39 protein-coding genes and 1 tRNA gene (2 of these 40 only partly in view) are annotated in these 57,671 nt (G+C 35.6%); 22 read left to right on the top strand and 18 right to left on the bottom strand.

What is annotated here, in order from left to right:
* The 3 genes in view from QOX35_RS11885 to metN are tightly spaced (at most 51 nt apart) and all read right to left on the bottom strand, a layout consistent with a single transcriptional unit that may run on beyond the window.
* Positions 1 to 350 carry the 5' portion of a rhodanese-like domain-containing protein gene (locus QOX35_RS11885; protein WP_283687085.1) on the bottom strand. Its footprint begins 19 nt before the window's first position, so the window shows 350 of its 369 coding nt (coding positions 1-350); the start codon lies at positions 348 to 350; its stop codon lies off the left edge, out of view.
* A gap of 51 nt (positions 351 to 401) precedes the next feature.
* Entirely contained in the window at positions 402 to 1,055 is a 654-nt protein-coding gene (locus tag QOX35_RS11880; RefSeq protein WP_283687084.1) for a methionine ABC transporter permease, read from the bottom strand.
* Positions 1,048 to 2,079 (bottom strand): methionine ABC transporter ATP-binding protein MetN, encoded by a 1,032-nt coding sequence (gene metN / locus QOX35_RS11875; RefSeq protein ID WP_283687083.1) that lies wholly within the window; start codon positions 2,077 to 2,079, stop codon positions 1,048 to 1,050. The genes QOX35_RS11880 and metN overlap by 8 nt, the downstream gene beginning before the upstream one ends.
* 451 nt (positions 2,080 to 2,530) lie before the next feature.
* On the opposite strand from metN, the gene metQ reads away from it, so the two are divergent.
* The gene (metQ, locus tag QOX35_RS11870) at positions 2,531 to 3,334 is read left to right on the top strand and encodes a methionine ABC transporter substrate-binding lipoprotein MetQ (RefSeq protein ID WP_283687082.1); all 804 of its coding nucleotides are present in this window, start codon (positions 2,531 to 2,533) and stop codon (positions 3,332 to 3,334) included.
* Between the two features lie 139 nt (positions 3,335 to 3,473).
* Here the strand turns inward: metQ and QOX35_RS11865 are convergent.
* Positions 3,474 to 3,547 (bottom strand) — tRNA-Thr (locus QOX35_RS11865).
* Positions 3,548 to 3,821: 274 nt separating this feature from the next.
* Here QOX35_RS11865 and pepT point away from each other — a divergent pair.
* From pepT to QOX35_RS11840, 5 genes are all read left to right on the top strand, one after another.
* Entirely contained in the window at positions 3,822 to 5,042 is a 1,221-nt protein-coding gene (gene pepT / locus QOX35_RS11860; protein ID WP_283687081.1) for a peptidase T, read from the top strand.
* 174 nt (positions 5,043 to 5,216) lie between these two features.
* Positions 5,217 to 6,314 carry a glycine cleavage system aminomethyltransferase GcvT gene (gcvT, locus tag QOX35_RS11855; protein WP_283687080.1) on the top strand — a complete coding sequence of 366 codons (1,098 nt, stop codon included), beginning with the start codon at positions 5,217 to 5,219 and terminating at the stop codon, positions 6,312 to 6,314.
* 135 nt (positions 6,315 to 6,449) lie between these two features.
* Complete coding sequence (locus QOX35_RS11850) at positions 6,450 to 7,115, top strand: neutral zinc metallopeptidase (protein WP_283687079.1); 666 nt, start codon at positions 6,450 to 6,452, stop codon at positions 7,113 to 7,115.
* Positions 7,116 to 7,469: 354 nt separating this feature from the next.
* Complete coding sequence (locus QOX35_RS11845) at positions 7,470 to 10,220, top strand: PAS domain-containing hybrid sensor histidine kinase/response regulator (protein WP_283687078.1); 2,751 nt, start codon at positions 7,470 to 7,472, stop codon at positions 10,218 to 10,220.
* Positions 10,221 to 10,233: 13 nt separating this feature from the next.
* Positions 10,234 to 11,289, top strand: a complete 1,056-nt coding sequence (locus QOX35_RS11840) for an endonuclease/exonuclease/phosphatase family protein (RefSeq protein ID WP_135104329.1) — start codon at positions 10,234 to 10,236, stop codon at positions 11,287 to 11,289.
* Here the strand turns inward: QOX35_RS11840 and QOX35_RS11835 are convergent.
* A complete protein-coding gene (locus QOX35_RS11835) occupies positions 11,286 to 12,416 on the bottom strand; it encodes a hybrid sensor histidine kinase/response regulator (protein ID WP_283687077.1) in 1,131 nt (376 codons plus the stop codon). The two genes, QOX35_RS11840 and QOX35_RS11835, sit on opposite strands and share 4 nt — an antisense overlap.
* Before the next feature lie 373 nt (positions 12,417 to 12,789).
* Between QOX35_RS11835 and QOX35_RS11830 the strand changes: the two genes are divergently transcribed.
* The 14 genes from QOX35_RS11830 (at position 12,790) to QOX35_RS11765 (ending at position 29,698) form a co-directional block, all read left to right on the top strand.
* The gene (locus tag QOX35_RS11830) at positions 12,790 to 15,129 is read left to right on the top strand and encodes an LruC domain-containing protein (RefSeq protein WP_283687076.1); all 2,340 of its coding nucleotides are present in this window, start codon (positions 12,790 to 12,792) and stop codon (positions 15,127 to 15,129) included.
* Between the two features lie 120 nt (positions 15,130 to 15,249).
* On the top strand, positions 15,250 to 15,615 hold the full coding sequence (locus tag QOX35_RS11825) for a response regulator (protein WP_185146729.1): 366 nt from the start codon (positions 15,250 to 15,252) through the stop codon (positions 15,613 to 15,615).
* On the top strand, positions 15,612 to 16,763 hold the full coding sequence (locus QOX35_RS11820; protein WP_283687075.1) for a sugar transferase: 1,152 nt from the start codon (positions 15,612 to 15,614) through the stop codon (positions 16,761 to 16,763). Before QOX35_RS11825 ends, QOX35_RS11820 begins: the two co-directional genes overlap by 4 nt.
* A 32-nt stretch (positions 16,764 to 16,795) precedes the next feature.
* Positions 16,796 to 17,527, top strand: a complete 732-nt coding sequence (locus QOX35_RS11815; protein ID WP_283687074.1) for a TolC family protein — start codon at positions 16,796 to 16,798, stop codon at positions 17,525 to 17,527.
* A gap of 6 nt (positions 17,528 to 17,533) precedes the next feature.
* Entirely contained in the window at positions 17,534 to 19,657 is a 2,124-nt protein-coding gene (locus QOX35_RS11810) for a GumC family protein (protein WP_283687073.1), read from the top strand.
* Between the two features lie 206 nt (positions 19,658 to 19,863).
* The gene (locus QOX35_RS11805; RefSeq protein WP_283687072.1) at positions 19,864 to 21,156 is read left to right on the top strand and encodes an O-antigen ligase family protein; all 1,293 of its coding nucleotides are present in this window, start codon (positions 19,864 to 19,866) and stop codon (positions 21,154 to 21,156) included.
* A gap of 20 nt (positions 21,157 to 21,176) precedes the next feature.
* On the top strand, positions 21,177 to 22,067 hold the full coding sequence (locus QOX35_RS11800) for a glycosyltransferase family 2 protein (RefSeq protein ID WP_283687071.1): 891 nt from the start codon (positions 21,177 to 21,179) through the stop codon (positions 22,065 to 22,067).
* A complete protein-coding gene (locus QOX35_RS11795) occupies positions 22,064 to 23,215 on the top strand; it encodes a glycosyltransferase family 2 protein (RefSeq protein ID WP_283687070.1) in 1,152 nt (383 codons plus the stop codon). The genes QOX35_RS11800 and QOX35_RS11795 overlap by 4 nt, the downstream gene beginning before the upstream one ends.
* A 15-nt stretch (positions 23,216 to 23,230) precedes the next feature.
* The gene (locus QOX35_RS11790) at positions 23,231 to 24,340 is read left to right on the top strand and encodes a glycosyltransferase family 4 protein (protein ID WP_283687069.1); all 1,110 of its coding nucleotides are present in this window, start codon (positions 23,231 to 23,233) and stop codon (positions 24,338 to 24,340) included.
* Between the two features lie 2 nt (positions 24,341 to 24,342).
* The gene (locus QOX35_RS11785; protein ID WP_283687068.1) at positions 24,343 to 24,969 is read left to right on the top strand and encodes an acyltransferase; all 627 of its coding nucleotides are present in this window, start codon (positions 24,343 to 24,345) and stop codon (positions 24,967 to 24,969) included.
* A complete protein-coding gene (locus QOX35_RS11780; protein WP_283687067.1) occupies positions 24,954 to 25,910 on the top strand; it encodes a glycosyltransferase family 2 protein in 957 nt (318 codons plus the stop codon). Before QOX35_RS11785 ends, QOX35_RS11780 begins: the two co-directional genes overlap by 16 nt.
* A gap of 6 nt (positions 25,911 to 25,916) precedes the next feature.
* Positions 25,917 to 27,362, top strand: a complete 1,446-nt coding sequence (locus QOX35_RS11775) for a lipopolysaccharide biosynthesis protein (RefSeq protein ID WP_283687098.1) — start codon at positions 25,917 to 25,919, stop codon at positions 27,360 to 27,362.
* The gene (locus tag QOX35_RS11770; RefSeq protein WP_283687066.1) at positions 27,359 to 28,480 is read left to right on the top strand and encodes a glycosyltransferase; all 1,122 of its coding nucleotides are present in this window, start codon (positions 27,359 to 27,361) and stop codon (positions 28,478 to 28,480) included. The genes QOX35_RS11775 and QOX35_RS11770 overlap by 4 nt, the downstream gene beginning before the upstream one ends.
* Positions 28,481 to 28,501: 21 nt before the next feature.
* Complete coding sequence (locus tag QOX35_RS11765) at positions 28,502 to 29,698, top strand: glycosyltransferase family 2 protein (RefSeq protein WP_283687065.1); 1,197 nt, start codon at positions 28,502 to 28,504, stop codon at positions 29,696 to 29,698.
* A gap of 34 nt (positions 29,699 to 29,732) precedes the next feature.
* On the opposite strand, the gene QOX35_RS11760 is transcribed toward QOX35_RS11765, so the two are convergent.
* The gene (locus QOX35_RS11760) at positions 29,733 to 30,143 is read right to left on the bottom strand and encodes a Fur family transcriptional regulator (RefSeq protein WP_283687064.1); all 411 of its coding nucleotides are present in this window, start codon (positions 30,141 to 30,143) and stop codon (positions 29,733 to 29,735) included.
* 552 nt (positions 30,144 to 30,695) lie between these two features.
* Here QOX35_RS11760 and QOX35_RS11755 point away from each other — a divergent pair.
* Positions 30,696 to 32,855 carry a TonB-dependent receptor gene (locus QOX35_RS11755; RefSeq protein ID WP_283687063.1) on the top strand — a complete coding sequence of 720 codons (2,160 nt, stop codon included), beginning with the start codon at positions 30,696 to 30,698 and terminating at the stop codon, positions 32,853 to 32,855.
* The gene (locus tag QOX35_RS11750) at positions 32,852 to 33,340 is read left to right on the top strand and encodes a DUF4625 domain-containing protein (protein ID WP_283687062.1); all 489 of its coding nucleotides are present in this window, start codon (positions 32,852 to 32,854) and stop codon (positions 33,338 to 33,340) included. The genes QOX35_RS11755 and QOX35_RS11750 overlap by 4 nt, the downstream gene beginning before the upstream one ends.
* A gap of 141 nt (positions 33,341 to 33,481) precedes the next feature.
* On the opposite strand, the gene QOX35_RS11745 is transcribed toward QOX35_RS11750, so the two are convergent.
* From QOX35_RS11745 to QOX35_RS11690, 12 genes are all read right to left on the bottom strand, one after another.
* Entirely contained in the window at positions 33,482 to 36,145 is a 2,664-nt protein-coding gene (locus QOX35_RS11745; protein WP_502846767.1) for an alpha-L-rhamnosidase, read from the bottom strand.
* An 11-nt stretch (positions 36,146 to 36,156) separates the two neighbouring features.
* Positions 36,157 to 37,302: a beta-1,2-mannosidase gene (locus QOX35_RS11740; protein ID WP_283687061.1), complete on the bottom strand. Its 1,146-nt coding sequence runs from the start codon at positions 37,300 to 37,302 to the stop codon at positions 36,157 to 36,159.
* Positions 37,303 to 37,597: 295 nt separating this feature from the next.
* Positions 37,598 to 39,751, bottom strand: coding sequence for a GH92 family glycosyl hydrolase (locus QOX35_RS11735; RefSeq protein WP_283687060.1), 2,154 nt, complete (start codon positions 39,749 to 39,751; stop codon positions 37,598 to 37,600).
* Between the two features lie 5 nt (positions 39,752 to 39,756).
* A complete protein-coding gene (locus QOX35_RS11730; RefSeq protein ID WP_283687059.1) occupies positions 39,757 to 42,696 on the bottom strand; it encodes a discoidin domain-containing protein in 2,940 nt (979 codons plus the stop codon).
* A gap of 19 nt (positions 42,697 to 42,715) precedes the next feature.
* Entirely contained in the window at positions 42,716 to 44,995 is a 2,280-nt protein-coding gene (locus QOX35_RS11725) for a GH92 family glycosyl hydrolase (RefSeq protein WP_283687058.1), read from the bottom strand.
* Between the two features lie 186 nt (positions 44,996 to 45,181).
* Positions 45,182 to 48,283 (bottom strand): SusC/RagA family TonB-linked outer membrane protein, encoded by a 3,102-nt coding sequence (locus tag QOX35_RS11720; protein ID WP_283687057.1) that lies wholly within the window; start codon positions 48,281 to 48,283, stop codon positions 45,182 to 45,184.
* 38 nt (positions 48,284 to 48,321) lie between these two features.
* On the bottom strand, positions 48,322 to 50,109 hold the full coding sequence (locus QOX35_RS11715; protein ID WP_502846766.1) for a RagB/SusD family nutrient uptake outer membrane protein: 1,788 nt from the start codon (positions 50,107 to 50,109) through the stop codon (positions 48,322 to 48,324).
* A gap of 12 nt (positions 50,110 to 50,121) precedes the next feature.
* Positions 50,122 to 53,301: a SusC/RagA family TonB-linked outer membrane protein gene (locus QOX35_RS11710; protein ID WP_283687055.1), complete on the bottom strand. Its 3,180-nt coding sequence runs from the start codon at positions 53,299 to 53,301 to the stop codon at positions 50,122 to 50,124.
* Positions 53,302 to 53,332: 31 nt separating this feature from the next.
* The gene (locus QOX35_RS11705) at positions 53,333 to 54,454 is read right to left on the bottom strand and encodes a DUF4961 domain-containing protein (protein WP_283687054.1); all 1,122 of its coding nucleotides are present in this window, start codon (positions 54,452 to 54,454) and stop codon (positions 53,333 to 53,335) included.
* Positions 54,455 to 54,465: 11 nt separating this feature from the next.
* A complete protein-coding gene (locus QOX35_RS11700) occupies positions 54,466 to 54,921 on the bottom strand; it encodes a DUF5004 domain-containing protein (RefSeq protein WP_283687053.1) in 456 nt (151 codons plus the stop codon).
* Positions 54,922 to 54,964: 43 nt separating this feature from the next.
* A complete protein-coding gene (locus QOX35_RS11695) occupies positions 54,965 to 56,785 on the bottom strand; it encodes a RagB/SusD family nutrient uptake outer membrane protein (RefSeq protein ID WP_283687052.1) in 1,821 nt (606 codons plus the stop codon).
* A gap of 38 nt (positions 56,786 to 56,823) precedes the next feature.
* Positions 56,824 to 57,671, bottom strand: the end of a protein-coding gene (locus QOX35_RS11690; RefSeq protein WP_502846768.1) for a GH92 family glycosyl hydrolase. Its footprint extends 1,459 nt past the window's final position; 848 of the gene's 2,307 nt are visible here — the last part of the coding sequence; its start codon lies off the right edge, out of view — the gene reads right to left on this strand; the stop codon is at positions 56,824 to 56,826.

The raw sequence follows: 57,671 nt of genomic DNA, 5'->3' as shown, positions 1-57,671 counted from the left end.
TCTAAAATAGACTTTAGATGTTCCCATCCACCACCATTATATACATTCGTAAATCCAGCCTCTTCCAACTCAGCTTTGGCTTTAGCACTTCGTCTGCCACTTCGGCAGATCACAATTACTTTCTCATAATGTTTTAAACTCTCGATAGAATCACCGAGTATCTGTAAGGGAATATTTATAGACGATTCGATATGCCCTTCATCGTACTCTTCTACCGTACGCACATCAACAATCACAGTACCTTTACGTGCAGCCAATGATCTTAATGTATCTGTATCGGCTATCTGCGCATCAATAGAAAGAGATACCAGACTAAGAGTAATTGTAAATAAAAAATAAGATAGTTTCATTTTCCAATTGAAATTGTGAATATTATTTAGATTCCAAAAAAAGCAAAGTGATTATCTATGGTCAAACTTCTTAGAAATATAATTACCTGTATATTGGATTATAAACACTAATATTACGAGCAACGCTAAAACTATATTCATTATTTCCAGATTATAGCCAACATAGCCATATTGGTAACCAATTTGTCCCAAGCCTCGGGCTCCCACAGCACCACCCATAGCAGAATAACCGACAAGCATTATTAACGTTATAGATACACAATTAACAATTGACGGTAATGCTTCTGGTAATAAAACCTTTTTCACAATCTGAAGTGGAGTTGCACCCATCGATCGGGAAGCCTCTATCAAACCACTCGGCACATCGATAAGGCTATTTTCTATCATTCGGGCAACAAAAGGAGCAGCACCAATACTCAATGGAACAAGTGCGGCTAAAACCCCTATTGATGTACCTACCAATGCACGAGTGAAAGGAATCATCCATACAATAAGAATAATAAAAGGAATGGCTCTAAAAATATTTATGAATGTTGATAGGATATTATGCAATATCATATTTTCTTTTATCTGCCCTTTACGTGTTATATACAGCCAAACCCCAAGCGGTAACCCCAGCAAAAAACTAAAAAAGCCTGACACAAGGGTCATGACGATTGTTTCACCTGTACCTTTTAACAATAAATCGATCATCTCACTAGACATATCCTAAAGTACTTACATTTATATTCTTACTCTTTAAATACCCAACAGCTAATATTTCATTTTCGGGCAAGCCGTGTAATTCTATCAACATAACCCCAAACTTAACACCTTTTATATGATCTATTTGAGCACATACAATATTACTATTGACCTCATACAACTTCGCAATATCCGATAGCACTGCATTTGCTTCAGACTGTCCCGATATCTCCAATCGAATGAGCATATGTTTATTATCCATGAATTGCTCTGTCAGCCGATCTGAATAATTAGAAGGAATATGCAGTCTTATAGAAGAATCTATAAAGTATTTGGTCAATTCATTTTTAGGATGTGAAAAGATCTCAGTGATCAGCCCTTGCTCTATCAACTCTCCGTTGTTGAGGACAGCGACTTCATCACAAATCGTTTTTACAACTTCCATTTCATGTGTGATCAACAATATTGTAATATTCATCTTCTTATTAATATCTTTCAACAACGAAAGAATAGAATAAGTAGTTGCCGGATCTAATGCACTGGTTGCTTCGTCACACAAAAGTATTTGAGGATTATTAGCCAAAGCGCGCGCAATAGCAACACGCTGTTTCTGTCCACCCGAAAGTTTTGCAGGATAATCATTAGCTTTGTTTTCTAGGCCCACAAGAGCCAACAACTCCAAAACCCGTTGTCTAATTAATTCCTTAGGTGTTTTATTCAGCTTTAGGGGAAATGCTATATTTTCAAATACTGTGGCGGAGGATAGCAAATTGAAGTGTTGAAATATCATACCGATCTTCCTTCGGGTAGCAATAAGCTCTGAAGGTGACAAAGTCAGCATATCCTGTCCATCAATATATATTTCACCTGAAGTGGGACGTTCTAATAAGTTTACACAGCGGATCAACGTACTTTTGCCTGCACCCGACTCTCCTATTATACCAAATATCTTACCTTTAGGGACAGTAAGGGATATATTCGACAGAGCAGTAGAAGACGCATTTTTTCCCTGAAAAACCTTTGTTACATTCTTTATGTCAATCATCTAAATATATAGATTGTTTCTTTTAATTATTTTGCCAAAAGTACACAATCCAGGCTATTTTATAAAATTATATTTTCAATATTCTCCTTTGTTCTTTACAAAACACAAAATTAACGATATCGCTTATACAGTAAATACCTCATTTATGGTATTTATGATTAAATGGAAGCCTTATAGTTTTGCAGAGGCTATACAGGTCATAAGTTTTTTATTATAATTAGATTCTTTACTTTTGTACTAAGCAATTGGTAAAAACAATGCCGTATTTGTTGTATTGCAAGAAACTCTGTGTTACTCTTTTTACTCTGTGTTAAAAGAAATGGATAAGAGTAAATGCGACAATAATTCCTTTTTATAACTTAGATAAAATTTGCAGGTTATTATTTTATCATTAAAGACAAATAATACGAACTTGCTCATTATTTAATAATTTAGAAAATATAATATCAGTATGAAGAAAATAAATGGATTGATTACTATATGTGCATCCCTTATACTACTCACATCTTGCGGAAACAAAAAAAATAACGACCCAAATCATATTAAGATAGGGGTATCTTCAGGCCCTGAATACGCAATAGCCGAAACGGCTAAAAAAGTAGCGAAAGAAAAATACGGACTAGAAGTAGAATTAGTACAATTCAGTGATTATGTAATGCCGAACACAGCATTAGATCAAGGAGATATAGAAGCCAATGTATTCCAAACAAAGCCTTTTTTAGAAGAACAAACTACGAACCGTGGATATAAATTTGTCATCGTAGGTAATACGTTTGTATATCCAATGGCAGCATATTCAAAAAAAATAAAAAGTTTGGAAGAGTTGAAAGATGGAAGTGTAGTAGTGATCCCGAATGATGCATCAAACAATAGCAGAGCATTGCTATTATTACAAAAGGCGGGATTGATAAAACTGAAAGATGGAGCAACCTCTCCACGACTAGTTGATATAATAGAAAACCCTAAAAATCTGGAGATATTAGAACTAGAAGCGCCACAACTACCTAGAGTCTTAGATGACGCAAAAGTGTCTTTATCTATCATCAACAATAATTTTGCAGGACAAGTAGGGCTTTTACTTAAAGACGCTGTTTTTGCAGAAGATAAGGAGTCTCCTTATGTCAATCTGATTGTGACCCGAGAAGAAAATAAAGATAGTGACAAAATCAAAAAGTTTGTAGAATCGTATCAATCAGAAGAGGTGGAAAAAGTTGCGGCTGATGTGTTTAAAGGCGGAGCCGTAAAAGGTTGGTAATTCAGTATATCAAAAAGCAGAATTTACGTACTTTCAATAATAATAAAACAGGGTTAGAATTTCTAACCCTGTTTTATTATATTGAAGATAAAAAATAGCTATAAACAAAAAAAACTATCCAAATTGGATAGTCTTTTTGAGCCTCTTGTCGGATTCGAACCAACGACCCCGAGATTACAAATCACGTGCTCTGGCCAACTGAGCTAAAGAGGCAGATGGGTAAGCTTACTATATCGCGTCGCTACAACCGACGGCCCTTGCTGCGATCAAACCCTGGGGGATTAATCGGGAGCTGACCGTATAGGACTTACCCGCGACAAAAGTAGATAAATTTTTCATATTCACAAAATATGATTTCAATTTTTTCCTTTGATTTCCTTTTACTACATTTGTATGAAACTCTTTTGTAGAAAGAAAATACTAGATATCAAAGCGTTAACAAATTTGATTTTTCGATAAAAATATTATAAAAAAATAAATAGAGAATATGACAGTAGTAGATCGTTTCTTGAAGTATGTGAAATTTGACACAGAATCAAGCACTGAAACAGGTACAACACCAAGTACTCCCGGACAAATGGTTCTAGCCCGTGAACTCGAAAAAGAGTTGCATGAAATGGGTTTAGAAGATATATCTTTGGATGAGAAAGGCTATATTATGGCAACTCTTCCTGCTAATACAGATAAAGAAGTGCCAACCATAGGGTTCGTTGCGCACATGGATACCAGCCCCGATTTAACGGGTAAAGATGTAAATCCACAGATTGTAAAAAATTATGACGGAAAAGATATTATATTAAATAAAGAGCTTAATATAGTTTTATCTCCTAACGATTTTCCTGAGATGCAAGACTATGTAGGTCAGGATTTGATAGTAACTGATGGTAAAACACTATTAGGTGCGGATGACAAAGCAGGCATAGCAGAAATATTGACTGCAATCAAATACTTGAAAGATCATCCGGAAATCAAGCATGGAAAAATCCGAATAGGATTTACTCCTGATGAAGAAATTGGTGCAGGAGCTGACTATTTTGATGTTGAAAAATTTGGCTGCGAATGGGCTTATACGATGGATGGTGGACCTATTGGCGAACTAGAATACGAAAATTTTAATGCTGCCGGCGTAAAAATTAATATACAGGGACGAAGCGTACATCCCGGATATGCGAAAGACAAGATGGTTAATGCATTGGTAGTAGCCAACAAACTAGTCTCTCTCCTACCCTCAAATGAACGCCCCGAGCATACTACCGGATATGAAGGTTTCTTTCATTTGACTAATATATCGGGAACAGTAGATGCTGCAACCGTAGGTTATATAATACGTGACCACGATCGTGAAATATTCGAGAAGCGTAAACAAATAATGTTAGACACTATCGTTTTCATCAATAAACTATACCCCGATAGTACTACTGTAGAAATAAAAGACCAATATTATAATATGCGCGAGAAGGTTGAACCGGTAAAGCATGTGGTTGATTTGGCTTTTGAAGCAATGACTGCTGTAGGCGTTACCCCTATTGTAAAACCTATCCGGGGAGGAACAGACGGTGCACGTCTATCATTTATGGGGTTGCCTTGTCCGAATATCTTTGCAGGTGGGCATAACTTCCACGGACGTTACGAATTTGTACCTATCCAATCGATGGAAAAAGCTGTACAGGTGATCGTTAAAATTGCAGCATTGGTAACGAGTAAATAAATCGCTGTTTATATAGATAAGTGTATTCATTTTTTAATGTGAATAAAATTATCTATATTATATGGAAATACACTATAAATAATAAAAAGTAACAAGTAAAACCTATATTATTATGTGTTACTTTTGTTACTTTTTAGTAATATTGAACACTAATAACGAAATATATAATAAGTAATGAAAAAAACTCCATTTACAGACATCCACATTGCTCTTGGCGCTAAGATGCATGAATTTGCGGGCTATAACATGCCGATCGAATATTCAGGTATTATAGATGAACATATGACCGTCTGCAAAGGCGTGGGAGTATTTGATGTATCTCATATGGGCGAGATATGGGTAAAAGGATCAAGAGCTCTTCCTTTTTTACAGAGAATGTTAAGCAATGACGTTGCCACTCTTGAAATAGGTAAAGCCCAGTATACTGCCATCATTAACGATCAGGGTGGAATAGTAGATGATATAATCATATATCATTACGAACCCGAGAAATACATGTTAGTAGTAAATGCATCGAACATAGAGAAAGACTGGAAATGGTTGACAGATCATAATGAAGAATTGGCTGATCTTGAAAACTCATCAGATACGATAGCCCAATTAGCCATACAGGGACCTAAAGCTTTGGCGACACTTCAAAAGCTAACCAAGATAGATCTAACAATGATTCCTTATTATTCTTTTGTTATTGGTAGTCTTAAGGGATCGGGGCTGGAGAGCGTAATTATATCCAATACAGGATATACCGGAGCAGGAGGTTTTGAGTTATACTTTTACCCTGAATACGGAGAAGATATATGGAATGCTATTTTTGAGGCAGGAGAAGAGTTTGGCATTAAACCGATAGGACTGGGTGCTCGCGATACACTTCGCCTCGAGATGGGATTTTGCCTCTATGGAAACGATCTGGATGATACAACTACTCCTATCGAAGCCGGATTAGGTTGGATTACCAAATTTACAGAAGGAAAGAATTTCACTGCTCGCGAAATACTTGAAAAACAAAAGCAGGAAGGCGTAAATCGTAAACTATGTGGATTCAAGATGCTTGAAAAAGGGATTCCACGTCACGGCTACGATATCGTAAACGAAAATAATGAAAAAATAGGAACAGTCACTTCGGGTACAATGTCGCCAACTTCAAAAATAGGAGTAGGATTAGGTTATGTAAAACCGGAATATGCTAAGCTGGGAGCTCCTATTTTTATTAAAGTACGAGAAAAGAATTTGAAAGCAGAAGTAGTAAAACCGCCATTCAGGAAATTGGACTAATCCAATAACACTTTTTCTTCGCATGATGCAGCAGCAAGAGATAAAGACAGAGGCAAAGGAAGATTTAAACAATCTCTTTGTTTTATACGTTTGTATTTATAATGTATACTCGAGCAACATCTAAGAATACAAAATATGAGATTGGATGGCAGAAGGACTAGTGACAACGTAGATGACCGTCGAGGAAAAAGGGCTTCGGGTAAAATTTCTTTAGGCATTGGCGGAACAATCATAATTGCTTTCATTATTGGGCTTGCTGGCGGTAACCCTATGGAATTTATGACTCAGCAAGCAACCGATATAATATCGCCGGAGAAAATCTATGTGTCATCTGCCCAAGAGGAATCCGCTGCTACTTTTGCAAAAACAATATTGGCCGGTACAGAAGATGTATGGGCTGACATATTTGATCAGAATGGACTAAAATATATAGTTCCCGAAGTAGGTTATCACGTACAATACTTGATCGGTACGTTGCAAAAAGGACAACAGTTTACCGAAAAAGAAAGTAACGAGCTTAATGTTAGGCTTGAACTACAAGCCGAATTTTATGCCGGAGTATGGGCCTGTCACGATAATGAAAACTTCAATTCGCTTGAAGACGGTGATATAGAAGAAGGACTGAATGCAGCCTCGCAGATTGGATACCATGACTTGCAAATGCAATCGCAAGGATACACGGTTCCCGACACCTCCAATCACGGAACATCTGCTCAACGTATACGTTGGTTGAAGAAAGAACTCCAAACAGGGAATATACAAGAAGGAAACACCTTTAATATCCCCTATAAACAGTTATAACAGAGAAACGAGGATTAAGCGTAGTAATTAGTTTCTTTTTTATAATTATAAACATGAAGTAAGCCTAAAATTTGCCCTAAATAGACAGAAAGTCTTATACTTCATTGTTATACTTTTACAAAAAACAAATATAAATCAGTAACATATGAGAAAAGCTAAATAAAGTTTTGATCATACTATATTCCACGTTATTTGATTGATATTTTAAATTTACAAAACCAGTTTTGGATAAAATATATAGTGGCAAAACAGTTGAGACCACTAAACCATTATACCCTTATTGGTGTTGTTATAAGCATCTTTTTTTGATAGTATTTATAAATATAGTTTCCTCTTTTTAATACACTATATACAATGGATATAAAGTATAGACAATATTCCAAAGATGAATTGATACAGCGCATAAAAGATCTGGAATATGACAATTTTGCATTACAGAAAGAATTAATAAACAAATATGTAGGGAATGTATCCTATAGTAATACGGAAGAGACCAATGTTAATCTGTTGCATGATAGAGAAAGAGCCTTTGAAATATTACTAAAAACCTGTGATTCGCTTTTTTTATTCCGCTACGACGGAACCTGTGTAGATTGCATTATAAAATCAAATCACTGGTTTCTAAAATCGGAACAAATTGTAGGGCAAAATATTTTTGATATACTCCCCGAAGAAACGGCATTAAATTTTAAAGCCCATTTTGATGATGTTGTAACAAATGGAGGAACTTCAAGCCTTAACTATGATCTTCCTTTAAAAAGAAACACCATATATTTCAAATGTATCATACAACTTTATGAAAAGGAGTTTGTACTTTGTCAATATCGTGATATAACTCAGCGTAGCCAGATGAAAAAGAGGTTGGATAACGCCAACCGAAAGCTAAAAGAAACGCAAAAAATAGCAAAAATAGGACATTGGAAATATAACCCTCAAGTAGGAATGTTGTATTATTCCGGATTTGGAAATATATTCTCTATAGTTGAAGAGGAAGCGATTATATCTATTGATGAATATTCTTCTAAAATACATCCGGCCGACAAAGAAGCATTTATAGATTATCTGAACGGCAGGATTTACAACGGTAAATACCTGGACTATAGACGAGTTTATACGAAAGACAATTACTCGATTGTATCTTATATAAGAACACAAATAACCAGTGTATACGAATATAAAGGCGAAACAATCATAGAAAGGTACGTACAGAATATAGACGATGTTATAAAAAATCGTTGGGAATATGAAACAGTAAACTTCATGAATAATGTGACAAGCGATCATGTTTTTGGAGTCTTTATGGAAGATGGCCAACTAATATTTGCCAATCAACAATTTTTACTTCACAATAATATATCAAAAGATAGAGATATTTCCGATTATAAAATATCAGATCTCAAACAGCTCAGCACAGAGCAATGGGAGCTTATTCTAAAAAATCTGGAATCGAATGAAAGCTATAAGTATAACATAATTTACACAGATAGTGAGACTGAAAAGACTTCTTACTTTGACTGTATCTCGTATTTGGCGAGAGATACTTTCGGCACAAAATTTATATGGAGTTACTGGTCAAATACCACAAAACAGAAATACGCTGAGATTGAAAGTAAAAACACACGTAATCTCATGAATATGGTTTTAGATAATATGCCTATTTCTGTATTCATTAAAAACCCTTTGAACGACTATAGATATATATATTGGAATAAGATATCAACACAATTTTACCTCGTTCAAAATGATGATTTTTCCGATAAAACGGACTTTGATATTTTCCCCAAAGAATTAGCGGAGAGATATCGAGCTGAAGATATAGCAGCATTTGAAACCGGAGTTCCTCAAAGAGTATTTCAAGAATTTGTAGATAATGATGGAAATATCCGATATGTTGATATACTCAAAATACGATTAAACAGCGAAACGGATAATTCTTCTTTGGTAATAGGTTTAGGTTGGGATATTACAGAACTCAAAAAAATAGAAAAAGAGCTTACAACAGCAAAGTTGAAGGCAGAGCAGTTAGACAAACTCAAATCTGCATTTCTATCTAATATGAGTCATGAAATACGCACACCTTTGAATGCAATATTAGGATTCTCTCGCATTATAGCAGAAACTGATGATCAGGAAAAACGAAACTATTATTTTAATTTCGTTGAGTCCAATAGTGGTCGGTTATTAGCCTTAGTGAATGAAATTTTAGACTTTTCGAAAATAGAATCTGGCATTGTAGAATTTGAACCCGAAGACTTTGATTTTGGCATGTTATGTCTGGAGATATATGAAACATACGCATCTCAATGCCATCCCGAAACAGAACTGATCTATAATAATATAGGAACAGAGTTATGGATACGATCCGATAGAAACAGAATACACCAAGTTCTATCAAACCTTATTATTAATGCTCAAAAATTCACGAAGAAAGGATATATAAAGTATGGATTTGAGGTAATAGACAATAAGATCAAAGTTTATGTAAATGATACCGGAATCGGAATAATAGAGGATCAATTAGATAAAATATTCGAACGATTTATGCAAGTTGACAGCAATGCTATTGGAACCGGATTGGGCTTAGCTATTTGTCGTTCTATAGTAGAGCGTCTTGGTGGAGAGATATCGGTTAAATCAGAATTAGAAAAAGGATCTTGCTTCACTTTTACATTGCCATATGAACCTACAAAAAACGGGGAAGCAGAAAAAAATAATACCGATAATTCGGTCAAGAACTATTCTTTCGATCAGAATTGCACGATCTTAGTTGCCGACGATGATGATAATAGTTATCAACTGATAGATGCAATGATAGGAGAAGAGTATGCTTTGCTACAAGGGCTAGATGGAGTGGAGGCTGTGAGAATGTTTGAAGAATATAATCCTGATATGATCCTGATGGACTTGAATATGCCAACGCTTAATGGATTTGAAGCAACAAAAATTATCCGTCAAGTTTCTCCTGACATTATCATTATTGCAATTAGTGCTAAAGCTTATGAAAAAGACATAAAAAAAGCAATTGATTCAGGTTGTAATGAGTTCTTAGCAAAGCCAATCTGCAAAGATAAATTAATAGAAACTATTCATAAATATATTATTTAAAAATCTGAATTTAATGGGAAAAGTTGCTGCAATAAAATTAGTAAACTTTTATATTGTTATTTTTAGTCTACTCATTGCAGGCACTACAATTGTAGGTGTCCTCTCCCCATTCTTTGACCCTAGAGATTATAGTATTATTCCTTTTATAGGACTAATATTACCTGTAATTTTAATCCTCAATGTACTAAACTGCTTATACTTACTCATTACTAAAAGATTTATCATCGCATCTATTATTGCTATCACCTTCTGTATAGGTTTTCTAGGTGCCGGCTACAAACTTCCTAACTCTTCCCCAAAAGTAGATCTAGAAGGAAAGAATATACGGGTAATGACATTTAATATAAGTGAAAATAAGGCTAAGAATGATAGTTATGGCAATCTACATCAAATAGTAGAGTTTGTAAAAACAGAAAATGTAGACATTTTTTGTATCCAAGAATATCCTAATAATAAGGAAATAGGAGACTCTCTGAGAAAATGTCTTAGCTTTTTACCTTATTATACCTTCTCCGAAAATGGAAGTGATTATTTAAAAGTAGCAATTTTTTCACGCTATCCAATACAAAACATAAAGCCTATATTATTCAACAATAGCAATAACAGCGCCATTGCAACAGACTTGCTGGTTGAAGACAAAACGATACGATTAATCAGTGCCCATCTACAGACGACAAACTTCAATCAGAAAAGAATAGGTTCGATATGGAACACTCCAAACTCATTGCATAAGACGATAAGTAAAATGAATGTAAACCAAAGAATACGGGCATCTCAGGCTAATCTTATCAGAGAAGAAATTTGCTCGAGTACAATGCCTATTATATTTTGTGGAGATATGAATGATACCCCAACCTCATATGCATACAAGACCATCAAAAAAGATCTACAAGATGGATTTAAAGAATGTGGAAACGGCATTGGGCATACTTATAAAGGTTTATTAAATATGCTACGGATTGATTATATCTTATATTCAAAAGAAATTACAGGAATAAAATATGATTCACCGAAAAAAGCTTATAGCGATCATAATCCCGTTATCATGGATTTAGTATTAAACTATTAATTGTTTATTTCTTTGGGAAGAGAAAAGAAAAATGTAGACCCCACTCCTTCTTTCGATTCAAACCATAGTCTGCCATTATTCTTCTGAACAAATTCCAATGTCAACAGCAGTCCCAAACCGGAACCTTCTTCCTGAGCTGTTCCATAACTTGTATAATGAGTGCCGACATTAAGTAGTTTTTGCTGATTTGCCTCACTTATACCACATCCGTTATCAGATACAGATACAATATACTCATCATCAGTTTCTTTTATTTCTACTTTAATTATTCCTCCTTCATAACTAAACTTAATGGCATTGCTGATTAAGTTCCGCGTACAACTTTTCAACATATCTATATCTGAAAAAATATTCGCAGATTTAACCTCTGTATTAAATTCTATTTTGATATTCTTAATACTGGCAACATTCATAAAAACATCCGTAGTACCTTTCACAATAGGAACAAGGTCTACACTTTGAGGAATAGCCAATTGCTTACCGATCTGCAATTTAGTCCATTTCAACAAATTATCTAGAAGGGAAAATATATCTTCGGTTGTTTTATTTGCAAGCTTCAAAAGCTCATATATTGCCGGATCGACTTTATCTTTATCAACATCATGCATTATTGAATTCATTATCATCATCATCGATGCCATTGGCGAACGTAGGTCATGTGCTATTACCGAATACATCTTGTCCCTATCCAGAATCGTCTTCTTTAGCACATGGGTTCGTTTTACAATTATACGTTTAGCGGCAAGTAATGAGAGTTGATGAATTATACGGGCCATTAATTCTTCCTTATTAAAAGGCTTTGTTATATAATCACTCCCACCTAATCTAAATCCCTTGACAATACTGTCAACATCATTCATCGCAGTTAAAAATATGACAGGAATCTCTCTATATAATGAGTATTTTTTCACCTCTCTTATCACTTCAAAACCATCCATATTAGGCATATTGATATCCAAAAGGATAAGATCAGGCGCGTCATTCCGAATTATTTCAATGGCTGCTTGTCCCTCATTTGCTGTAACAACGTTGAATCCCTCCTTATCCAATAACACTTGAAGGAGTAATACATTCGTCATCACATCATCTACCACTAATATTGTATAATCGGAATGATTTATTTTCATTTTAAATAATTAGGTGTTAGTTTTAATAAAAATTTTTTATTGGATATTAGATACAACAAACAAGTGCCTATGAAGTTCACGAAACGGGACATTTTTAAAAGAAAAAGGCATGTTCACATAAGATAGACATTGAAGACATTACAAACTGAATTATTCAAGAAAATCATAATGTGTTAATTTTTTCTATTAATGAACTTGAGCGTATTTATTTTTGTTATAGCTATGACCTTAAGATATTTCAATAATATTTTTTGGAAATAAATGACTAATAATAAAGAAAATATATATACTTTTACTCAGTTTTTTATAAAACCATTTATACTATATATAGTTTATATTGAGGACAATCAGAAAACCCCATTTTTATTTAATTATGAAAATCAAATTTGCGTATACAGCATTGCTGTTCATAGCTTTACTAACTAGTTGCAGTGAACAAGATTATTATGACCCTAATTCTCAGGTAATACCTGATGAATTATCAGACTTAACCGTTCCTTCCGGTTTTGACTGGACTACAAGTTCCAATATTAGTCTCAATTTGGATGTGGATGACCAATTCAATGGTTCATATTATTACAAATTACAAGTTTTTAATCAGAACCCTATCATTTCACCAAATGCATCACTATTGGCAGAAGGCCTAGCTAAGAAAAATGAACCATTTAAAGCTAAGGTTACATATGCTAAGTCTGATAGTATCTTGTATGTCCAAGAAACTGACCCAACAGGAAAAAGATCAGTAAGAGCGATCTATACCTCTAACGCATTAAAGTCAGCAAGCGTAGCAACACTGAAATCAGGATCAACTAAAAGTTTAGACATAAATTATACTGCGCCAACAAGAACATATACAACACCATCTAATGCAACCGTTATATCCGGATCATCATATAGCATCAGCTACTCAAGCAATCAATATGTGATACCGGCAGGGCAAACATTTGAAGGGCAAATAAACAATAGCTCCTGGTACGATGCATACGTATATGTGGAAGGAACATGGAAAAACACTTCAACTAATACAGAATTGAATAATTTAAAAATAATTATTCAAGATGGAGGAAAATATATTCCAACACAAACTTCTTCAAACATAAAAGCAAATGGTTCGGCTAAAATTGTTGTAGCTACAACAGGGCAATTCAATCCTGATAAGAAAGAAGTTAATGTGGATATGAATAATGAAAATGGACAAATAGTAAACAACAGTACTGTATTCAACATCAATAACATTTCGAATATAAGAAGTTTGTTTAATTATGGTACAATGTCTGCATCAGGTACATTATCTGCAAATACGAGTAACGTACAGGTTATAAATGAAAGCTCCTTGACTGCTCAGAACTTGTCTATTAACAACAATGCGAATTTTATCAATAAAGGTCAATTTACTGTTAATGGCAATACATTCTTACAAAACTCTATTATCAATAACAATGCTGCATTTACAACTCAAAATATAACTGTTAATGATGCTACAATTGAAAATGGATGTAAATTTATCATTAATGATAAAGGAACTTTCCAGGGCACAACATTAAATACAGCTGCTGAAACATTGTTAAAATGTAACATTTTAGACCTTCAGGGTAATAATAAAATAAATCTTGGATCTTATGCTATAATGAACGTTACCAATGAACTTAAATTCAGTAACTCAGGAACTAGTATCAATGGTCCTACTTCTGGCAATAAAGCCTTAGTAAAATTAGAGAAATTTTCAATCACAGAATGGAGACACCCGGCATTTACCGGTTATTTAGAGATAGAGTCATCAAACTATCCTGCAAACTCAGGATCAACAGGGTATGACGTTCCTTCAGACACTAAATATGTTAACTTTGTAAGAAAAGGAGAGTCTACTGTTAACATTGAAGCAACAAGCTGCAACGAGGGTGGAAATCTGATTCAAAGAGGAGGTCCCGTTATTATAACATATCCACTAAGCACTACATTAGGAACAACTTATACTTATGCTTTTGAAGATAATTACCCAAGTATTGGTGATTATGACATGAATGACTTTGTTCTGGATATAAATTTAGGATATACATTATCGGCCGCTAATAAAGTTTCAAAAATAGACATTCAAAGTAAAGTAAGAGCTGTTGGTGCTACAAAAAGACTTGCTGCAGCTATTCAGCTAGACGGCGTATTGAAAGGTAATATTAAAAGTATAACAAATTCAAATACAAGCTTCAGTGGTGACGTTTTCTCTATGAGTAATGGTTTGGAAAACGATCAGGATTATGCAGTTATTCCGCTTACAGATAATGCTCATGCATTGTTTGGAGCTAATACTTCTCAGATAATAAATACTAAAGCAGGGGAAACTCATTTTCCGGCTAAAGCTATCACAATCAGTATATCATTCAACGAGCCTATAGATATTTCTAATGTTTCTTTGATCGATATACTAAACGTATTCATTGTCAACGGTGGCTACAATACATCTAATAGGAAGGAAATTCACTTAAGGAATTTTGCAGCAACAAAAAAATCGACAGATGTATCTTCTGGAAGAAACTATAGTACATCTGACTTAGTATATGGCATAAGAGTTCCACTATCTTTGAAATATCCATTAGAGTGGGTTCGAATTATCGATGCATATCCTCAATTTAAATCATGGGTATCTTCAAATGGGCAAAATTATCCTAATTGGTATGAAACTTACGAAACAAATAAAGTATATTTATTAGAACAATAGAAAATAATACGAATATCTCAAATTATTTTATTAAATTGAGATATTCGTGAATTTTGGAACAAACTATTTCTATTTTCATATTTATTTGTTTATCCGAAGAATCCCTGATAAAAAAAGGAAATAATGCAAAGAATATTAATTATTGATGATAAAGAAGCTATAGCTAAAGTTATAGCTAACTATTTTAGAGAGGACTATGAATGTATTTATTTTGAGAATCCATTAAAAGCAATTCAATGGTTAGAGCAAAATTCGATACCGGATTTGATTATCCTGGATTTGAGAATGCCTTTCATGACCGGTGAAGAGTTTTTGGCATATATCAAAAAAAATGAGCTCTTTAAATCTATCCCCGTGGTTATCCTTTCTAGTGAAGATAACAGTATCAATCGAATTCGATTATTAGAAAATGGAGCGGAAGATTTTATATTGAAACCCTTTAACCCGATGGAGTTAAAAGTTAGACTAAAAAAAATCCTTAAATGACTTTTATTATATATATAGGTAGTAATAAAGAATATATCAATCATTTTCAAGAGTTATTACAAGAAAATATAGTTATAGTCAAAAATAAAGAAGAGGCTGGTATTATATTGAAAGAATTACCCTCAAATAAAATCCAGCCTCTTTTATATGAAAAAATTAATCCTGATGTAGATAAGGTTAATATTGCATACCTGAAAAAGAAATTCAAAAATCTATATATAATTCTCGTTACAAAAAAAATAGGAAAAGAAGAAACTAGTATATATATAGAGGCAGGAGCAAATAATACTATTTCTCCGTATGCTGATTCAGATGTATTTAAAGCAATCACTAATTTTATATCTAAAAATGAAATTCTAAATAAAAAAGAAAGAAAAGAAAAGAATAAGGTTGATGAAGTATTTACAATACCTAAAGGTAAACGTATATTTGATATAATTATTTCACTATCAGCTCTTATCGTTCTATCTCCATTCTTGATTTTAATAATGGTCTTAATCAAGCTTGAAAGTAGAGGACCTATTTTATATAAGTCTAAAAGAGTTGGGAGCAACTTCTACATTTTCAATTTCTTGAAATTCCGATCTATGTATATAGATGCAGAGGAGCGCCTCTCTAGTTATCTATCAATGAATCAGTACACCAAAGAATCGAAAGAAAAAACATTGGAAGTAAGCACAACAAACTCTGATATTATCAATGATGATACGGTACTAGTTTCAGACGATTACGAAATATCAGAACATGAATATCTAAATAAGAAAAAAGAGAAAAAAGATACAACCTTTTTTAAAATAGCACACGACCCCAGAGTCACAAAAATGGGTAGATTTATGAGAAAATATAGTATCGATGAAATCCCCCAATTGATAAATATATTAAAAGGAGATATGTCAATAGTAGGTAATAGACCTTTACCTCTTTATGAAGCAGAACTATTGACCGGAGATGAATATATTGAACGCTTTATAGCTCCGGCAGGATTAACCGGGCTATGGCAAGTAGAAAGGCGCGGAGGAGAGGGCAAGATGTCAGCAGAAGAAAGAAAACAGCTGGATATATATTATGCTCACAATTACTCCATATGGCTTGATTGCAAAATTATTTTTAAAACATTTTTCTCATTTATACAAAAAGAAGATGCTTAACATCTATTAAGTATTTGCAAGTTTTTACATTTATGAAACTAAAACTAGTCATCATTACATTTTTCCTATTCTCTTGTAGTATCTCTCTGCTAGCTCAAGATATAACAGAGTTAAAACCTAAAGATTATCTAGACTTTCAGTTACCTCCGATATCTGTTCTATACGAAAACGCTAAAGCTAGCCCTATTCTCAGCTATTATGAGAAAAAAAAGCAGGGATATAAAAGTTTGATAGATTCCGAGAAAAAAAGATGGTTGAGTTTCATCAAATTAGTTACCAACTATCAATATGGGGTAGTAGGTAACAATACAACTTTTTCAGATACAAACACCCCAATATTTTATCAATATTCAGGAAATAAACAGAGTTGGTACAACTTTGGAGCTTCAGTATCTATACCATTAGATGACATTTTTGATAGAAAGAATAGGGTAAAAAAACAAAGGTTGGATATGGAAGCGACTGAGTTTGAACAAGAGAAATGGTATGATGAACAAAAAATCCGTATAGCAGCAATGTATAGTCTCGCAATGAAAGACTTAGCATTAATAAAAATTAAATCAGAAGCCTTACTCTTTGCAGAGGCTCAGTTAAATCTAAGCGAAACAGACTTTATTAATGGTAATATCACTATCCAAGAACTGGGGAAACAAAAATCTGTGTATACAACAGCTGTATCCGACTATGAAGAGACTAAAGCAAGTTTAAACTCCTCTCTACTTCAGCTTGAGATATTGGCAAAAACTCAAATTATATCTAAATAAAATAATATGCAACAAATAAGGTGTATATATACGTTTATCAATAAAATAAAATGGTGGTTATTGATTGTACCGTTGCTAATATCAGGTTTAGTTATCTTATCTACAAGACATCTTAACCTCGAATATACTGTAGAAACTACAGTTTTCACTGGTGTTGTCTCCAGCTATGGATTAGATCCCGAACAGCCGACGTCCCAAAACTGGAATATATTAAATAACACTTTGGAAAATATTATAAATATTGTAACCTCTAAAGAGACATTGAAAGATGTTGCACTCCGGCTATATGTGCAAGATATGATATATGGTGATTCGGAAAAAGATAATATTTACATCAAAGCATCCAATTACAGGAAACTCTTAAATATAACACCGAAAGAAGTTCAGGCTCTTATAGATAAGAAATCAGAGGAGAAAACACTCGAGAATATTCTGGCTTATGAAAAGTCCGATCCTAAGAATTTTATATATGGATTATTAAATTGGCATCATCCACACTATAGCTATGAGGCCTTAAGCAAAATCTCTGTAAAGAAACTAGGCAATAGTGATATGCTAGAAATAACATATACAGCTAATGATCCGGGCATAGCATACAATACTTTGGTAATACTCAATCAATCATATGAAAAAAAGTATCAAGATATCCAGTTCGGAACAACCAATAATGTCATTCATCACCTTGAGAAAGAGCTAGCTCAAGTGAGTTCAGAGCTTAGAAATGGAGAAGATTCTTTAACAAACTATAATATTGAAAATCGCGTTATCAACTACGACGAACAAACAAAACAGGTAGCAGCATACGATAAGGATGTCCAATTGATATATCAGGATGCATTGCTTAGATATAGTAGTTCTAAGGCATTAATTACTCATCTAGAAAGTAAGATATCGGAAAACTTAGCATCAATAAAAAACAACTCTGAGTTTATTTCCAAACTCAATACTATATCTCAATTACGCAGTAAAATTGCCGAGATAGAACCATTCTACAAAGACTCTCTAGTTAGTCCCGCAAATCAAAGACAAATTAATAGGTACAAAGCCGATCTTAAGACTGCAGAGGGTGATCTTCATGTAATTATGAATACATTGAGTAATCAAAAATATACCAAGGATGGTTACCCGACATCCAATTTCGTATCCCAATGGCTTGATGAAGTATTAAAAAATGAAAAAGCTTCCGCAGAACTTGCTGTTTTAGATAGAAGACGAGCCGAATTGGATCAGGAATACCTTCACTTCTCGCCAATAGGTTCTACAATAAAACGGAAAGAAAGAAGTATTGACTTTCTTGAACGTTCTTATTTATCAATTTTATCAAGCCTTAATACGGCCCGATTAAGATTAAAAAGCTTAGAAATGAACTCCGCTTCATTGAAAGTACTCAATGAGCCTACATTTCCACTATTATCAAAACCTACAAAAAGAAAAGCTATAGTTTTAGGTTCTTATGTAGCTAGTGTTATATTTATAATCAGTTTATTCTTATTAAAAGAATTATTTGATAGAAGGTTATTAGATAAAATGCGAACTGAACACATTACTTTAGGTAAAGTTTTAGGAGTATTTCCAGAAGAAGGTAAATTGGGTAAAAGAATTTTTAGAAAATCTTATGAAGAAACCTGTATACTACTATTAGGCAATAACTTATTAAATTACTTTGCATCTGAAAAACCTAGTATAATAAACTTCTTCAGTATTTCAAATGGAGTTCAAAAAACATATATAGCAAATGCTTTATCGGATTATTGGAAAAGCATAGGTTTATCTGTAAAAAATATTGATTGGACGAAAGATTTCTCGAACTCTTCAAAAAGCTATCTGTTGATCAACAAATTATCAGATATCAATATAGATATAATTAACAATGATGTTGTGATTGTTGAATATCCTTCAATAAAAGAGAATCCAATACCTAAAAACTTATTACAAACCGCTTCTTTTAATTTGATATTACTCGACGCAAAAAAACAATGGAAAGGTAGCGATCAGTTAATTTTTGATGAGATAACAAGACTTTCAAAAGATGTTCCGATTATGATTCTATTAACAAATGTAAGCCATGCTGTAGTAGAAAATATAACAGGAATAAAACCGCTAAAAAAGGATATCGAAGCCAATAATTAATACATTAGCCAGAAATGAGCAAACCCTCAGACATATATTCCAAATTTTATGATAAATATTTTTATCTAGGGCTCTTTCTTGGACTACTGATTATATTAGGAACAACTATATATACACGGAACTTTATTAGCGGGATATTATTCGCCTGTATACCAACAACATGCCTTATCTTATTCTGTTTTTTCAAATTTCCTCAATCGCTTCTGATGATTCTATTCATAGTTAATTACATAATTATGGGTATCAGCCGGTACGGACCAAGTATTCCCGGAGGAATGGTAATAGATGCTTTATTGGCATTCATATTATTTATTCTATTTTTCCGTACGGTATTCTTTTCTGTCGATTATTGGAAAAGATTTAATAATCCATTGACATATATCTCTCTTTTTTGGCTTATTTATTGTATTATGGAAATCTTGAATCCATATACAACGATTGAGCTTTGGATGACTTCTGTCAGGGGACTGGGATTTTATTTATTCTTATTTATAGTTGTTACCACGGCTTTATTCAAACGCTATAAAGATCTGAAAAAGGTGCTCCTTCTATGGGGAATACTTACAATTTTTGCTGTATTAAAAGCTATCATTCAAAAATTTATAGGATTTGATTCGGCTGAAAACCATTGGCTGTATGTTGAAGACGGAGCTAGAACACATGTTATTTATTCGGGTATTCGATATTTTTCATTTTTCACTGATGCTGCTAACTTTGGTTGTAGCATGGCTTTATCCATGGTTGTATTCTCGATAAGTGCATTATATATCAAAAGTAAAAAGGTTAAAGTGTTTTTCTTTATTGTAGCTATTTTGGCTGGTTATGGTATGCTTATATCGGGAACTAGAACAGTTTTAGCGATATTATTTGTGGGATATGCAACCTTTATTCTAATATCAAAGCTCGAAAAAGTTATTATTGGAGGCACATTTCTTATATTATCCTTATTTATTTTCCTAAATTTCACCAATATTGGGCAAAGTAACGCAGATATACGTCGTATGAGAACTGCTTTTCATGGAGCCGAAGATGCGTCTTTCAATGTAAGGATTGAAAATCAGAAAAAGATGCGGGAGTTCATGCCTAACCATCCTTTTGGAATTGGTATAGGAAAAGCGAAACACACGGATTCAAACGATCACATGTATGGATTAGCTACAGATTCTTCCCTTATTTATGTATGGATAGAAACAGGTATTGTTGGCCTCATTCTTTTTATTTCTATTTTTCTATTTGTACTAGCAAGAGGAATATATGATATATTGTTTCGTATCAAGAATAAAGAACTTAAAGGCATAATGAGTGCTCTAATAGCAGGTCTATCAGGGATTTTAATTGCATCTTATGGAAATGAGGTTCTACAACAGTTTCCTACCGGACCGATTTTATATATGTGTATGGCATTCATCATGATGGGACGGTATTTTGATAAAGAGATCGAAAATAAAGAAGCCGAAAATAACAAGTTGTCCTCTAAGAATGAATATACCTCTATCTAATTAAGGTTTAGCATAAGGATATGAATGATGTATATATATCTATAGTAAGCGTTAACTACAATGGGATGAATGATACATGCCATATGATAGATAGCTTAATGCAAAATTTGTCAGACGTATCCTATGAAATCATTATAGTGGATAATGCTTCTCTAAAAGATGAAATTACTGAGATACAAGCAAAATATAGGAACATACATTGTATAAGCAGTAATTCAAACTTAGGTTTTGCAGGAGGCAATAATTTAGGTATAATCGAGGCTAAAGGAAAATATGTCTTATTATTGAATAATGATACATATATTAAAGATGATTCATTATTAAGTCTCGCAGAATTTTTAGATTCAAACGCAACAGTAGGAGCAGTTTCTCCTAAAATAAAATTTGCAGACTCCAATACTATTCAGTTTGCAGGCTATACAGATTTATCTCAAGTCACATTGAGAAATAGCCTTATAGGTTTTGGTGAGCCTGATCTTGGGCAATACGATACACCAGCCAAATCTCCATTCCTGCATGGAGCTGCGATGATGCTTAGGCGAGATATTATAAAAAAAGTAGGTCTAATGCCGGAAATATATTTTTTGTATTACGAAGAGTTAGACTGGTGCGAACAAATAAAAAAAAATGGATTTGAATTGTGGTATAATCCTCAAGCTGTAGTATTTCATAAAGAAAGTCGGAGCGTAGGACAAAATAGTCCTTTGCGATGTTATTATATGACACGCAACAGATTACTGTATGCATGGAGGAACAGAAGAGGAATAATTCGATTAGTGGCTATACTATATCAATTTCTTATCGCTAATCCTAAAGGTATATTTACCTACACATTGAATGGACGTCTCGATCTAGTTAGAGCTTCTATAAGGGGAATGATTAATTTTACTAATATGAAAAAAACTTTATGATCCTCATTAATATAGTTGATTCAATATTATTTGTATTGATGTTATTTTCTGTTTTGTATCTTCTTATTTTTGCAATAGCTTCGCTAAATAAGAAAAAGATACAATACCCTGAAACAGACAATAAACTCAAATATGTTATTCTTTTTCCGGCGTACAAAGAAGATAAGGTTATAGTATCATCCGTAAAATCCTTCCTTGCGCAAGATTATCCTAAAAGTTATTTCGATGTTGTTGTTATTTCGGATCAGCTAAAAGATGAAACAAACGAAGAACTTTCACAATTACCTATTAAGCTGCTTATTGCAAATTACGAAGACAGTACAAAAGCAAAAGCTTTAATTTTTGCTCTTGACAATTTAAGTAAAGATAATTATGATGTTGTAGCAATAATAGATGCGGACAATACGGTAAGTGCTAATTTTTTGAATGAAATAAATAAAGTATTTTTCTTTGGTATAAGAGCCCTACAGGTTCACCGCATAGCAAAAAATCCGGAGACAGACATGGCTATCTTAGATGCCGCGAGCGAAGAGATAAACAATTCTTTTTTCAGGAGCGGGCATATACGGTTAGGCTTATCGTCTGCTCTTAGTGGATCAGGAATGGCATTCGAATACAAATGGTTTAAAAAGAATATTAAAAACATATCTTCTGTAGGAGAAGACAAAGAATTGGAGCTACAATTATTACGACAGGGTATATATATTGATTATCTGGAAGATGTATTTGTATATGATCAGAAAGTACAGAATCAACAAGTCTTTTATAATCAACGACGACGATGGATGGCTTCTCAATACGAAAATTTGGCAAAAGGAATAAAATATATTTCAGAAGCATTGAGTACAGGAAATATCGATTTATTTAATAAACTTATACAATGGGCTATGCTCCCTCGATTGATTTTATTGGGATTAATATTCGTTCTTGCAGTTCTATTTTTGTTTATTAATATATTTTGGTCTATAAAATGGTGGATATTGCTAATGTTTATGTGCTTATCTCTAGCCATTGCTATCCCGGATGAAATGGTTAATGAGCGTTTGATTAAAATACTCAGAAAATTGCCTAAGCTTTTTATTTTAATGGTTATTAATCTATTCAGAATGAAAGGCGCAAAAAAGAAATTTATACACACAGAACATTGACATTAAGAATAGTAAATGAAGATTGCGATTGAAGCACAACGTATATTTCGAAAGAAGAAACATGGAATGGATATTGTCATTCTAGAAGCTTTGAAGGAAATACAAAGACAAGATACCTCTAATGAGTATTATATATTCGTTGCACCGGGACCAGACAAGTGTTTAGAAAAAACCTCAAATTTTCATATAATAGAAGTAAAATGTCCGTCCTATATATTATGGGAGCAAATAGGACTGCCTCGTGCTATATCTAAAATAAAACCCGATGTGCTGCACTGTACAAGTAATACTGCACCTCTGTTTGTAAATGTACCGTTGATAGTAACATTACATGATATAATATTTTTAGAAAAGAAACAAAGTTCGAATAAGTCTCTATACCAAAATTTAGGACGCATATATAGAAAACTTGTTGTACCTCGAATATTATCTAAAAGCAAGAAAATCATCACCGTATCAGATTTTGAACGCGAAAACATTTGTAAAAAAACAAATACGCCATCATCTAAGGTAGTCACTATTCACAATGGATATAATAAGCGATTTCATTATATACCAAACTATCATAATGTTACAAACAAATATATAGAAGATGACAACTATATTTTATTCTTTGGGAACACAGATCCTAAAAAAAACACTTCGCGAACAATAAAAGCTTATGCTCTATATCTCGAGAAATCCGATTATAAAAGACCTTTATTGATTTTAGATATTAATAAATCTATTATTGAAGAAATTCTCAAGAAGGAAAATATAGAGCACATAAAACCTTTTGTACACTGTCCAGGGTATATAAATAATTCAGATCTACCATATATATACAATGGAGCATTTGTTTTCATTTACCCATCATTGAGAGAAAGTTTTGGACTACCAATACTCGAGTCGATGGGCTGCGAAACCCCTGTTATTGTATCCAATACATCGGCTATCCCCGAAGTAGCAGGTGAGGGAGCTTTATACACAGATCCATATAACGAACAAGATATTGCTAATAAGCTGCTACTTATAGAAAATGATAAAGAAATGTATCAAAAATTAGTTGAATACGGAAGAGTAAGAGTTAATTCGTTTTCGTGGGAAAATACAGCTAGAGAATTATTAAATGAATATAAATCATAAAAATGAATATATCTCTTTTAAAAGAAAAATTAAAAAAAAATAGAACGATCAAGAGTTTTATTATAAAATTAATATCTCCATCATTGAATCCCAGACCTCGATTATGGGTTCGTTTATTAGTAAACCCTTGGGTTCACAAAAAAGGTAAGGGGTGTAAAATAAGACAAAGGAGGTCTAGAATAGATGTATTCCCTTGGAATAAATTCAATCTAGGCGACAATGTGTTAATCGAAGACTTCACAACGATTAATAATGGAGCTGGAGATGTAATAATAGGTAATAACTCGCGTATAGGAATTGGTTCTGTAATCATTGGACCTGTAACTCTTGGAAATAAAGTCGGATTGGGACAACATGTTTTTATTGCCGGATTTAATCATGGATATGCCGATGCCTCTATAGACTCTAATGAACAAGATTTAGTTAAGAGTACAGTAATTATCGAAGACGAATCTCATATCGGTTCAAATTCTGTAATATTAGCTGGAGTTCATATTGGTACACGTGCACAAATCGGAGCAGGAAGCGTTGTAACAAAAGATATACCGTCATACTGTGTAGCCGTAGGAAATCCCGCACGAGTTATAAAAAAATTTGATTTTCAAAAAAAAGAATGGGTAAGGATGTAATTAAGCCAAAAGTAAGTGTTATCATACCTGTTTATAATACAGGAAAATATGTAGAAGAATCGGTTCGTTCAATTATAAATCAGACGCTACCTGAATTAGAAATTATAATTATTAATGATGGATCTACGGATAACAGTTTGCAAGTAATAACTCTATTGCAAGACATTGACAAGCGTATATTTATTCATTCTCAAGAGAATCAAGGGCTGTCATCTGCTCGAAATCAAGGACTAAATTATGCCAATGGAGAATACATCTATTTTATGGATAGTGATGATATACTGGATACAAACGCATTAAAAGTCTGTTATGAAAGATGTGTATCAGAACAACTTGATTTCGTTTTTTTTGATGCAATAACATTTACAGATAGCAATATACAAGCACCAATATCTTATAATAGAAAAGAGAAGATTACAAGTGAAATTAAAACGGGATTACAAAGTTTAAACACATTGCTCGAGACTTCAGGCTATAGATCTTCGGTCTGTCTTCTATTTATAAAGCATAATTATATAACTTCTTTATCCTTAAATTTCCTACCAGGAATAATACATGAGGATCAACTATTTACAGCAAAGTTATACACTCAGGCACAAAGAGTAGCGTATATCCCTGAAGCATTCTTTCACAGACGATTTCGCCCCGATTCAATTATGACTAAACAATATACGATCTTTAATGTTAGGAACTATTTTATAGTCGTAGATGAACTTATAAAATTTGCATCCGGGCAAAATGAAATTATAAAAAAAACAATAAATAAAACTATTCTGTCCTTTTTTGATCCTGCTATATATATGGCCAATATATTTAGATGGTACGAACGCTTTAGTATTGCCAAGACTTGCTTTCTTCACTATCGTAAATATATATCAGTTAAGTCATGGCTCGTCCTTCTTTTTCCTTGGCTAATAAAATTAAAATCATATACAAAATAATAATTAATCCAAGTGTCATTAAAAAAAGATTTATTTACAGGTGTCACATATAATGCAATATCTAAATACAGTGGTATTATTGTATCATTAATTGTTTCTGCTGTATTAGCTAGACTTATTACCCCTCAAGATTTTGGTCTAATAGCGATAGCTATGGTTATCATTACTTTTTTTAGTGTTTTTAGCGATTTAGGATTAGCGCCTGCAATAATCCAGAATAAAAGTTTAACTAAAGAAAATTTATCCGATATCTTCTCCTTTACTGTTTGGTTGGGGATAATTATTTCTCTTGGGTTCTTTTTTTCATCGTGGGCTATAGCGTCTTATTATGAAAAAAACGATCTTATCAACATATGTCAGATATTGTCTGTAAATTTATTCTTTGTTACAGTTAATATTGTTCCGAGCGCATTACTGTACAGAAATAAGGAATTTAAATTCATTGCCTTTCGAACATTTGTAGTTCAATTTCTAGGTGGATTTATATCTATAATTGCGGCCTTAAATGGAGCTGGATTATATGCTTTGCTTATTAATCCGATCTTTTCAAGTGCAACTCTATTTATTGTTAACATATTGCGTTATCCTCAAAAGATGAAGATTATATTTAATATTTCTTCATTGAAGATTATACTTTCTTACTCCTCTTATCAGTTTCTGTTCAATCTAATAAATTACTTTAGTAGGAATCTTGACAAATTACTTATCGGGAAATATATGGGAATGTCTTTGCTCGGATATTATGAAAAATCATATCGTCTAATGATGTTACCATTACAAAATATAACCTATGCCATAACACCTGTTATGCATCCTATTTTTTCAGACTTTCAGAATGACCTTAAAAAATTATCATTCTCTTATCTCAAAGTTGTCCGTCTTTTAGCTTTCATTGGGTTTCCTTTGTCTATACTACTTTGGTTCACAGCAAGAGAGGCTGTATTAATAGTATTTGGCGATCAATGGATAAACTCTATACCTGTATTTCAGATTCTATCCTTATCTGTCGGAATACAAATTATATTATCTACATCCGGTGCTATTTTTCAAGCAGCTAATGCAACAAAATTATTATTCATAAGTGGACTGTTATCTTCTATATTAAATGTTTCAGGAATATTAATCGGAATATTTATATTTAATTCGCTTATTGCAGTTGCATGGTGCATCACAATTACATTTACTATGAATTTTATTCAATGTTACTATATCATGTACCGATACACTTTAAAGACAAGTATTATTAATTTTGTGAAACAATTCATATCTCCAATAATTCTTAGTATCATTCTATTTTCAATTCTACTATTTATATCTCAGTTAATAACAATATCAAACATATTTATAAGTGCTTTGTTTAAAAGTTTAATATTTATGCTTATATACAGCCTTTATATACAGCTAACAAAAGAAATTGATATTTGTGGTAAATTAAAAAATAAAATGAGATGAAACTATTATACCTGATTTTTCATGGGTTTGAGGCATATAACGGCATCAGTAAAAAAATACACTATCAGGTTAGTGCTTTGAAAAAGTGTGATGTAGAGACACGTCTATGCTATATTCATATTGAGAATGATGGTTATCAGAGACGAATGATAGATGATCAGGTTCTTGAAAATATTGGGCATGGAATTAAAGCCAAAATAAAGAAAAGAGTTGACTATTCTGCGATATTAAATTATATAGAAAAGAACAACATCAACTTGATTTATATTAGATCATATCACAATGCAAATCCGTTTTTAATTTCCTTTGTTAAGCAAGCGGCTAAAGTAGGGGTGAAAACATTACTCGAAATCCCTACCTATCCATACGACAACGAATACATCAACAGTTCTTTGCCGACTCGCCTACAGCTACTTACAGATAAACTCTTTCGCCGCAAACTAGCTCATAATATATTCAGAATTGTGACATTTTCAAACGAAACAAATATATTTGGAGCAAAAACAATTAATATATCGAATGGTATAGACTTCGATGCTATAAAAATAAAAGAGCCGACAAATAGTAATCCGAATATAATTACTCTGATAAGCGTAGCTGAAATTCATGTTTGGCATGGATTCGACCGTTTACTAAAAGGATTAACCGAATATTATAAAGTGAAACAAGATGTCGAAGTTCGGTATGAAATTGTTGGGTACGGAGATGAACGAGAAATCTCGAAATTGAAAAATTACATAATCCAGAATAAATTGGAGAACTATGTCACCTTTCACGGTCCACAATATGGAGATAGCTTAGATAGCTTGTTTAATCAAGCATCAATAGGAATTGCCAGCCTGGGACGTCATCGAAGTGGAATCACCAATATAAAGACTCTAAAAAACCGAGAATACGCAGCAAGAGGCATTCCATTTATCTACTCCGAAGTAGACAATGATTTTGAAGAAAAACCTTATATTATGAAAGTAAGTGCTGACGAATCACCAATAAATATCCTTGACGTGATTGCATTTTATGAAAAAGTAAAAACAATACCTGCTATAGAAATACGCAACTCTATCAATAATCTTTCATGGAAGAATCAGATGGAAAAGGTTATTTTAGCTTGTAAATAAACGATTTGAATTGTTGTTTCTATGATTTTAATTATTGTATTCTGCCTATTTGCATTCATTATTTTCTATACTTACTTAGGGTATGGCATCTTAATTTGGTTTCTGGTAAAAATCAAAGAAATTTTTAAACCCCGAAGCAAAAATAAGTTGCAAGAAGTAGAGTTACTCGATGTTACCTTACTGATCGCAGCTTATAATGAAGAAAACGTTGTGGTCGAAAAAATGGCCAATATAGAGTCTTTAAATTATCCAGAGGAAAAGCTCCATGTTGTCTGGGTTACTGATGGTAGTACAGACAGTACAGTAGAAATGCTAAAGTCGTATCCTAATATAAAAATCTTACATGAATCTGAACGTGAAGGCAAAACTGCAGCCTTAAACAGAAGCATGTCTTACATAGATACTCCTATTGTTATATTTACAGATGCAAATGCTATACTAAACACTCAAAGTATAAATGAGATAGTATCACTATTTGCAGACAGTAAAGTCGGTTGTGTAACAGGAGAAAAAAGGGTAAATATAGAATCAAAGGATAACGCATCGTCTAGTGGCGAAGGATTTTATTGGCGCTACGAATCTGTATTAAAAAGCTTAGACTCTCGTTTATACTCTGTAGTTGGTGCTGCGGGTGAGTTATTTGCCATAAGACGTGATTTGTTTGAATATATTCCAAAAGATACAATTCTTGATGATTTCGTCTTGTCTCTAAGAATAGCACAAAAAGGTTATCGCATAGCATATTGTTCCGAAGCATATGCTATGGAATATAGCTCCGATTCGATGATAGAAGAAGAAAAAAGAAAAGTAAGAATTGCAGCAGGAGGACTACAAGCTGTATGGAGATTATGTCCATTACTTAATATTTTCAGATACGGGCTACTAAGCTTTCAGTATATATCCCATCGCGTGTTGAGATGGACCATAACACCTTTGGCTCTTTTTGCTCTATTACCTCTTAATGTATTACTTTGTATACAAACCTACCCTACTTGTACATTGCCTGCTATATTATTAATATTACAAGTTATTTTCTACTTATTAGGTTTTGTAGGATATACACTTGCTAAAAAGGAGATAAAAAATAAAGTGCTGTTTATTCCATATTATTTTCTTTTTATGAACTTAAATGTCATAAAGGCATATTCTTATTTAAAGAAAAGAAGTAATAGCGGAATATGGGAGAAAGTTAAAAGAAAATCTACTCAAAATAGTTAAATTGGAAAAATCAAGATACCAAGAAAGAACCGAATTATAGAGGCTCACTACATTTATTACAACTACCTTTTATTAATATCTCACATTCGTCAGATTTAAATCCTTCCAGTAAGTTATACTTTTTTAAAGATATATTATCGAGACAAGTTATTGAATGACAACTTTTACAATAAAAATGAGCATGATCTTTTTTATTGCCTGAAAGATGAATATCATTCAGTACATATTTTGTTATGTTATCAACTGTAATTTTATGTATGATTTCAGTTTCCAATAATGTTTGAACAGTGCGATAAAAAGTTATACGATCGTAAAGATCTCCCATCTCCATCTTTATATCACCCTCGGTTAAAGAAATACTCCTCTTTTGCAAAATATTAATCAGCATAACTCGCTGAGCTGTTTTCTTTAAACCCTTATTTCTGAGTATATCTATTGCATTCATAATATCAATATTTATAGGTAAACAAAAGTACCACAAAATCACAGACCACACAAATTGATTATATATTAATATTGAAACAATGTTGCATTTAAATAAAATTTATATCTTTGCTGTCTCCTAGTCAAAATTCATATTCGGTGTGAGGCAATATAAAGTAAATAAAATTATCTTGGCGTGGCTATTAGCGGCTATCTTCATAACCCCGCTTATAGTTAAGGGTATTCATATTTATAAATATGAGTGCTACGAAGAACATTGTTCACATGCTAACGATAAACATAAACATAAACCTCAACATAATAGTAATACATGTCAGGTTTGTAAACTCACGTTATCTTTATTTACTGAAGCTAGTTTTCGCATTTCGGATACAATACAAATAATATATACTAGCCGGATATATTCCTTATATCTGGAAAATGGATATAACTCGATAACCCAACTCAATTATCTACGAGCACCACCCTCTATTAAAAACATATTTTCCTCCGGGATAATTCTATCCCAACTTTATTCGTAAATTATTTTAATAAAATAAAAACAAATACCTATATGCATATCCGAATTATTCGGGTTATGCTCTTGCTGGTATTTGTATTGCCTTTGTATAGTCAAGAATCAGATTCTATCAAACAGGTAGAGTTAGAAAGTATTACTATAACTGCAACATCTTATAAGACATCGAGTAAACTTAATTCAGCTCTGTCGATAGAAGTAGCAGAAAAGGATTTTTTAAGAAGTCACTTTACAGGCAATCTTATACAAGCACTAGAGCATATACCGGGAGTCCGTTCTATGGATATTGGTTCCGGATTTTCGAAACCCATGATAAGGGGAATGGGATTCAATCGCATTTCTGTAACCGAAAATGGAATTAAACAGGAAGGCCAACAATGGGGAAGCGATCACGGCTTAGAGATTGACGCGTTTAATATCGAACGAGTCACTGTCCGCAAAGGGCCATCCTCACTCCTTTATGGGAGCGATGCAATGGGAGGCGTTGTAGAAATAACACAAGGTCCCCCACCCTTTGATAATCAGATTTTTGGTGCAGCTATGGTACTAGGCAAAAGTGTAAATGAAACATTCGGGGGTTCTGTATTATTAGGTCTGAAAAAAAATGCATGGTATACAAAGTTTCGATATTCCGAACAGCGTTTTGGAGATTATCGCATACCGACAGATACCATTGTTTATCTTACTCAGAAAGTACCAATATATAATCGGAAGTTGAAGAATACAGCCGGTATTGAGCGTAATATAAGTTCATACACCGAATACCGTAGCGGAAAGTATTATTCGAATTATTCAATCAGTAATGCCTATCAAAAAATAGGATTTTTTCCCGGAGCACATGGCATACCTGATATATCCCGTGTACAGGACGATGGGGATGATCGTAATATTGAATTACCATATAGCAAAGTAAATCATTTGAAAATAACATCGCGACAGCAATATATATGGGATAAACTCATTGGATATTGGGATGTTGGATATCAGAAGAATCACAGGGAAGAGTGGAGTAAATTTCATACGCATTATGGAACACAAGCACCTCCTCATAAAGATCCGGATAAGGAATTGGTTTTCACCCTGGATACATATAGTTCTTCTATCAAATTGAAAACAATTGCCTCAGCCACATGGGAATATAATGCGGGGCTTGATATTCAATATCAACAAAACCGTATATCTGGATATTCGTTTCTCTTACCCAAGTACAATAGATTTACAAGTGGAGTATTTGGTCTTGCTACATGGCGACCATCACAGCAACTTAGCTTTAGTGGAGGTATTCGCTACGATCATGGGAATATTGACATATCAGCTTATAATGATCCTTACCTAGAAACATATCTGCAAGAAATGGGATATGAGGACGAACTGATAAAGCAATATAAGTGGCGTAGCTATCCAGTAAATCGCAACTTTGAAGACTTTTCTGGATCGCTCGGTATTATATGGAATCCAAATATTTATCATCTTGTAAAAGCGAATATAGGACACAGCTTTCGGCTTCCTGGTGCAAATGAGTTAGCAGCAAATGGAGTACATCATGGTACGTTCAGACACGAGCAAGGAGACCCATCGCTTAATTCAGAAAGAGGATGGCAGCTGGATGCATCTTACTTATATGAAAACAAGAGCATTGCTTTTTCCATCGCTCCGTTCTTTAGCTGGTTTAGCAATTACATTTTTCTGAAACCAACAGGCGATTGGTCTGTACTTCCTCATGCGGGACAGATATATCGATATACGGGTGCTGAAGCTATTTTTGCAGGAACGGAAATATCTTTCAGTATAGACTTGTTCCCACATCTGAATTATTCTTTCACAGGTGAGTACGTATATACTTACAACCTTGATGAGAATACTCCTTTAAGTTTCTCGCCACCGGCATCTATGCGAAATACAATAACATGGAAAAAGAATCAATTCCAAATACATGCCGAACTGTATAGCATTGCCAATCAGAATAGAGTGTCAAAGAACGAAAGGCCAACATCAGGAACCAATTTAATTAATCTCGGAGGAAATATAAGCATTCCGATATATAACAAAATGGTAGATATCAGTTTATCAATGCGAAATCTATTGAATAATAAATATTATAACCACTTAAGTTTTTACAGAAAAGTTGAGATTCCAGAACCGGGACGCAACTTTCAATTATCAATTAAAATACCTTTTAAAAGTAAATTAAAATGAGAACAATTATTAAAATCCTATTCCTATCAATTATTAGTATAATAACATCTATATCATTTACATCTTGTAGTAATGATAACGATGGAGATACAACTCCACCTGTGATCAATCTAACGGCTCCGACAGAAGGCGCTGTATTAAAGATTGGATCAGATATTCATTTCGACATGGAATTATCCGACAATGAAATGTTATCTTCTTATAAAGTAGAGATACATAACAACTTCGATGGTCATAACCATACAAAATCATTAAAAGCCGAAGACAGTACTACCGCATTTGCTTTTCAGAAAACATGGAGTGTAACTGGACAAAAAACAGCCAAGATACATCATCATGAAATAATCATACCGGAAAATGCAACCCCTGGTAATTATCACTTAATGGTATATTGTACTGATGCCGCTGGGAACGAATCGTATGTTGCACGTAATATTGTATTAAGTCACGACGGAGAAGATGGTGACCATGATCATGATCACTAGATAAAAGCCCCTTTATAAGTAAAACCTCAGTATAAATCAATAAACTATACTGAGGTTTTCTTTTGAACTCAACAATTTTATTTACAGCAAAGAAAACTCTTATACAATAACTTAACAAGTATTTTATTTGTAATTCAGATTCTAAATCAAAGAAAAGGTTAGTTCAGACACGCCATTTCCAATCTCAATAGAAGATTTTGATTTTTCCAAAGCAAGCCCATTTACTTTACTCTTATGAGCATTAGCTGGTACGATAACTGTTCCACGGCATCCCACCGGAAGTGTAACATTCATTTTCAACACAACACCTTCCAGCGACCAATCAACCGACACTTTTCCATACGGTGAGTTTACGGATGTTTTTGCCCACGTAACACCTTCAGGGATCTGAGGTTCGATATATACATGCTTATAGCCCGGATTTTTCTCATCAGTACGAATACCCCCCAATGCCTGATAGAACCAAGAACCTATAGCGTTATAGCAATTATGAATACGGCTTCTCTCACCGCTCCAGTATTCCCATGTAGTAGAAGCTCCATTATCTATCATCTGCAGATAGCCCGGATAGTCACGCTTTTTCAACATGGAATACATAAAGTCTGCCGATTTGTTTTCTATAGCCCATCTGGTAAGAATAGAAACACCCACCAATCCGACTGCTATATGATCATTGTATTTCTCTTTTGTTTCTCTGAATAGTTGATCTTTCACTTTATCATAAACGTCCGAAGGCGTTACTCCGACAAGCATTGGGTACGACATATCAAGCTGTGATCCTGTAGAGTACATGTTCTTATCAGCATCAAAAAACGTTTTATGCAGTAGCTGATCTAAAATGACTTTTCGCTGAGCAAAATCTTTTGCTTCATCAGGTTTATTGAGCACTGTGGCTATTTTTTCCATTATACTGAAGCAATCACTTACAAAACAGTTGTTCACTAGATTTATAGATAACTCCGACCCCGAATCGACACCTATCGGAGCTAGCCAATCGCCCAAAAACCAATCGCGGTAAGGTGTATCCGGCCAACGCTTCAGTAGACCATTTACTGTATATTTTTCTACATATTCCAACCATTCCTTCATCGCAGGATAATATTGCTCTATCAATCTGGAATCATTGTAGTTGACGTAAGTTCTCCACGGTGCAACGATAAAAAATCCACACCAATACGGACCTCCTCCACCTGCTCCGGGATTAGGCGCAACATGGGGCAGACTTCCACCTTCGCGCATAGAATCATCCCAAGCTTGCAGCCAGTTCATAAACAGAGGCGACACATCATACATTGTTTGAAGTGTCTCCAACGATGAATTACCGTCTCCGCCATATCCGGCTCGCTCTAAATGGGGACAATCTACCATATAACCTGAGAAAGTAAGGCAGCGCATCGTATATTTAATCATATTATGAATCGCATTCAGGTCGGGATCGGAGCATTCAAAAGATGACCTATCACGATAGTCGGTATGTATAAGAAATGCCTTTATATCTTCTTTTAGAGGTTTTTCTTTCAAATGTGACACTCTTACATACTGAAAAGCATGATGATTAAATTTATTTTTAAACACTTCTTTACCCTCACCGGCAGCGATATAAATATCACTTTGTCCCTGATCCAAGAAATTGCCATCTTTATCCAAAAAATCAGTATATTCGAGCAGAATTTCATGCCCTTCGGGTAATTTTGGAAAATGAATATCAAACCAACCGTTCAAAGCTTTTCCCATATCCACAAGCCATGTACTATCACCCAGCTGTTTTATATTTTTAGGTATGAATATTTCTTGTATCTTGTTTGGCTGAGTCATTTCGGGCGAAGCCTTGTGTCGGGGCAGATCAACTTCCTCTATCCGAGACCATGTCATACAATTAAGAGTACTTGACGATAAATCAGTCGGAGTGTGCTTACGATCAAGACGTTCGCCTTTGAATTGTAAGGCTTGCCATGTGCCTGTATCCATATATCCACTCTCAGCCCCTTGCCACGAAGAATTTGTAGTTAATACAGTATTCCAATTTTTGTTATGTAAAATATCCAACTGAGCCTTTACAAGCGGGCCATCATGATCGGTGCCGAATGTTGTTTTCTTATACCAGCCGCTACCAAGCCAGATAACCAATTCGTTTTCACCTTTCTTCAAATAGTTACTTACATCGTATGTTACAATAAGTGATCTTTTATTCAATTGCGAAACTGCGGGAGAAAGGACATCATCACTTACTTTCGTTCCATTGATATATACTTCGTGATAGCCTAAGGAATTGATATGTAAAAACGAAGTCCCTGTATTCTCAATCCTGAACTTTTTCCTTAACAAAGGGGTTTGTGTATTTCCTGCACCCGCAGGCAAGCCGATATAGCTGCCTTGCATTTTATCATTACCCACTATTCCGATTCCAAACCGTGCAATATCGCTCCAATCAGAAACTTCACCTTTATCATTCCATATACGAACCCGCCAATAGCATAACAACCTTGATGATAAAGGACGTCCATTATAAGAGACCATTACCGACGAGGAAGAACACACTTTTCCTTGATTCCACAAATCAGCTTTATTATTCAAAAGAGCAATACTGTCCGATGCTACTTGTATTTCGTAAAACCGTTGTTGCATTTGTCCTTTGGAATATGCTATCTTCCAACTAAAATGAGGATTTACATTATCTATAGCATTCGGATTTATCAGATTCTCACACCTCAGGTCTGTAATACCTATCAAAGAGCGGGCATTACAGATCGGGTGTATAAGCATCGATATAATTATCAAAAAAATATGATAGTATGATTTTCCCATGATTAAAATATTTATTCTTTTTTCTTTTCGGGATCATATACAGCTACAGCCACCCGCGAATCGGCACATCCATAGTATAAATACCATTTTTTACCATAAAACACTAACCCTTCAATAAACACCGTTCCGGCAGGATACTGTCCGCTTTTTTCAAAATCAGCTTGGGGAGTATAGAAAGGCTTATCAAGTTGCCCGAGTAGCTTAGTCGGATCTTTCGAATCAAATAAAGCTTGCCCTGCACAATAAGAATTTGCAGTATACAAAGTATCACCTTCAATTCCGTCTGCATTCTTACCATTATATAGCAATAAGATTCCCTTGTCTGTCATTACGGCCGGAGGGCCACATTCGGTAAGCGAGCTATCAAACTTTCCTTTACGAGGCTCTATTACTTTCAGAAAATCTCCGCTTTCAGTTAATAAAGGAGTCCAGTTTATCAGGTCTTCTGACGTTGCTACATTTACAAATTTCTCACCCCAGTACATCCAATATTTCCCATCAATTTTAGCGATGACCTGTTTTCCGTCTACTAGTCTGGTAACAACTGATGCTGATTTCGAAAAATCATCTTTAAATCTCCCATTATAAGCTTTTGTAAATACCGGTCCATGTTTCTCCCATGTATGTAAATCTCGGGTAGTAGCTACCGCCAAACGAGCTTGTTTTCTATTCCATTGCGTATAAAACATAACATACATACCATCTTCAGTCATTGCCAAACGTGGATCTTCACAACCACCGGGCCACTCTAGCTCTTTTTGATTATCATTGTCAGGGTAGAATACTGGTATAGATTTTCGTTGAAAATGAAGCCCATCTTCCGACCAAGCATATCCTAAGCGGGATGTACGTCCACCTATACCCTGCCCCGACTTATCTTCTGCACGGTAAAGTACTACTATTTTACCATCGTAGATAGTTGCTGCGGGATTGAAGGTATCATTCGATTCCCAATCAACAGAGTCTTTTGTTATCGGACAATAAAAACGGGTTGTGCTATCAGGTGAAATAATCGGATTAATACCTTCAGGACGCTGAAAATCAGTCCATGCCCAATCTGGAAACTCCGAAACCTTTTCCGAAACTTTTTTCTCTTTACAAGAGATCAATGTAACCACTGTTACAAAGAGAATTACTTTAAAAATACTGTTTTTCATTGATTTATATTTTAATTATTTTTCTATTTGCATGATTCAAAAATATGAGAGTTACATACGCTTAAAAAGTGACACTATCAAAAATCACATATAAACATCATAATCAAACAGATATACCCAAAAAGGTGACAAAAGTGACAGATTTAAAGCATATTTTTAAATGTTACTTTATTTAAATATAAAGCTCTTATTATCTGCATTATATAGATAAACAAAAACAAATAAAGTTACAATCGTATCTATTCAACAGGAAACTATCTGTCACCTTATTTTTCACCATATACTACTCAAATCTCTATGGAAACGAAGGAGCGTCGATCTTAGTTCCCCATTGCAAATTGGGCTTATCCGAAGTAGAATATTCAAGTGTGGCTCCGTTAGATATATCATCCCAATTTATCCATGTATTATCATAAGGTTTACCATCGAAGTTCAAAGAACGGATATAAATCTCTTTTTCTGAACCTCCTTTTATCAATAAATCTCCTTTTTTAAGGTGTACTCTTATCGATTTAAAAATGGGTGTATTAATTGAAAAGCCTCCAACACCTGGGATTTCAGGATACAATCCTATACATGCAAAAACGTACCATGCCCCCATCGTACCCAAATCATCATTACCGGGAAGTCCATCTACCTGATTGAAGTATTGTTCATTCAAAATACGGTTTACTACTTTCTGTGTTTTATCCGGGCGTCCGGCCCAGTTATATATCCAAGGAATATGAAAACTCGGTTCGTTGCCCGAAGCAAACCAATCGTCATTATAGCCTGCATCCAATCGTCTAAACAAATCGTCGAGACGAACTACAGCATTCGTTTTCCCTCCTACCAGCTCTATTAATCCTCCAAGATTATACGGAACCATCCAAAAATAGTTTTTATATGTAGACTCACGGAAATCATCCCCTAGTGATTTCCACGAACCATCTGCATTACGTGATTGCAACCACCCTGTTGCAGGATTATATAGATTTTTCCACGAACGTGCAAAATGGAAATACCGCCAACTGGCAAATTCATCTCCACAGGCATATAAAGCAAATCGGGCTATAGCAAAATCAGCTGAAGTATACTCCAGTTGTTCAGAAGCATTATAGTATCCTTTATCAAGATACTGTTTCAATCCGGGACGCACTTCTACCTTCTGAGACATAGAGCGCGAAACCTCTGCTCCATGCTGCATTATTTTAAAAATAGGCTTCGGGTTATAATTCCTTGCACCAAAAGCCCAAGCATTCGAAATTAGTATAGGAGTAGGGTCTCCTTGCATGATACCGGTTTCCACATTTGCCATCACCCAACGGGGAAAGCCTTCGCCACCTGTTTGTTCGGCAAACAACTGGTGAGAAATCACAACATCGGATGCCACATCGGGGTCAAGCATAGCAAGCAACTGTATCTGAGTACGGTATGTATCCCAGTTGCTAAAAGATGTATAATGCTTCGATTTACTTTTATGTACCTTAAAATCAGCACCCATATATTCTCCATTCGTATCACTACATACATTGGGATGAATAAGAGCTCTATATAGATGCGTGTAAAACTGAGTTATGCGTTCGGGATTTGTGCCCTCAACCTCTATCTTACCTAAATATTTATTCCATTTTATTTCGGCCTGATTTTTAATGACATCAAAATTCCATGCTGAATTCTCAGCTCTCAGATTTCCTCTTGCATTCTCAACCGATACATACGAAACGCCTATTTTATATTGTATTACTTTATTCTTACTCACATCGAAAGTGAAGAATACTCCGGAGTTCTTACCTTCTGCAAAAACAGACTTTTCTCTTATTTTATCATCTTTCCATGTTCCTACCTCAATAGCATTCGTATCGAATTCTGCAACAAAATAAACTTTATAAGGTGTAGGGTACCCACAGAAAGTACCTCCTTCAGCATATCCTTCACAAGTATTGGCACTCGTAATTACAACTGTTGCGTTTTCTGTATTTGTAGTAGCCACTCCTGCCCCGATTATAACAGTACCGAAGCTTTCATTCGTCGGGTATTCATAACGAGCCATTCCTGTTCTCTCGGTCACAGAAAGTTCGGCCTTAATATCATCCTGCACCTTAGCTTGATAATAACCGGCATGTCCTTTTTCCTCTGATAGGTTTATCCTATAGCTGATAATATCATCAGGTGACATTCGTAACTTTCCTTTCACCGGAAAAGTAGGGAAATTTCCCATATGTTCACATCCACCACCGCTTAATTGATTAATAACAAAACCAGATTGCTTAGAAAAATAAGTTGGGGTAAACTGCACCATTCCAAAAGGATAAGTTGCGCCGGGATACATATATCCGGATGCCAACCCCACACCTTTGTTTCCGATAAGGGTATTCACCCGACTTGCATAATCTATGCCTGTCGTTTGAGAGTTTACAATAAAGGGTACAATAAGAAAGAAGGATAAGAGCAACAATCTATTTTTCATACAGTTTATTTATTATTATATGGAATTGCTTCCAGTTTATAGCTGTTTTCAGGTAAAAGCGAGGCTCCAAATTCTATTTCCAGATTCTTACTTTCCCCTTGTCTAAGCGTAAAATAATTATCATTGATTATAATAGGCAAAATACGTTCTCCGTCAGAAGTTCTGTATGGTTGCACATGTATAGCAAAAGCTACAGATGAGCCTATATTTTTTATGCTAGCTTTTATAACCTTTTTATTTCCTCTTGTCTCTCTGTGTGAATCGACATTCAATTTTGCTTTACCTAATTTATTTAATGCCGTATAGTCTCCCAAGACGTTTGATCTCCAATAAAAATTATCGGAAAGTATATTTCCATTATCATCTGTCAATTGCAATTTGAGAAAATGAACAGGAGAAAGATCTGTTTTTACCTTCTTCTTGCCATAGAATTCAATTTCGTAAAGAGAATATCCCCATTCGGTGGCACGCTTTAATCCTGCTACCTTTACATAACGGGTCACTACAGGTTTAATTTTAATCTCTTCATTTCCGCCTTTAGAATTATTGTCTTCATATATATCTTTCCAATTAGCAGCATCGTCTGATACCTGAATTTTGTAAGATTTTGCATGAGCATTCTCCCATTTCAATGTAATATTTCCTACTTCTTTTGGTTCTCCTAAATCAACATATATCCATTCATTATCAGTATAATTACTCGCCCAACGGCTACCATCACTTCCATCAGCTACAGCGCTTGCATCTCCGGCATCATGTGAAACGGAAGATGCAACCACATTTTTATTGTAGGCCATATTATCATTCGTGAAATCCATATAAAAAGAATGTGTAGCCTGATTCGCTTTCGCATCTATTTTCTTTATTTGAGTATATCTAGGCATCTCTTTACCATCCAGATTATAGATAGTAGCCTTTGCGGTAAGGTTATCCTTATCGCTCAATGTCGCATTTATAACCTTTACTGAATTATCGGCATAGCTCCATTGTATATGAATAGGCTCGCATGCTTTTTTTATGCCCCAATATGCTCCTGTAAGATCGTAGTAATAATCATAGGTTTGCCAGACAAAAGAAGGATATGCAGACTGGCTCATCCACGTCATTATTCCTGTAGCATCATTCCACATATGATGTTGCCATCCTTCGTACATCGCTTTATTGGATTCCATATTGAGTAATTGGGCTTTACGACAAAAGTCTTCTATCCCCTTAGGCATTCCGTAATTTTCAGCTACAGTGTTAAAATACTTGTCAGGAGCGGCATTAGCTGCTTTAGATCCAAAGAAATGCAAATCCCACATTTCGTTACGAGGCCACCAGTATTCTTTAGGGATAAATTTCTTGAAGCTTTCGAATGTAGTAAAAACCGCCGTACCTATCTCTGTACGGAAACCCCAGCTCGGTTTTCCTTTAAATCCAAACATCATAGGATATTTAGTAAAATACCAACTTGGATGAGCATTTGCCCATGGCCCGCTACCGGATAATCCATCATTATTGGAAATAGGCTGATACCAGCGATCACCACCATCATAATATTCCACATTCCCCGCCAACCATTCATTCAGCGGAGGAAGTGGTGTTCCTTCATTATCGCCACACCATACAGCAATAGAAGGATGGTTTCGCAAACGTTTGATTTTCTCTATTGCATTATTATTAAACGTCTGTACATCGTCCGGAAGATTGGGATGAGAGTTTAGCCAAAAATCATCCCAGACCATGATGCCGTACTTATCACATGCGTCATAAAACTCTTCATCGGTTACCGATCCTATCCAATTACGGATCATATTATAATTCATCTCCTGATGAAGTTTTACTTTCATATCATACTCTTCTCCACGACAACGTAACATGTATTCGCTCATACCCCAGTTTCCTCCTTTTATATAGACCGGTTCTCCATTTATTTTTATACGAAAAACATCGTCTACTTTCTCATAGCTGTATTCTTTAATTCCGAACGTTATATTTTTGCTGTCTGACACTCTTCCGTTTATGCTATATGTCAAATTACATGTATACAGGTTTGGTTCCCCATATCCATTAGGCCACCATAATTTAGGGTTAATAATTTCTAATTGTTTAAAATCCTTAGCGTCGAATATAAATGGTTTCTGTTGACCTGCACCAAGAACTATTTCTTTCGAAAATTCAATATTGCCCGGCTGAATTACTGCTTTCAACAGCCCTTTACATTCTGTTGTCGTATGATTACTTAATTCAATCTGTAATTTCAAAAAGGCCTTATCATTGTTCGGAACTTTAGATCTAACCCAAGGATCTACGATAGTAACTGCACCCGAACTTGTTAGAAATACATCATCAGTGATACCACTGAGCAATCCCGGGACATAAGGCATCCAATCCCAACTGGCACTGGAAATATAAGTTGGACTCGCATAATTAGGAACAGGCAAACCCACCCAATGTACCAATACGGCCAACACATTTTTTCCATTTTTATTCAAATAGTCAGTAATATCAAATTTTCCTCTGTTCATAAAACCATCGAGAAAACCTAATCGATGCCCATTCAGAAAAATTTCACCTTTTCTATTTATACCTTCAAAATTGAACCACAGATGTTCTCCTTCCGACAAAACGGGCGTATCAAATTCGCCTCGATACCAGAAATTTCTATCATATTTTGATTTATCCACTTTGTAGATATTATCTCCGAAATTCGGATCTTTCTCCAAACCGGCTTCCACATACGAACCAAAAACAGTTCCGGGAACAACTGCTGAGACCCAACTTGAGACATCATAATCCAATACCATCATTTGCTTGCGATCCTGAACCTCAGCCTCTGCTTTAATCTTCCAATTAATAATATTCGCATCACTATTAAGAGATATTTTAATCTCCTGAGTATTTAAAAGCTGACCGAATATAAAAAAACAAGCAAAAATTAATATTATCGTATTTCTATTCATTATTTGAATTTATATCTGTTTACTTTTTAGTCAGGGAAAATGGAGCAGCATCTTTTGTAATACCTCGTCCTTTATTTGGCTGGCTTCCCATTGTATATTCAATAGTTCCTCCACTTACGATATCTTTGTAAGTAATGTAATTCTTATTTAAAGGATTACCATTGAGCTTAACGGATTGGACATATATATTATCTTTACTGTTATTATTTGCTTCTATTACAAACTTCTTTCCGTCTTCCATCGTAATTGTAGTTTTTTTGAATAGCGGACTACCCAATACATATTCATCCGTACCGGGACAAACAGAATAGACTCCAAGTGCGCTCAGTACATACCACGAAGCCATACCTCCTTGATCCTCATCGCCCGGATAACCTTTTTCTGTAGAATTATATAGTCTATCCATAATTTGGCGAGCCCAGTATTGGGTTTTCCATGGTTGTCCTGCATATGAATACATATAGATCATATGCTGAATAGGCTGATTGCCTTGTGCATATTGTCCCATGCCTGCAAGTTCCATTTCTTTCATTTCGTGGATAATGCCACCGTATGTACCGGGTTTAATAATATTAGGCACAGTAAATACCGAATCCATTTTTGAGACCATATTTTCTGCACCGCCAAATAAGTCGATCAGTCCCTGCACATCGTGAAAAACAGACCAAGTATAATGCCAAGCATTCCCTTCGCAATAAGGGCCGCCCCACACAAAAGGATCGAACGGTTCCTGCCACTTGCCATCTTTATCTTTACCTCTCATGAAACCAACTGTAGGGTCAAAGACATTCCGATAGTTGTACATTTGCCTTTCAAAAACATCCATATAGAATTTATTTCCTGTCATTCGTGCCAATTCATATCCGCACCAGTCATCATAGGCATACTCCAATGTTTGTGCAGTAGATCCCGACGACTCCGGATAAGGCACATATCCTAACTGAAAATATTCTTTCCAAAAAATGCGACCGTTAGCTCCTCCCCATGGGCCTTTATTCATTGCCTCATGTGCATAAGCTTTTAGTGCACGATCAGGATCAAAAGTACGAATGCCTTTCGCCCATGCATCGGCAAGAAGCGAGATTGCATGATTGCCGATCATACCTCCTGTTTCTCCCGGCTGCGACCACGATGGTAACCAACCACATTGATCGTGAGCATCAAGCAAAGCATTCATATACTGCCCCTGCATGGTAGGATGGAGGATATTGGTCAGAGGGAATTGTGTGCGGAAAGTATCCCAAAATCCATTGTCGGTATACATATAGCCGTTGTATATCTTGCCATCGTAAGGGCTGTAATAGTATGGCTCATTATTTTCATTACGCTCGTAAAATTTGCGTGAAAAAAGGTTTGCACGGAAAAGACAGGAATAAAAGGTCTTGATCTGTTCGTCGGTTCCTCCTTCAACAATTACTCTGTTTAATAGTTTGTTCCAAGTTTCCGCTCCTCTAGCTTTTGTCTGTTCAAGGTTCTTATCGCTTCCTAATTCCCTATTTAATGTAAGTATAGCTTGTTGTTGACTAATGTAAGACGAAGCTGCTTTCGCCTGCACCCTTGCTCCTTTTTTGAACTTTAGATATGCACCTGATCCTTTTCCTTGGCGGTAAATTTCCGCAGGAAATGTCTTATCATTCTGATTTTCCCATGTACCATAAGCTTCGAAAGGCTTATCGAATTGAACGACAAAATAACTACGGAAATTCTCAGCATGATTTACAAAACGTTGATTATTTACCCAGCCGGTTATCTGTCTTTTTTGCGGATCTATCTTAACCTCACTTATATCGGTATAACCATCGAGTACAAGATAAGCATCACCGTTTCCGGGAAATGAGAATCGGAGGTGTACACCTCGTGTGGTTGGCGCCATCTCGGTAGTAATACCATTATCCAACGTAACTTTGTAATAGTGAGGTTTGGCTATTTCATTACTATGGCTAAACTTCGAGGCTCTTTTTTCTTGATTCACCTCCAATGCACCTTCCATCGGCATAAATGAATACACCGCATAATCGCTTACCCACGGGCTGCACTGATGCGCCTGTTGGAATCCACGTATTTTATCTACAGAATACTGGTACTTCCATCCTTCTCCATTGGCTCCGGTCTGCGCCGACCATGTATGCATCGCATAAGGCATAGCAGTGGTGGCATATGTATTGCCATAACTAAGACCGAAATGAGAATCGGTTCCCTGTAGTGTATTCACATACTGTACTAAATCTTTTAATTGCGCTCCGGCATATATTGTTTGCAACAGTGCAGCGGCAACAAATAAGGCTTTTCGTACTTTCATATTATATTGTATTTATAAGTAAAACTAATCAATACTAAATATTTATTCTTTAGCACCGAGAGAAGCGAAGATTCTTTTTAGTCTACTCCCAACCATTAATAAGAGAGACAAGAACTTCGCTTCTTATAGTATCAAGATACTATTTAGCCCGGCTAATACTAAAAGCGATTCTTTTTATACCCATCCCTAAAAGGACATCAAAACACCAAAATTGATAACACGTTGATTCATATAAGCATCACCGGCCGAGTTTGTTTGTATTTCGGGGTCTTGCTGATATTTATCATAATTTGTTTTAGTGAACATATTATACGCATTCACATAAAAGCGTGTGCTTTGTATTCCTTTAGGTAATACACTTTTTGGTAATTCATAACCTAAATCGATTGTTTTGAGACGAATATACCATGCATTTACCAACCAGAAATTAGACATGTACGCCTCACTACTACTAATAGTAGAAAGATTGGTTGTTAAACGAGGGAATTGGATATCTCCTTCATTCTCGTATTTTTCGGCAGTCCAGCGTTTATCGTGAATTGGTTGAAACTGGCTCTTGAAAGATTCAATACCCGTTCCGACTACACTGAAACTATAATCGAATGACCCTTGAAACAATAAACTGAGTGAAAAACCTTTGTATGATCCGCCTATAGTCCAACCCAATGTCGTAGTAGGTAGATTAGGCTTGCCAATAGCCCCCTTGTCGAAGTCGTCGATGATGCCATCATCATTCAAGTCTGCATATTTAAGGTCTCCGGTCGATACAGGTATATTCGGTACCGGAATCTTATTCGGATTGCCTGCATTGATTTCTGAGATATCGTCCGGTGTATAATATCCTACCCAAGTATAGCCGAATGGTTGCCCGATAGGCTTACCGGTCTCTGACAGCCATGAATATCTCTGCTGAGCCTCAGCTTTATATTTTACCTTATTCTTCGCATAAGAGAACACAAAGTTGGTAGAGAAATTAAAATCTCCAAACTTATCATTGTAAGATATTTGTCCATCAAAACCATGATTTGTAGTTTCACCTACATTTGTACGGGGCAAACCTATACCTAGAAGCAATGAAACGTCACTTCTTTCTACTAACTGGTCGTAACGGTAATCGTAAAAATAATCTATTGTAAATGATAATTTGTTACGGAACATACTGGCATCTATACCTACATCAAATTTGCGAGCTTTTTCCCATGTTACATATTCATTCCCTAAAGAACCTTCTCTATATGAGGCGACTCCAACCGGAGTTTCGCCAAAAGAATACCCATATCCCGACTCATATACTTGCTTGTATAAGTAACGGTTACCGGGAGTTATATCAGATCCAACAAGTCCGTAAGAAGTTCTTATCTTCAACATATCAATTTTATCGTTAAATCTTTTCTGGAAAAAAGGTTCTTCTCCAATATTCCACCCCAAAGCAACAGCAGGGAAAAAGCCGAAACGATTGTTTTGTCCAAAACGGTCGGTTCCGTTATAGGCCGTATTAAAGTCGAACATATACCGATTCTTATAATTATAATTGATCTGTCCTGTATATCCCTGAAACTTTGCGGGTACTTCAGCGGCAGTAAGCCCATTTTTGTCTGTAGTGCTACTTTCTCTATTGTATAATAACATTCCTTTAATGGTATGATCTTCATTGAAAGTACGCTCATAATTGAGAAAGGCCTGTATATTCAAATTCCTGATGGCTTTATTTGTTCCGGCATTGAGTATATAATTTTCATAAGCATACGAATTGGCAGTCGGATTGATCGTATATGTGTCCGTCGCACTGTTATAGTGGTAGGTAGGATACATCTTACTATCCCTTCTCATAGCCCTATAATTTTCATCTATACTCGAATATGCCACACGTGCCATTGCCGAAAGACCTTTGGTTATGAAATTAAGATTTTGTGAAACATCAAACAGTATATTTGAGTCGAAACGTCTTGTTCGAGTATAACCTTCATTTGCCAGACGTGCATTCAATGTAGGATCTTTACTGTCGGTCAAGAAGTAATTATGATAAGCATACGTTCCATTCGGATTCATAAAAGGAGCTGAGAACGGAGTCATTTTGCGGAAATTATAGATTTCGCCTACCGCATTCAAACTATTCGGCTCGTTAATATTCATAAACCGTGACGACATATCTAACCGTACTTTTGTTGTAGAAGTAACATCGAAGTCAAGGTTGCTTCGAAAGTTAAACCTACGATAAAAATAATCAGTGTTAACTTCTTCTTTCGGATCTTTAAAATTACGGGTTAAACCGTTTTGAGAAAAGAAACCTCCTGTGACAAAGTATCGTAATCTTTTTGAACCTCCCGAAATATCCATGTTCACATTTTGCTGTGTTGCAATATCTTTGAAAATTGTTTTATACCAATCTACATCCGGATGCCCGTATGGATCATCTCCCAATCTGAAATGTTCAAGATCAGCATCTGTAAAAGGCTTACTATTTCCCAGCCCATCGTTTTCGAAAGCTTCATTCGTCAATGATGCTGCCTGATATGCGTTCAAAAATTTAGGTTTACGAATAGGCATGGTTAATCCACCCTCTGCTCGTACATTTATATGCGGACGTCCTTCTTCGCCCCGACGGGTTTTGACAACCAAAACGCCATTAGCTCCTTTGATACCGTAGATTGCTGTAGTAGAAGCATCTTTCAGAACAGAAATACTCTCTATCTCATTTACATTGATCTGTTGTAGCTGATCGTATGTATATTGCACATCATCCACAATAATCAACGGACGGTTTCCATCCGAGTTTAATGAGCTGGCTCCTCTGATAAAAAAGTCAGATGCATCTTTCCCCGGCTGTCCGGAACGTTGCTGAGAAAAGAAGCCGGGTAACTTACCCGTCAAAGCATTTTGCACACTCGATGTTGGCACGGCACGTATTTCGTCAGCCGACACGGCACTAACCGATCCGGTGAGCGTAATTTTCTTTACTTTACCATAACCAACGACCACTACTTCGTCCAAAGTTTTCTGATCTGATTCGAGTACGATATCAACGACCTTTTGATTCGTTATCTTAACTACTCGTTTTGCGAATCCGATAAAAGAGAACGATACCTGATCACCTGATTTCACGGTTAATATATAATTACCGTCTACATCGGTCATCGTACCATTTGTTGTTCCATCAACAGTAACACTAACACCTGTCAAAAGCTCCCCGTCTGTTGATGATACTTTACCTTTCAATTGGAACTGTTGTTGACCAAAAGCAAAAGCAAAGATTTGTATACTTATAAATAATAAAGTCAGTCTTTTCATATCAATTTATGTATTAAGAATTGATAAACACGGCTTTGTTACCAGCCCGGGTTTTGAACCATATTACTGTTTTTGTTTACTTCGCTATATGGTATCGGATATAAATATCTTTTCGGATCGAATTTAGCATCAAGAACATCGATATGTTCTGTCAGTATATTTCCTGCCTTCATCACCAAAGCCAATCCTTTGAGAGGTTGATTAAATATATCTTCAGCTATTTTCCAACGGCGAATGTCATAAAAGCGCTGTTCTTCAAATGCCATTTCAATTCTTCTTTCGTTGCGAATAATTTCTCTCATCTCCAAACATGTTATATTGTCGGATATACCATAAGTGCTATCATCGCCATCAATACCGGCTCTTTTTCTTATACTCCTTATGTATTCGATTACTTTGGCATCGACTGTTATTTTTGAAGATGCAAGGTCATATTCATTCTTAGCTTCAGCATAATTGAGAAGTATTTCGGCATAACGGAATAATACCCAGTTGCGAAGAAGCCCTGTATATTCTGTTTTATCCTCGTAGTTTCCCATAAATTTACGCAGATAATAACTCGTTTTAGTTGTAGCATCGGTAGATCCAGTCGGATTACTTCGCCCTCCGATATATGTATGCAATGTTGTACTCAGCCACTGAGAGCCATTATGCAATACTGTATAATCGAGGCGAGGGTCACGATTGTCATACATCCACTGCTCAGAATAAACATATTTAGTACTTTGCCCTATTGGTTTTCCATCTTTCATTGGGAAAGCATCTACCAGATTTTGAGTAGGACTGGTACGTCCGTTTCCTTTAGCATTGCTTGAAAATCCTACAGGTCCGTTATTCAGCTCCACATCTCGCTTATCAAGCGCACCTTGCACATGGAAGATGACTTCGTTTGTTACCGGCCCATAATAATTAAGGAACACATCTTTAAAATTATCCATCAACCCATATCCGCCATAACGTCCTGAAGGCCCCCAATCGTTAATAAAATCTTCTGCAGCCTCAGCAGCTCTAGCCCAACGAGCCGGATCATATGTATCATAACCAACGTATGGATTAGCAGCCTGAACGGGAGATTCATTAAATAATGGACTAGCCGCATACAACAGCACTCTTGCCTTGAGAGCCATAGCTGCTCCTGCTGTTACCACATGACCATCTGCACCGATATTGGCGATAGGAACTGAACGCAGACTATCCTTAACATTATCCAGTTCGCTCACAATATACTCGATGCACTCATCAAAGGTATTTCTCGGCAACTCCATCGGTTCTCCTAATTCGTATGGGATATCACCAACTAAAGGCACACCGCCATAGCGTTTTACAAGTTCGAAGTAATAATAAGCTTTTAGAAAACGTGCTTCCGCTTTCAGTGCTCTGTTTAATGGTACATTTGTTGCTACATGGTTATTATACGTTTGTAGGAAAGGTACTACATCTATATTGTTGATAAATGTATTTGCCCGACGAATACCTCTGTAATAATTAGCCCATCCCATATCAGCAAGACGAGTAAAAGCCGAGTAACGCCCTATTTGCAACTGGTATATCTGATTTTCGGAAAAAGATGACGTAATAGCATCATCGGATGCAGCATCAAGATAGTCACCCTCAATGGCATTGTGACCATAGCGTAAAACACTATAAACGTCATTTAAGTATTTCTTCGCATTTACACCCAATGAGTCAGTAGAAGAAAATACATATTCGAGAGTGAGTTTTTCCACAGGAACATCCTCATAATCGTTACATGACCACAATGTGAGCGATAGACCTATCAGCACAATATATAATTTGTTTTTGATCCGTATATTCATGTCTTTCATTTTTAGAAAATATTAGAATTTAATATTAATTCCTGTATTGAAGCCACGTAATGCAGGGTAGCTTCTAAAGTCGATAACTTCAGGATCAACCAACCCGAAAGCCGATTTTGTCCATAGATTTTGTCCACTGACAAAGATTTTGACTTTTACTCCCCCCAGATAGTTTCTCGAAAATGAATCAGGAAAAGTGTAGGCTACATTCAGATTTTTTAATCGTATATAATTTCCCGACTTCAGCCAGAATGAATTACTCATACCACTTGGAGCTACATTATAATTAGGGCTGGTAGAAAGTCTTGGGAAAAGAGCTGTTTCTGCCGTTTCGGGAGTCCAGCGTCTCAGAGTATGCTCATATGCCTGACTATAGGTATTACCCCAAGCAATGAAGCCTGTAGCATATTCCCATCCTGCGTCCGGGAAATATATCTCGCGATTATAAGCACCTTGAAACAAAGCCGATAGTTCAAATCCTTTATATTCGAATCCCAGATTCAATCCGAAAAAAGATAAAGGTTTATTACCGCCAATCACAGTCTGATCATATTCATTGATTTCTCCGTCTCCATTCATGTCTTTATATTTCAAGTCGCCGGGAACGATCTTATACCCCGATATGACAGGGCTATTCGCTACGTCCTCACGTGTTTGGAAAAAGCCCTCGGAAATAAGTCCGTAACGTGTACCCACTGAATTGCCTGTTCTGCGCATATAATCGTAAGGAACATTTTGTTCGTCCATAAATAGGATCTTGGACTGAGTAATACTCCAATTTCCGGTGACATAATAATTGAAGTCACCGATGTTATTCTGATAAGTTACAGACAAATCGACACCCTGATAACGAACTTTTCCTATATTTTCGCTAGGATAGTTCAAACCTATCAGCTCAATACTTTTTCCTCTAGTCATCAATAAATCAAAATACTTATCACTATAAAAGTCACCCGTAATCTGCAATTTGTTATTAAACAAGCTGGCATCCAGCCCCAGATTCAATTTATAGGCTCTTTCCCATGTCAGATTCGGATTAGCCAAACTATTATTGGTTTCGATAAGCCCAAGTGCCGGATCTGAATACCATGAAGTATAGCTCGATCCTTGAGGATAAGAAGCACTTGCTACTGCATTTATGTCAGTGTCATATTGTTGCCTCCATGTATAATAATTACTACGGCCTATACTGTTTCCGGTTTCACCGAATACTCCACGTAGCTTTAGTTTATTAACCCATTCAACAGATTCCATAAATGTTTCCTTGCTAATATCCCAGCCTAGGCCAAAGGCATAGAAAGTACCCCATCTTTTACCCGGCGCATACCTGTTGAGGTAACTCTGTGATATTGCTGCCTGAGCAAAATATTTATCTCCATAATTATATTTAAATTCACCATTGATATTAGCAGGTACTTCGGGTAATTGATAATTATCCAATACTTGTTTTATATCGGCTGATACATTACCCTCTATAGAGTGCACTGTATTTATCTTTTTTTTATAATTGAGAGCAACCTGACCGAAAAAATGTTGAAAATTAGATACTCCTACAAAGTCATTTTTCTGAGTTGCAATAGAACCAAAACGTTCATAATCACCTCCAGATCCGTCGGAATATGGAATATATTGATAAACCGGTTCTTGCTTGTTACGAAACAAAGCACTACGGCTTTGAGAAGAAACATTTCCAACGGCTGTAGCCGATAAGCCTTCAGCAAGCCAAGACATATCGTGATCAATGACAATATTACCATATCCGTCACGCATCATATCTTTTATATAACCTGAACTTATGGTTTTCGCCATCAGATTATTCTGATAGTTATTGTTACCGCCATAAGATCCGTTCGGGTTATAGATCGGGTAAACTCCACCGGGAAGACTGTATACATCATTCATTATGCTGCTCAATCCGGCTCCGGGCTGATTTCCTTCTTCTATACGCCCTATTATGGTAGCACTCATTTTCAGGTTATTCAAGACATTCACATTGATTTTGGAAGTCACCATATAACGTTCGTACGAAAGATTGGTATTGTAACTGTTTTTAGAATCTTCACGAAGTAACCCATCCTCACCAAAATACCCTAAGCTGACAAAATACTGAGCTGTTTTATTTCCTCCGGTAGCATTCAGATTATAGGATTGTATATTCGAACTACTCTTTAATATCTGGTCGTTCCAATTTACGTTTGGATATGCTGTTGGATTGCTTCCATTACGGAAAGATTCTATATCACTTGCCAAGTAAAGCCCTTTCTTTCCATCATTCACAAGGGCTTCGTTCAACAGATATGCCCATTGGTAAGATGGAAGGGGTTTTAGTGTTTTTATCGGCTCCTGAACACCATATCTGCCCGTAAATGAAATTTTAAACCCATCACCCACTGGTTTCTTCGTTGTCACATATAATACTCCACGCGAACTTCGTCCTCCTAAAAACATAGATGATAAAGCATCTTTCTGTATAGATACTGATTCGACACTCTCCATATCGAGATTAAATAATTCGCTCTGAAATCCATCTACTATGACAACTGGAGAATTTGCTCCTCGCATAATAAAACTGTATTGTGTATTATCATTGTATCCGACTTTGGAATCATCAGCCAAAGCTCCTATGAAATTGTTTGTTATTACACTCGGATCGGTAAACGTATTCCGATATCCTCTGGTTTGAGAAACATACAATCCCGGAAGCCTTCCGGCTAATGCCCCTAAAATATTAGCGGATAATGTAGGTGTTATCTCATCTGTATATATAGTAGAAGCTGCACCCAGATAACTTTGTTTAGAAACTGTCTTTCCGTAAGGAATATCCAAATTTTCAGGATTTTTCAATTTCTTTTCTTCCATGCCTATTTTTAGTACCTTATCTTTTGGCATATCCTTAGAAATTTTAATTTCTTTCACCAGATAAGCCGGATGTGTAAGGATAAGCGTAGTACCTGTACCGGCATTGATAGTGAATGTTCCGGTTTCATCGCTAGTTGCCTTTCCAACACTAGATTTAACTGATACTTCTACGCCTGACACAGGTTTCCCATATAAATCTACTACGACGCCCGAAAAACCTGAAGTACCGGTATTCGCTGCCACAGGCTCTTGGGCATAAACAGCCTCATATCCGCAAAACAACAATACTACCATAAGCAGAAAGCAACTCCTGCTTACTTTTTTATATATTGAATTATACATAAATTCTTGTTTTTAATTTTATACATTAATCTCACTTGCAAACAAAGTAGTATATGAATGGCTCTATCGGCCTTCCGGGACGTACCAACTCTTCCTCATAACCCGGCTCCATAGCTCCCGCCACCTTGTCATCATATTTGGACACATAGAGGCTTCCATCTTTGTTTGTGAAATAGTATTCGATACGCGTAATTGTCTCGTTGGACGGAACACTAAAATACCCTTCGGGCCATACTGTCCTGCTCCACATAACTCCCCATTGAGAGTCTTTTACCAATTTTGTTTTATCGGAAATCTCATCCACAGTGTACATATTCCCTTCTGCTGTATATGCTTTGGCATTGATATATATATCTGTTTCATCTATCAGAGGGTTATTATAATAATCACCGATATACTTGAATGTTAAAATATCGTTTTGAGTAGCATTACCCGGCGTTGCCTGATAAAAATGATATTGGCAAAAATCGATAGGTTCAGCACCTTCTCCGTCGGTTACGTCAAAGCAGTCTCCCCACATTACCTTCCAACGATCTTCATCTGTTCCCATACCGTCTCCGTCATAATTGACAAAGAATCCTATTTTAGCTCTTAAATTGTCAGATCCTGTCTTTATTTTTATCCTTACTTTTACAAATAAGGTGTATGCATTTGATCCATTGAAAATTGTCCACGGATCATCAGCCTGAAATGCAACCCATTGGGTATCATCCAAAATATTCGGATTACGTCCCCCCACAGCATTAAGAAGCGCTTGACTCCAAGTCAGACCGGGTTGGCTTTTCGGAGAAGTACCTTCGGGTATTGGTGACATTTTATATTCGGTGCCCAAATCTTCATTATTTTCCCATGTCAATATTGCAGACTTAGCTTCTGTCCATGCTTTTGGCACATTAAGAGCTACAATTAGCCGATGAGTTTCATTATCATAATTTGATGCACATTTTACATACATGATATATTCGGCATATTCGCCAGCTTTCACTGAATTTGTTTTATAGATAATCGGCGAATTATTGTCCTGATATTCATCCTTAAATACATCTCCGTGGTTTTCATACCATGCTATACCACAAGAAATAAATATAACAAGAACCAACAGGCAGCCGAGTATTTTATATATCAATATTCTGTTCTTCAATTTTAGTTTCATGGCTTTCAATTTTAATTATTAGGCACTTTTTTAAGAACATAAGAATAAATATTACTGTAGCAGCCCGGAGAGAAAGAAAGGGTTATCTGTCGTTCTCCACCTACAGTCTGATATTCGAATGCAGAGGTATTCGATTCTGCTGAAGCTTCTTCCTTGAATATTAATTTTGTAGGATATTGAGGATCATTTACATCCCAAGTACCTCCTTGGCGCACCAAGAAAGGAAGGTAATTATCTATGGTATAGGTATTGTCATCCTTTAGATTGATTCTAAAGTAACTGAAATCCATAATTTTGGTTATGTCCAAACCATTTCTTGTTGCCTTGGTTATGTACCAAGTGCCTGCAATTTCTTTAACTGGTTCATCCCCTGTATAATCGGTAGAGTCTTTGAACTTATCGCAGGAAATGAATAGTTGTACCATAATAAAAAGTATAAAATACTTTTTTATAGCTAGTTTTTTCATGATAAATCTTTGTTTACGGAATTAGAATAAAGTGTATTCTTTACTAATAATTAGGATTCTGTATCAAGTTCGGAGATTTGGATGTTTCCGAATATGGTATCGGCCAGAAATACATTGCCTTTCTGAAAGAGCGTTGCCTTACATCAAAACGTTTATAGGTCTTACCTCCTCCTGCTTTCAATTGTACCTCCATACCCGTCATCATCTGATTGTCTGTTTGTTCTGCAATTTTCCAACGTCGCACATCAAAGAACCGCATCCCCTCGATTGCAAACTCTATACGTCTCTCATTCCTAAGAGCTTCACGCATCTCTAAGCGAGTCATATTTGGTTTCAACCCATACATCCCATCTTCTCCGGCATCAATTCCTCCTCTGGCTCTGATATCTTTCAGAATTGTATATGTTTCTTCGCTTGCAGGAACTAGATCAGATTCACCACTGTTTGCCATCTTATATTCGTTCATGGCTTCGGCATAATCCATATATATTTCGGCAAATCGCATAAGAGGTGTTTCTTCGGGACCTCCATGAACAGAGTTTGCTGCCAGATGTCTATTTACCATTTTATTGATATAATATCCGGTAGGTGTTCCTTGATGTACAGCATCTTTACCCGAAGACGATCCATCTACATTAAGATAGGTATTTACCGGAGCATAAGCGTCGTTTCCAATCATGAGAACAGTCTGATCATGAACTACTGTATTGTAAAAACGTGGGTCACGTCCCTTATAAGGATCATTTGGGTCGTAACCAGATGTAGGATCGGTAATGGGTTTTCCATTCTTCATCGGAAATGCATCAACCAGATTTTGATATATAAATCCGCTATTTGCCGCACCTCGTGATGGTGGTTGAAACCAAGTTTCTCTTGCTACACGTCCTAAGCTACGATCTTCGAAAATAGATTCGACAAGAGATCCCGGTCGGTATGCAGCATCCGATGACATAAACAGAGCATAAAATCCATGTCCGGGATCGGCTGCATTATTATTTTTAGGATCTGTATTCAGTACATACAATTGATATCTACCTAGTGCTAAAAAACTATAAGCTGCATCCATCGCTTCCTTCCAACGCTCCTTATCATATTCGGGATAACCGACAAGCTCTGCCGGGACATTGGTTCCGGCAACAAGGTCACTGTTTCCGTTGAATAAAGGGCTGGCTGCATACATCTTCATACGTGCAATCAAAGCCTTACAAGCACCTCCCCCTGCACGTCCATAATATGTACCTGAAGGTTTCACATTCAGATCTTTTTCTGCCGTTTTACACTCTTCAACGATATACTTCAAACAGGCATCGTATGTATCACGTATGTCTTTAGGTTTGTCACCCTCTGCATAAATCGTATCGCCAATCAGAGGTACCCCCCCATAATGCTTCATCAGAATATGGTAATACCATGCACGTAAGAAACGAGCCTCTGCCTTAAGGCGCAACTTTCTGCTATTTTGCAAAGGAGCTTGCTCTAGCCCTTTGAAGAATAAGTTTACCCTTCTTATGTTCTGATAAGGTATACGCCAAGCATCATCAGTTATAACCACAGGATTGACAGTCCCCATGGCAAACTGCAAATCGGCCGTTACCTCGGACGAGGTTCTGAACTCGGCTTCGTCAGATGCTGTTTGAAGACCACCTAGAGTAGAATTGTTTTTACTGAAACGATTGCCTCTGGTATCGAATCCTATATCACGATAGATTTCGTTCAGAAAGCCCTCGGTCAGCGCACTGTCAGAGAAAACCTTATTGTAATCAAGGTCTGTGGTCACAGTTTCGTCGAGGAAACTGGTGTCGCTACAGGAAAAATTTCCATACAGTATCATTATTATAAATAATGAATAGAAAATGTTTTTCATATACATAAGATATTAAATTAAGTAGGTTTATAATTTATCTACATGCCCCATTTCTCATTGGGTTTATCACCCATATAAAGTTCCAATAATCCACCATTCACAATGTCTTTAAAGTCGATATAACATTTATTATAATTTGTTCCATTCAGCACAGCTTTCTGTATATATACATTCTTAGGAGAGTTAGTATGAGTTACGATTGTAAACTTATCTCCTTTGAAGTATTCCTGATCGAGCTTAATCTCTATTTTATCAAATACCGGACTGCTGATTTCGAAGCGGGTATCTCCCGGACATACCGGGTGTATACCTGATGCCGCAAGCACATACCAAGCAGACATTTGACCAACATCTTCGTTTCCTACAATGCCCTCTACTTTGTTTGCATAGGCATTGCTGCAAATATGACGCACCCACTTTTGAGTAAGCCATGGTGCTCCTAAACGGTTGAAAAGAAAAGGAACATGATGTACAGGCTCATTGGCATGATTGTAATAATCATTCCACAAGAGATTATCAGGTGTCTTTTCAAAAAAGCTAGTAAGATCTGCCACTACTTTATCACGTCCACCCATTAGTTCTACCATTCCCGGCACGTCATGCGGAACAAACCATCCCTGCTGATATGAATTAGATTCCACACATCCATACCATTCTTTGCTACGGGCATTTTCGGGCCATTTTTCCCATGATCCATCTTCAAGTCTAGGGCGAAACCAACCTTTCTCTTTATCAAAAATATTCCTATAAGCTTGTCCTTTTTGATAAAATATCTTTTCATCCTCAGTTTTTCCTAACTCTTTTGCCAAACGAGAGATACACCAATCGGTATATGCATATTCCAATGTTTGAGAAGTACCTAAAGGAGGCCCTGTATAACCTAATT

This window comes from Dysgonomonas sp. Marseille-Q5470, from assembly GCF_951230145.1.
Taxonomy (GTDB): domain Bacteria; phylum Bacteroidota; class Bacteroidia; order Bacteroidales; family Dysgonomonadaceae; genus Dysgonomonas.
Note: the sequence above shows the minus strand (reverse complement) of the source record. Positions and strands in the feature narration are given on the sequence as shown.

Coding starts and splice junctions, on each gene's coding strand:
- QOX35_RS11880 (WP_283687084.1), bottom strand. CDS start 1,055: ATGTCTAGTGAGATGATCGATTTATTGTTAAAAGGTACAGGTGAAACA.
- metN (WP_283687083.1), bottom strand. CDS start 2,079: ATGATTGACATAAAGAATGTAACAAAGGTTTTTCAGGGAAAAAATGCG.
- metQ (WP_283687082.1), top strand. CDS start 2,531: ATGAAGAAAATAAATGGATTGATTACTATATGTGCATCCCTTATACTA.
- pepT (WP_283687081.1), top strand. CDS start 3,822: ATGACAGTAGTAGATCGTTTCTTGAAGTATGTGAAATTTGACACAGAA.
- gcvT (WP_283687080.1), top strand. CDS start 5,217: ATGAAAAAAACTCCATTTACAGACATCCACATTGCTCTTGGCGCTAAG.
- QOX35_RS11850 (WP_283687079.1), top strand. CDS start 6,450: ATGAGATTGGATGGCAGAAGGACTAGTGACAACGTAGATGACCGTCGA.
- QOX35_RS11845 (WP_283687078.1), top strand. CDS start 7,470: ATGGATATAAAGTATAGACAATATTCCAAAGATGAATTGATACAGCGC.
- QOX35_RS11840 (WP_135104329.1), top strand. CDS start 10,234: ATGGGAAAAGTTGCTGCAATAAAATTAGTAAACTTTTATATTGTTATT.
- QOX35_RS11835 (WP_283687077.1), bottom strand. CDS start 12,416: ATGAAAATAAATCATTCCGATTATACAATATTAGTGGTAGATGATGTG.
- QOX35_RS11830 (WP_283687076.1), top strand. CDS start 12,790: ATGAAAATCAAATTTGCGTATACAGCATTGCTGTTCATAGCTTTACTA.
- QOX35_RS11820 (WP_283687075.1), top strand. CDS start 15,612: ATGACTTTTATTATATATATAGGTAGTAATAAAGAATATATCAATCAT.
- QOX35_RS11815 (WP_283687074.1), top strand. CDS start 16,796: ATGAAACTAAAACTAGTCATCATTACATTTTTCCTATTCTCTTGTAGT.
- QOX35_RS11810 (WP_283687073.1), top strand. CDS start 17,534: ATGCAACAAATAAGGTGTATATATACGTTTATCAATAAAATAAAATGG.
- QOX35_RS11805 (WP_283687072.1), top strand. CDS start 19,864: ATGATTCTATTCATAGTTAATTACATAATTATGGGTATCAGCCGGTAC.
- QOX35_RS11800 (WP_283687071.1), top strand. CDS start 21,177: ATGAATGATGTATATATATCTATAGTAAGCGTTAACTACAATGGGATG.
- QOX35_RS11795 (WP_283687070.1), top strand. CDS start 22,064: ATGATCCTCATTAATATAGTTGATTCAATATTATTTGTATTGATGTTA.
- QOX35_RS11790 (WP_283687069.1), top strand. CDS start 23,231: ATGAAGATTGCGATTGAAGCACAACGTATATTTCGAAAGAAGAAACAT.
- QOX35_RS11785 (WP_283687068.1), top strand. CDS start 24,343: ATGAATATATCTCTTTTAAAAGAAAAATTAAAAAAAAATAGAACGATC.
- QOX35_RS11780 (WP_283687067.1), top strand. CDS start 24,954: ATGGGTAAGGATGTAATTAAGCCAAAAGTAAGTGTTATCATACCTGTT.
- QOX35_RS11770 (WP_283687066.1), top strand. CDS start 27,359: ATGAAACTATTATACCTGATTTTTCATGGGTTTGAGGCATATAACGGC.
- QOX35_RS11765 (WP_283687065.1), top strand. CDS start 28,502: ATGATTTTAATTATTGTATTCTGCCTATTTGCATTCATTATTTTCTAT.
- QOX35_RS11760 (WP_283687064.1), bottom strand. CDS start 30,143: ATGAATGCAATAGATATACTCAGAAATAAGGGTTTAAAGAAAACAGCT.
- QOX35_RS11755 (WP_283687063.1), top strand. CDS start 30,696: ATGCATATCCGAATTATTCGGGTTATGCTCTTGCTGGTATTTGTATTG.
- QOX35_RS11750 (WP_283687062.1), top strand. CDS start 32,852: ATGAGAACAATTATTAAAATCCTATTCCTATCAATTATTAGTATAATA.
- QOX35_RS11745 (WP_502846767.1), bottom strand. CDS start 36,145: ATGGGAAAATCATACTATCATATTTTTTTGATAATTATATCGATGCTT.
- QOX35_RS11740 (WP_283687061.1), bottom strand. CDS start 37,302: ATGAAAAACAGTATTTTTAAAGTAATTCTCTTTGTAACAGTGGTTACA.
- QOX35_RS11735 (WP_283687060.1), bottom strand. CDS start 39,751: ATGAAAAATAGATTGTTGCTCTTATCCTTCTTTCTTATTGTACCCTTT.
- QOX35_RS11730 (WP_283687059.1), bottom strand. CDS start 42,696: ATGAATAGAAATACGATAATATTAATTTTTGCTTGTTTTTTTATATTC.
- QOX35_RS11725 (WP_283687058.1), bottom strand. CDS start 44,995: ATGAAAGTACGAAAAGCCTTATTTGTTGCCGCTGCACTGTTGCAAACA.
- QOX35_RS11720 (WP_283687057.1), bottom strand. CDS start 48,283: ATGAAAAGACTGACTTTATTATTTATAAGTATACAAATCTTTGCTTTT.
- QOX35_RS11715 (WP_502846766.1), bottom strand. CDS start 50,109: ATGAAAGACATGAATATACGGATCAAAAACAAATTATATATTGTGCTG.
- QOX35_RS11710 (WP_283687055.1), bottom strand. CDS start 53,301: ATGTATAATTCAATATATAAAAAAGTAAGCAGGAGTTGCTTTCTGCTT.
- QOX35_RS11705 (WP_283687054.1), bottom strand. CDS start 54,454: ATGAAACTAAAATTGAAGAACAGAATATTGATATATAAAATACTCGGC.
- QOX35_RS11700 (WP_283687053.1), bottom strand. CDS start 54,921: ATGAAAAAACTAGCTATAAAAAAGTATTTTATACTTTTTATTATGGTA.
- QOX35_RS11695 (WP_283687052.1), bottom strand. CDS start 56,785: ATGAAAAACATTTTCTATTCATTATTTATAATAATGATACTGTATGGA.